General features: G+C 30.4%; 46 protein-coding genes, 1 pseudogene, 1 riboswitch and 1 other annotated feature (2 of these 49 cut by a window edge). Of the genes and pseudogenes, 6 read left to right on the top strand and 41 right to left on the bottom strand.

Annotated elements, in window-relative coordinates:
* The 4 genes from M2214_RS02745 to M2214_RS02730 all read right to left on the bottom strand — a co-directional run.
* Positions 1-381: the 5' portion of a sugar phosphate isomerase/epimerase family protein gene (locus M2214_RS02745; protein ID WP_248482585.1), read on the bottom strand. It extends 366 nt beyond the left edge of the window; 381 of the gene's 747 nt are visible here — the first part of the coding sequence; the start codon lies at positions 379-381; its stop codon lies off the left edge, out of view.
* Between the two features lie 29 nt (positions 382-410).
* Entirely contained in the window at positions 411-944 is a 534-nt protein-coding gene (lepB, locus tag M2214_RS02740; protein WP_248482583.1) for a signal peptidase I, read from the bottom strand.
* Positions 937-1,755, bottom strand: a complete 819-nt coding sequence (locus M2214_RS02735; RefSeq protein ID WP_248482581.1) for a hypothetical protein — start codon at positions 1,753-1,755, stop codon at positions 937-939. The genes lepB and M2214_RS02735 overlap by 8 nt, the downstream gene beginning before the upstream one ends.
* Positions 1,756-1,978: 223 nt before the next feature.
* The gene (locus M2214_RS02730; RefSeq protein WP_248482579.1) at positions 1,979-3,958 is read right to left on the bottom strand and encodes a 5'-nucleotidase C-terminal domain-containing protein; all 1,980 of its coding nucleotides are present in this window, start codon (positions 3,956-3,958) and stop codon (positions 1,979-1,981) included.
* 319 nt (positions 3,959-4,277) lie between these two features.
* On the opposite strand from M2214_RS02730, the gene M2214_RS02725 reads away from it, so the two are divergent.
* Complete coding sequence (locus M2214_RS02725; RefSeq protein ID WP_248482577.1) at positions 4,278-4,550, top strand: endolytic transglycosylase MltG; 273 nt, start codon at positions 4,278-4,280, stop codon at positions 4,548-4,550.
* 6 nt (positions 4,551-4,556) lie between these two features.
* Here M2214_RS02725 and M2214_RS02720 read toward each other — a convergent pair whose 3' ends face one another.
* Together M2214_RS02720 and M2214_RS02715 are read right to left on the bottom strand one after the other, a co-directional pair.
* Entirely contained in the window at positions 4,557-6,236 is a 1,680-nt protein-coding gene (locus M2214_RS02720; protein WP_248482574.1) for an EAL domain-containing protein, read from the bottom strand.
* 184 nt (positions 6,237-6,420) lie between these two features.
* On the bottom strand, positions 6,421-7,134 hold the full coding sequence (locus M2214_RS02715; protein WP_248482572.1) for a PrsW family intramembrane metalloprotease: 714 nt from the start codon (positions 7,132-7,134) through the stop codon (positions 6,421-6,423).
* Positions 7,135-7,237: 103 nt separating this feature from the next.
* Here M2214_RS02715 and M2214_RS02710 point away from each other — a divergent pair, with 103 nt between their 5' ends.
* The 3 genes from M2214_RS02710 (at position 7,238) to M2214_RS02700 (ending at position 11,131) form a co-directional block, all read left to right on the top strand.
* A complete protein-coding gene (locus tag M2214_RS02710) occupies positions 7,238-8,536 on the top strand; it encodes a LysM peptidoglycan-binding domain-containing protein (RefSeq protein WP_248482570.1) in 1,299 nt (432 codons plus the stop codon).
* Between the two features lie 2 nt (positions 8,537-8,538).
* Positions 8,539-9,789 carry a peptidoglycan-binding domain-containing protein gene (locus M2214_RS02705; RefSeq protein WP_248482568.1) on the top strand — a complete coding sequence of 417 codons (1,251 nt, stop codon included), beginning with the start codon at positions 8,539-8,541 and terminating at the stop codon, positions 9,787-9,789.
* A gap of 91 nt (positions 9,790-9,880) precedes the next feature.
* Positions 9,881-11,131 (top strand): peptidoglycan-binding domain-containing protein, encoded by a 1,251-nt coding sequence (locus M2214_RS02700; protein WP_248482566.1) that lies wholly within the window; start codon positions 9,881-9,883, stop codon positions 11,129-11,131.
* Positions 11,132-11,198: 67 nt separating this feature from the next.
* On the opposite strand, the gene M2214_RS02690 is transcribed toward M2214_RS02700, so the two are convergent.
* Positions 11,199-14,480, bottom strand: a complete 3,282-nt coding sequence (locus M2214_RS02690; RefSeq protein WP_305879806.1) for a S8 family peptidase — start codon at positions 14,478-14,480, stop codon at positions 11,199-11,201.
* 155 nt (positions 14,481-14,635) lie between these two features.
* On the opposite strand from M2214_RS02690, the gene M2214_RS02685 reads away from it, so the two are divergent.
* Both M2214_RS02685 and M2214_RS02680 read left to right on the top strand, forming a co-directional pair.
* Positions 14,636-15,061 (top strand): DUF3783 domain-containing protein, encoded by a 426-nt coding sequence (locus M2214_RS02685; protein ID WP_248482564.1) that lies wholly within the window; start codon positions 14,636-14,638, stop codon positions 15,059-15,061.
* A 117-nt stretch (positions 15,062-15,178) separates the two neighbouring features.
* Positions 15,179-15,379, top strand: coding sequence for a cold-shock protein (locus M2214_RS02680; RefSeq protein ID WP_248482562.1), 201 nt, complete (start codon positions 15,179-15,181; stop codon positions 15,377-15,379).
* A gap of 153 nt (positions 15,380-15,532) precedes the next feature.
* Here the strand turns inward: M2214_RS02680 and M2214_RS02675 are convergent, their stop codons facing one another.
* From M2214_RS02675 to M2214_RS02510, 34 genes and pseudogenes are all read right to left on the bottom strand, one after another.
* Complete coding sequence (locus M2214_RS02675; RefSeq protein ID WP_248482560.1) at positions 15,533-17,155, bottom strand: Na/Pi cotransporter family protein; 1,623 nt, start codon at positions 17,153-17,155, stop codon at positions 15,533-15,535.
* A gap of 872 nt (positions 17,156-18,027) precedes the next feature.
* The gene (nhaC, locus tag M2214_RS02670) at positions 18,028-19,431 is read right to left on the bottom strand and encodes a Na+/H+ antiporter NhaC (protein ID WP_248482558.1); all 1,404 of its coding nucleotides are present in this window, start codon (positions 19,429-19,431) and stop codon (positions 18,028-18,030) included.
* 309 nt (positions 19,432-19,740) lie between these two features.
* Entirely contained in the window at positions 19,741-19,902 is a 162-nt protein-coding gene (locus M2214_RS02665; RefSeq protein ID WP_248482556.1) for a hypothetical protein, read from the bottom strand.
* A gap of 357 nt (positions 19,903-20,259) precedes the next feature.
* Complete coding sequence (locus M2214_RS02660; protein ID WP_248482554.1) at positions 20,260-21,360, bottom strand: hypothetical protein; 1,101 nt, start codon at positions 21,358-21,360, stop codon at positions 20,260-20,262.
* Positions 21,361-21,537: 177 nt separating this feature from the next.
* Complete coding sequence (locus M2214_RS02655; protein WP_248482552.1) at positions 21,538-22,341, bottom strand: hypothetical protein; 804 nt, start codon at positions 22,339-22,341, stop codon at positions 21,538-21,540.
* A 224-nt stretch (positions 22,342-22,565) separates the two neighbouring features.
* A complete protein-coding gene (gene thiE / locus M2214_RS02650; RefSeq protein WP_248482550.1) occupies positions 22,566-23,180 on the bottom strand; it encodes a thiamine phosphate synthase in 615 nt (204 codons plus the stop codon).
* A gap of 27 nt (positions 23,181-23,207) precedes the next feature.
* The gene (gene thiT, locus M2214_RS02645) at positions 23,208-23,810 is read right to left on the bottom strand and encodes an energy-coupled thiamine transporter ThiT (protein ID WP_248482548.1); all 603 of its coding nucleotides are present in this window, start codon (positions 23,808-23,810) and stop codon (positions 23,208-23,210) included.
* Between the two features lie 9 nt (positions 23,811-23,819).
* Positions 23,820-24,482 carry a thiaminase II gene (tenA, locus tag M2214_RS02640; RefSeq protein ID WP_248482546.1) on the bottom strand — a complete coding sequence of 221 codons (663 nt, stop codon included), beginning with the start codon at positions 24,480-24,482 and terminating at the stop codon, positions 23,820-23,822.
* Positions 24,479-25,261, bottom strand: coding sequence for a hydroxyethylthiazole kinase (gene thiM, locus M2214_RS02635; protein ID WP_248482544.1), 783 nt, complete (start codon positions 25,259-25,261; stop codon positions 24,479-24,481). The genes tenA and thiM overlap by 4 nt, the downstream gene beginning before the upstream one ends.
* A complete protein-coding gene (gene thiD / locus M2214_RS02630; protein ID WP_248482542.1) occupies positions 25,261-26,079 on the bottom strand; it encodes a bifunctional hydroxymethylpyrimidine kinase/phosphomethylpyrimidine kinase in 819 nt (272 codons plus the stop codon). Before thiD ends, thiM begins: the two co-directional genes overlap by 1 nt.
* A gap of 115 nt (positions 26,080-26,194) precedes the next feature.
* Positions 26,195-26,298: riboswitch (TPP riboswitch) on the bottom strand.
* Positions 26,299-26,366: 68 nt separating this feature from the next.
* Positions 26,367-26,804: a DUF134 domain-containing protein gene (locus M2214_RS02625; RefSeq protein ID WP_248482540.1), complete on the bottom strand. Its 438-nt coding sequence runs from the start codon at positions 26,802-26,804 to the stop codon at positions 26,367-26,369.
* A gap of 85 nt (positions 26,805-26,889) precedes the next feature.
* Positions 26,890-27,246, bottom strand: coding sequence for a NifB/NifX family molybdenum-iron cluster-binding protein (locus tag M2214_RS02620; protein ID WP_248482538.1), 357 nt, complete (start codon positions 27,244-27,246; stop codon positions 26,890-26,892).
* Between the two features lies 1 nt (position 27,247).
* Complete coding sequence (locus M2214_RS02615) at positions 27,248-28,099, bottom strand: ATP-binding protein (RefSeq protein ID WP_248482537.1); 852 nt, start codon at positions 28,097-28,099, stop codon at positions 27,248-27,250.
* Positions 28,090-28,920, bottom strand: a complete 831-nt coding sequence (locus tag M2214_RS02610; protein WP_248482535.1) for a P-loop NTPase — start codon at positions 28,918-28,920, stop codon at positions 28,090-28,092. The genes M2214_RS02615 and M2214_RS02610 overlap by 10 nt, the downstream gene beginning before the upstream one ends.
* Before the next feature lie 12 nt (positions 28,921-28,932).
* A complete protein-coding gene (locus M2214_RS02605) occupies positions 28,933-29,298 on the bottom strand; it encodes a NifB/NifX family molybdenum-iron cluster-binding protein (RefSeq protein ID WP_248482533.1) in 366 nt (121 codons plus the stop codon).
* A gap of 12 nt (positions 29,299-29,310) precedes the next feature.
* Positions 29,311-30,138, bottom strand: a complete 828-nt coding sequence (locus tag M2214_RS02600; RefSeq protein ID WP_248482531.1) for an Mrp/NBP35 family ATP-binding protein — start codon at positions 30,136-30,138, stop codon at positions 29,311-29,313.
* A 211-nt stretch (positions 30,139-30,349) separates the two neighbouring features.
* Complete coding sequence (locus tag M2214_RS02595; RefSeq protein ID WP_248482529.1) at positions 30,350-31,453, bottom strand: GerAB/ArcD/ProY family transporter; 1,104 nt, start codon at positions 31,451-31,453, stop codon at positions 30,350-30,352.
* A 357-nt stretch (positions 31,454-31,810) separates the two neighbouring features.
* Complete coding sequence (locus M2214_RS02590; RefSeq protein WP_248482527.1) at positions 31,811-33,847, bottom strand: methyl-accepting chemotaxis protein; 2,037 nt, start codon at positions 33,845-33,847, stop codon at positions 31,811-31,813.
* A gap of 367 nt (positions 33,848-34,214) precedes the next feature.
* Entirely contained in the window at positions 34,215-36,212 is a 1,998-nt protein-coding gene (locus tag M2214_RS02585; RefSeq protein ID WP_248482525.1) for a methyl-accepting chemotaxis protein, read from the bottom strand.
* A 257-nt stretch (positions 36,213-36,469) separates the two neighbouring features.
* Positions 36,470-37,822, bottom strand: coding sequence for an RCC1 domain-containing protein (locus M2214_RS02580; protein ID WP_248482523.1), 1,353 nt, complete (start codon positions 37,820-37,822; stop codon positions 36,470-36,472).
* 537 nt (positions 37,823-38,359) lie between these two features.
* A complete protein-coding gene (locus M2214_RS02575) occupies positions 38,360-39,682 on the bottom strand; it encodes an alanine/glycine:cation symporter family protein (RefSeq protein WP_248482521.1) in 1,323 nt (440 codons plus the stop codon).
* Positions 39,683-41,179: 1,497 nt separating this feature from the next.
* The gene (locus M2214_RS02570; RefSeq protein ID WP_248482519.1) at positions 41,180-42,628 is read right to left on the bottom strand and encodes an alanine/glycine:cation symporter family protein; all 1,449 of its coding nucleotides are present in this window, start codon (positions 42,626-42,628) and stop codon (positions 41,180-41,182) included.
* Positions 42,629-43,768: 1,140 nt separating this feature from the next.
* The gene (argH, locus tag M2214_RS02565; protein ID WP_248482517.1) at positions 43,769-45,088 is read right to left on the bottom strand and encodes an argininosuccinate lyase; all 1,320 of its coding nucleotides are present in this window, start codon (positions 45,086-45,088) and stop codon (positions 43,769-43,771) included.
* Positions 45,089-46,312 (bottom strand): argininosuccinate synthase, encoded by a 1,224-nt coding sequence (locus M2214_RS02560; RefSeq protein ID WP_248484732.1) that lies wholly within the window; start codon positions 46,310-46,312, stop codon positions 45,089-45,091. It abuts the gene before it with no gap.
* Positions 46,313-46,537: 225 nt separating this feature from the next.
* Positions 46,538-46,752: a binding site (T-box leader), on the bottom strand.
* A 90-nt stretch (positions 46,753-46,842) separates the two neighbouring features.
* Positions 46,843-47,517: an orotate phosphoribosyltransferase gene (pyrE, locus tag M2214_RS02555; protein WP_248482515.1), complete on the bottom strand. Its 675-nt coding sequence runs from the start codon at positions 47,515-47,517 to the stop codon at positions 46,843-46,845.
* A 15-nt stretch (positions 47,518-47,532) separates the two neighbouring features.
* Positions 47,533-48,440: pseudogene (locus tag M2214_RS18345) on the bottom strand (dihydroorotate dehydrogenase).
* Positions 48,433-49,209, bottom strand: coding sequence for a dihydroorotate dehydrogenase electron transfer subunit (locus tag M2214_RS02545; RefSeq protein WP_248482513.1), 777 nt, complete (start codon positions 49,207-49,209; stop codon positions 48,433-48,435). Before M2214_RS02545 ends, M2214_RS18345 begins: the two are co-directional and overlap by 8 nt.
* A 10-nt stretch (positions 49,210-49,219) precedes the next feature.
* Positions 49,220-52,429 (bottom strand): carbamoyl-phosphate synthase large subunit, encoded by a 3,210-nt coding sequence (carB, locus tag M2214_RS02540; protein ID WP_248482511.1) that lies wholly within the window; start codon positions 52,427-52,429, stop codon positions 49,220-49,222.
* Positions 52,430-52,491: 62 nt separating this feature from the next.
* On the bottom strand, positions 52,492-53,571 hold the full coding sequence (locus M2214_RS02535; protein ID WP_248482509.1) for a carbamoyl phosphate synthase small subunit: 1,080 nt from the start codon (positions 53,569-53,571) through the stop codon (positions 52,492-52,494).
* Between the two features lie 16 nt (positions 53,572-53,587).
* On the bottom strand, positions 53,588-54,514 hold the full coding sequence (gene pyrF / locus M2214_RS02530; RefSeq protein WP_248482507.1) for an orotidine-5'-phosphate decarboxylase: 927 nt from the start codon (positions 54,512-54,514) through the stop codon (positions 53,588-53,590).
* Positions 54,515-55,795, bottom strand: a complete 1,281-nt coding sequence (locus M2214_RS02525) for a dihydroorotase (RefSeq protein ID WP_248482505.1) — start codon at positions 55,793-55,795, stop codon at positions 54,515-54,517.
* 55 nt (positions 55,796-55,850) lie between these two features.
* Positions 55,851-56,012: a hypothetical protein gene (locus tag M2214_RS02520; RefSeq protein WP_248482503.1), complete on the bottom strand. Its 162-nt coding sequence runs from the start codon at positions 56,010-56,012 to the stop codon at positions 55,851-55,853.
* Positions 56,013-56,229: 217 nt separating this feature from the next.
* Positions 56,230-57,342 (bottom strand): TolC family protein, encoded by a 1,113-nt coding sequence (locus M2214_RS02515; RefSeq protein ID WP_248482501.1) that lies wholly within the window; start codon positions 57,340-57,342, stop codon positions 56,230-56,232.
* A 15-nt stretch (positions 57,343-57,357) separates the two neighbouring features.
* Positions 57,358-57,671 carry the end of a response regulator transcription factor gene (locus tag M2214_RS02510; protein ID WP_248482499.1) on the bottom strand. 382 nt of this gene lie beyond the right edge of the window, so the window shows 314 of its 696 coding nt (coding positions 383-696); its start codon lies off the right edge, out of view; it ends in the stop codon at positions 57,358-57,360.

Genomic DNA, 57,671 nt, shown 5'->3' with positions numbered 1-57,671 from the left:
ATATATATCTGTATCTTCTATATTGTTTAAAAGTTTCGAAAGAAAGTTTACAGTATTATTTAAATACTCAATCCTATTCTTTTCAACTTTATTTTTAAGCCCATACCCTAAATGTAGATTGTAATACTTTACATTAAATTCTTTTCCTATCTTATAGTTTTCATAAAAATAATCAAGCCAAAACTCACTTGCCTTCTTTATAGGATCACAGGTATTAAGCTCCATAGGCATGTGAATACCTATTGATATATTATTTTTTGTAAACTCATCCTTAGTTTGATATAAATAATTCCAATCTTCAAGATTGTCTATTCCAACTTCTATATGGTTAAGCCTTAATTTTTGGCATAATTTTATTTTTTCCTTTATTTCGTATGCCATGGAAGAAAATCCGATTCTCATATTCACAATTATTTTAATGAACCTATTTTATTAAATGGATAAAGTCTTACAAAAGCTCTACCTATTATCTCATCTTCATCTACAAAACCAACTCTAGGGTCTCTACTGTCTAAACTATTAGGTCTATTATCTCCCATAGCAAATATATGACCTTCAGGAACTACAGAATCTATAATACCATCTGTGTAGTCCCCATTTATATAGCCTTCTTCAAGTTCTACATCATTGACATACACTTTACCATTCATGACCTTAACCTTGTCTCCAGGCAGGCCTATAACCCTTTTAACCAAGTCCTTTTCTTTCCCATTTTCTTGGACAAGATGTGACTTAAATATAACTATATCTCCTTTTTGGGGCTCATGCATAGTATATGGTATTTTATTTATTATAAGATAATCATTTTCTTCAAGTGTAGGATACATAGAATATCCTTTAACAAGAGTAGGTCTTATAAATAAAGTTATAAAAAAAGCCAATACACAGGCTATTCCTATAGTCTTTACCCACTCCAAAATCTCAATTTTTAATTTTTCATTCATAATAAACGTCTCCTTTATCCCTTATATATTTACTTAGAAGTTCTATTATTATATTATTTATATCATCATATTTATCAAATTTTATATCAACATCTAATTTTTCACATGCTGTTATAAAATCATCCACAACTTCAAAGGGCTTACCATATATATGTTCTATATCTTCTTTGCTAACTCCTTTGAAACCATGCCCAACAGGACAGTCATTTCTAAGTCTTATCAGATTTTCTAATTTTTCACTATTTAGTATTTCTAATACATCGACTATTTTTTTCGTTTTTCTCATATTTTTGTTTATATACCTAGTAATTCCATAAGTCAAGTTGCTAGTATATATATTATACCTCTTTTTAAGTATATTCAATATATTTTTTTTAGATACCATATACCCTAGCATAGATACCTTAGTTTTATTAGATTGACTTTTAACAAATATATACTTAAATAAAGCTTCCTTCAATCTATATATTCTTCCTAAAAAATCTATATATTCTTCATTTATTAACTTTATCTTTATATTCTCTATGAATTCCGAAAATATAGCAGCAACTTCTCCATCTAGCAAATCTATAGAATTATTTCTAAGCTTTTTTATATCTTTTCTATTTTTTATTTGAGGAGTTAACATATCAAGCTTTTTTACAGCAGTTCTAAAATCAAAATTAACAGATGATTTACAATAATTAACCAATATATGAAGATCTCCATTATTTATTCCAAGCTCTTCTAATATATCTATAACAGCATCATAATTATATCTTGCCAAAAATTTTGTTATTACAAATTCATATTTTTTGTCTATGCTTCCCATATAACCCTCCTATTAAAGCAAAAATTAGTGTTATATATAATATGCCTTTTATTTAGCTTATTAAAACAATTAAATTTTTGACATAAAAAACTCACCCATTGATTTGTTGTAATATCTATTACCTAAAGGTAGTTATACTCTGGTTTTGTAATTATCTTATTCACAAATTGAAAGTTATATAATTTCCTTGTATATAAAAAGACCCTAAAAGGGTCTTTTCTGATTACATAGCTGGTACTTTGATTACTTGATTTGGATATATTAAATTTGGATTATTTAAATTGTTATACTCAGCTAACTTCTTCCAATCCATATTAAATTTCTTAGCTATCTTCCAAAGAACATCTCCATTTTTAACTGTATAACTTTGTTCTTTAACAACAATTTCTTTCTTTATAACTTCTTCCTTTTTAGGTTCCTCTTTAACATCATCCTTAAGTAATCCTTGCTTTTGAAGTTCATATACATTTAAAGATTTAACATTCGGAGTTCTCTTATCCTCTGATTTTGGAATGCTTATCTTTCCGTGTTTAACTAAATTGTAAACTTCATCTTTTAAAGGATTATTTAAATCCGCTCCAACTATTTTCCAGTTATTATCAACTTTTGGAGCTATTTCTTTATTTTCAGTAACATATTTTACTATAAGATTTCTTATACTTCCATCTGCATACTCTAACGAAGAGTCAAAAACTTTATCTTCTTCTTTGAAGTATCCATCCTTAACCATATTGCCAAATCTATAGTTATTAACTGCAATAGTAAATGTCATATCATCAGTAACTGGCTGACCCTTGAACTTAAGATCGATTATTCTTTGTCCTTCTGGCTTTGATATATCTATGTTATAATCAACACCTGAGAACATATCGTAGTTATATCCTCTTATTTCAGGATTAAAGCTAACTGTAACATCTCCATCTTTATATGTATTGTAATATCTTGCAGACCACTCCATATAATCCTTTAATTGTTTTCCTGTAACCTTAGCACTAATTAAAGTATTTGGATACTTGTATATATTAGCAACATCTTTTTTCTTAAAATCTCCTTTTAAAAGATTCATATCATTTTTAAAAGCTGCTGCTGATGATATATCAGCTCCAGAATAATGCATTTGAACTTCATTTATAAAGTCTATTAACGCAGTATCTTCTACTTGAGCTGTAGGTATACCAGGTAGTACTTGAATATTTTCTATAAAGTTATCAGTAACAGTTCCTATTATCATATTTGCATCATTTCTAGAAGTTTCATTAATGTAATTATATTTAGATTCAAGCTCTTTATCTGCTTCATAAGCTTTAGTATCTATGTTTTCACTATTTTTTTCAACTACATCCCATTTTCCATCTTCTTTTTTTAATTTTAAATCTATTTTAGATACTCTATTACCATAACTCTTAGGCTCAACAACTAAAGTGTCTCCTATCATTTCACCTGAAACATCACTATGAGCATGTCCCATTACAACAGCATCAAGCTCTGGATTTTTTTCTATTATGCTTCTTGTCCCATCAAAATCTGTATATTCATTTTCAAGTCCCATGTGGAATACGCCAACTAATACGTCTGCTTTCCCTTTAAGTTCATCCATAACTTTCGTAGTTTCTTCAACAGGGTTTCTAAATTCTAATCCTTTGAAATGATCTGGAGTTGATGATTCCCATCTTGGTATATTAGGAGTAATCATCCCTATTATCGCTACCCTAACTCCATCTTTTTCTACTATTTTATAAGCATTATAAGCTCTTTGTCCATCTTCTTTATATAAGTTTCCAGCTAAAACTGTCGCATTTGAAGTCTTAACTGCCTTATCTAATACATCAAGACCAAAGTTAAATTCATGATTTCCAAGAGTCCATGTATCATATCCTATATCATTCATAACTTCAATTATAGGATTTTTATCTTTTCCCTGGAAAAGTTCTATTGAATTATCTTGAGTAGTATCTCCTGCATCAACTAATATTACATTTTTATTATTACTTTTTACTTCTTTTACAATATTTGCAACCTTTAAATATCCTGCATCAGAATCTTCTGTGTCTAATGCATAATCCCATGGAAATATTCTTCCATGCATATCACTTGTTCCTAATATAGTTATAGTTGCTTCTTCTTCATTTGCACTAACTATAGATGGTACAATTAAAGTTAAAAGCATACTCATTATAAGTAATATTGATATTCTTTTTTTCATATTTTTTCCCCCTTATTATTTTTATGTATTTAATATTTATTTTCATAACATTTTTTGTATATAAAAACACATCTTTACAATTAGGATAACATTTTCCATTATGTGTTTCAATAAATTTTTATATTGACTATATATATATATACATTAAAATATAATTAGGACAAAACTAATAGCAAAGGAGGTCATTACAATAGAACGATTTAAAGATGTTTTTTATGAAATAAGCGATTTATTATTAGGATTTCTTGTTTTATTAATCATAATAGCCACTATAGGGTATCAATTCTATGGATGGTTTGATAAAGATAAAGAATCTGTAATGAATATAAACACTACTATTGAAGATACAAAAACTCCATCTGAAGATAATTCTAAAATTGCTATGCAAGATGTCGTATATTTCCAAGTCAAATCAGGGCAATCAGGTGCTCAAGTAGCTAGTAACCTTGAAGATCTAGGACTAATTGAATCGTCTCAAGATTTTTTAGCAAAGTTAAAAGAATTAAATCTTGAGAATTCTATAAAGGCAAATACATATAAGCTAAAAACAGAATTATCTATAGATGAAATAATATCTATACTTACAAAATAGGCGCTATTATACAATAGCGCCTTTTTTTTCGTTCTCATATATCATTTTTTCTAGTTTTTCAATAGGTACAGGTTTACTGTATAAATATCCCTGATAAGACTGACAATCTAATTCATTCAATAAATTTAGTTGATCTACAGTCTCTACTCCTTCAGCTAAAACCTTAAGATTTAGAGCTTTTGACATATCGATAATAGCCTTCATTATAGTTCTATTTACATTATTAAAACAGATTTCATCTACAAATAATTTATCTATTTTAACCTTATCTATAGGTAAATCCTTCAAATAACTTAATGATGAGTAACCCTTTCCAAAATCATCTAAAAGTATTTTTATCCCCTTGTTTCTTAATATGTTTAAGATGTTATAAACATATTCTTTATCTTCCATGGCAGCCGTTTCTATTATTTCAATACTTATATACTTAGGGTCTATTTTTGTAGATTCAAATACACTTTCTACATACGGAATAAAATTTTCTTCATGCAATAGCTTTGGAGATATATTAACAGAAATATTTATGGGTTCCTTACCTCTATCTATCCAGTCTCTTATTTGAAGGCATGCAAGCTTTACTATATGTTTATCTAATGTTTTTATAAAACCTGTTTCTTCTGCTATAGGTATAAATTCATTGGGATAGATCATTCCCTTTTTAGTATGATTCCATCTAACAAGAGCTTCAACCCCAATTATTTGGTTTGTACTTATATCCACTTTAGGCTGATAATGTAGCCTAAACTCATCCTTCTGTATTCCAATTCTAAGACTTTCTGCAATGTCGAATTTATATTTTATCTGACTGTGAATATTATCATTGTAAAACTGATAACCATTCCCCTGACTTTCCTTGGTTTTATGCATAGCTATCTCAACATTTTCCATAAGTGTTTCCATATCATTTCCATTTTTAGGATATAAACAAATACCTACACTACATGTTATATGTACAGTTGTATCTTCTAATTCAAATGGTTTTCTAAATCTATGCACGATATTTTTAGCGATTTCGGTTATTTCATTTTCATTTTCAATATCATTGAGTATTATAAAAAATTCATCTCCACCATATCTTGCTAAATAATCTTCTACTCTAATATTTCCCTTAATCCTTCCCGCTACTTTTTTTAATATATTATCTCCATGCCTACGTCCTAACGAATCATTTATCAATTTGAATCTATCTAAATCTACAAATAATATAGCAAATTTTTTATTTTCTGATAGAGCCTTTTTGATATTTTTCTCAAGATCTCTTCTATTTGGAAGTTCTGTTAAAGAATCATTAAATTCAGTATGAGTTATTTCTTTTAATAAAGTTTCTTTTTCTATTATGGTTTTAAAAAAACCATAAGCAATAAATATTATTGCTAATATTATTGAGCTATTAAATAAAATATTAATTATCCAGTTATTTAATATATTATACTCCATTACATTTACTATATCTCCAAATAGATATATGGAGAAAAATATCCATCCAAGGCTTAGATTTTTCATCTTTAACTTCACTGATATCACAAAACATAATAAAGATAGGACATACCCCAATGTTTTAATAAAAAAATCGAATATGCTAGATTGAATATTTCCTTTAAAAGGTATATTATTTAAAAATAATATATTTATAAAGAAAACACCAATCGCCAATATAATCCAATTTATATAGAATTTGTATTTCATAAAATCCCCCAAAATATGTTTAATTATATTCTTTTCTGTTTGATTAAATAAATATATAGAATTATTTGCTTAAAATATATTATATCGTCTTAAAACTACTTTACTATAATAATATTATAAATCAAATAGTATATATTTACTAAATAATATCATAAATTAAATAGTATATATTAATTTTTTAACTTTATTCCTTCTGTATTTTATTTATAAATCCAAATCTATCTTTTGATTCTTGTGTATATTTATTTAACTTACTCAAATTTATCTTCCATAGATAGATTACATAAGGTACAAATAAAGCCATCAATATAGGCATATTAGACATCAATATAAAATCAAATATACCATGAAGTATTATCGGCATAGTCAAAGATTTCCGCATATATTTTTTGCAAACACGCTCTTCCATGACACAGTATTTTGCAAGAGATAAGTAATATCCCATAGTTACTCCATATAACATATGAGATGGTACTGAAAATATTCCTCTTCCTATTCCAATAGTAGGATTTGAGCTAAATTTAAATGCAACATACATTATATTCTCTATAGTTGCAAATCCAAGTGATGCAAACGTACAATATACTATTCCATCGAGTTTTTCATTAAAATGAGCACTTTTAAATGCACTTTTTAAAACTACTAATCTCTTAAAATACTCCTCCGTAAACCCTGCAACTATAAAAGCTGTATAAAAAGGCCACATTATACCTGAAAATACATTGAACCTATCTAATATTTTTTCAACTATAATAGTTGGAATAACAGATAAACACCCCAGTATAAATACTTTAAATAAAAGCTCTGGGGGTTCTTTATCATATCTATCTGTAAGATATATTCCAATTAAAAGTGCAAAAGCTGGTGCTGTTGCTGTAATCAAAAGTTTAATATTCATAATCTTCCTCCAAACACTTTATTTAATTTTATTATTCCCAAAATCACTTAACAAAATATTATTTTTTTCATACTATATAATAATTTAATTTAGGAGGGGTAAAATGGAAATTTATAAAGTAAATAACGGAGATAGCCTTTATGATATTTCAAATAAGTTCAATGTATCTATAGATGATATCGTAAAAGCTAATAATCTTCCCTATTATGATAAAGTAGCTGTTGGAATGAATCTTTTAATACCTTCAAATTCGAATAAGGTTAATAAGAATTATTTCGACTATAAAGTAAAAGTTGGTGATTTCTTGTATAAGATAGCCAAAAAATTTAATATAGATTACAAAGATATAATAAATATAAATAATTTAAAATCTCCATATGTAGTTTATCCTGGTCAAACTATCAAAATACCTAGTTCTAGCACACGACAATCTATTTCTACGCTACCTTTTTTTCAGCCTGGAAAAGATTACGAAAAATATTATGATTATATAAAGCAAGTATCAGATGAATTAACTTATATGGCTATTTTTGATGTAAGAACCGATAAGGATGGAAATTTAATCAGTGAAGTCCCAGATGGTTTGTCCCAGTTTGTACTAGACAATAACATAAGTCCACTTCCTGTTATAACTAATTTTGATGGAGTTAATTTTAATAAAGATTTAGCAAGAGAAGTTTTAACAGATAATGTGGATACATTGATAGATAACATAGTTAAATTAACTATCGATAACAATTACGGAGGAGTTATCCTAGATTTTGAAAACCTATATCCAGATGATAGAGATTTATTTAATACTTTTGTCAAAAAACTATCTGAAAAACTTCATGAAAATAATAAAGTACTTGGAATGGCTATTGCCCCTAAATGGGAAGATTGGTCTGATAGACCTTGGGTTGGATTCTTCGACTATGAAGAGCTAGGAAAATACTTGGATATAGCATATATTATGACTTATGAATGGGGATGGGTAGGTGGAGATCCTCAGCCTATAGCACCTCTTCCTAATGTAAAAAAAGTACTCGATTACGCTATAACCAAAATGCCTAAAGATGTAATCTATATGGGAGTAAATTTATACGGATATGATTGGCTTGTTTATAAATATAAACAAGAGTCTGCAGAGACAGTAACACTTGAAAATGCATACAAACTAGCAATAGACAATAATGCTCAAATAATGTGGAATAATCAATCTAAAACTCCGTACTTTAGATATACAGATAGTAATAATGATCTTCATGAGGTTCATTTTGAAGATGCTCTAAGCCAATTATATAAGCATGAACTTGCAAGAGATATGAATCTTGAAGGTATTGGTTATTGGGTTTTAAATACTGAAATAGCTCCTACTTGGTATATTCTAGACGACTTATTTGAGGTTAGGAAGGTGATGTAATAATGGCGGATGGTAGCTTGTTAGTTCAAGTTATAGATAGCAAAACTAAAACTCCAATATCAGGTTGTAGAGTTAATATTTACTCAACAGAAACTGATGCTCAAAAGACTTTAGCAGAAAATATCCCGACAAATGAATTTGGTCAAACACCAGTTATAAATTTACCAGCACCTGACCTTAAATATTCACAAAAGCCATCAGATGTAAGGCCTTATAGCACCTACGTAGTAGAGGTTATAAAAGATGGATATATAGATGTTATAGTCGATGGTATTCAAATACTGGCAACAGAACTTGCTATTCAAAATATAGAGCTTGATAAAATACAAAACACCAGGTTCATGAGACAAGAAAGTGAAATTGTAGTTATTAGCGAACATACTCTATGGGGAATATTTCCTCCAAAAATTCCTGAAGCACCAAATAAGATTATACCGCCACCTACAGGATTTGTAGTTTTAGATTTCCCTCAAGTTCCAGAGTACATTATAGTACATGACGGTTCACCAGATGATGATTCTGCTCCTAACTATTGGGTTAGATATAAAGACTATATAAAAAATGTAGCATCATCTGAAATATACTCAACATGGCCAATAAGCACAATATACGCAAATGTATGTGCTATAATATCATTTACTTTAAACAGAGTTTTTACAGAATGGTATCGAGGAAAAGGAAAAAACTTTACTATAACATCATCAACAGCATTCGATCATAAATGGGTATACGGAAGAAATATATTCGAAAATATAAGTTTAGTTGTAGACGATATATTCAATCTATACTTTAGTAGACCAGGAGATAGAAGGCAACCTCTTCTTTCTCAGTACTGTGATGGTGTTCGAGTTGAATGTCCTACATGGATGACTCAATGGGGTAGCAAATATCAGGGAGACCTAGGTAAATCTTATGATGAAATATTAAAATTTTTTTACGGACCTAATATCGGATTTAAAAGAGCTCAAGTCGTAACAGGAGTCCCTACCTCTTATCCTGGTTATACCCTAGGAATTGGCTCAAGTGGAAATGAAGTTAGAACAATACAGAATCAGCTAAATAGAATAGCTCAAAACTATCCTGCTATACCTAAAGTAAAGGTAGATGGTATATATGGAGATTCAACTGCTGAAGCTGTAAAAGTATTTCAAGAAATATTTAGATTGCCAGTTACAGGAACAGTAGATTTTCGTACTTGGTTTAAAATTTCTGATATTTATGTAGCTGTTACTAAAATTGCAGAATTGAAATGATAAAGGTATTGGCTATTGCGTATTAAACACAAAATAGCTCCTACTTTGTATATTCTAAACGATTTTTTTAAGTTAGGAAGGTGATTTGATAATGGCAGACGGTAGCTTATTAGTTCAAGTTATAGATAGAGAAACTAAAACGCCAATACCTGATTGTAGAATTAATATTTACTCTACAGCAACTGACACCCAAAAGACCTTAGCAGAAAATGTTCCAACAAATATATCTGGTCAAACATCAATTATAAATTTGCCAGCGCCAGACATTGAGTATTCACAAAAACCATCAGATGTAAGGCCTTATAGCGACTACGTAGTAGAAGTTATAAAAGATGGATATATAGATGTTATAGTAGAAGGTGTTCAAATATTTGCAACACAGATTTCTATTCAAACGATAGAGCTTGATAAAATACAAAACACTAGATTTATGAGACAAGAATCAGAAATTATAGTTATTGGGGCAAACACCCTATGGGGAAATTATCCTCCAAAGATTCCAGAGGCACCGAATAAGGTTATACCTCCGCCTTCAGGCTTTGTAGTTTTAGATTACCCTCAAGTTCCTGAATATATTGTAGTGCACGATGGTTCACCGGATGATAATTCTGCGCCTAACTATTGGGTTCGATATAAGGACTATATAAAAAATGTAGCATCATCTGAAATATACTCAACATGGCCAATAAGCACAATATACGCAAATGTATGTGCTATAGTATCATTTACTTTAAACAGAGTTTTTACAGAATGGTATAGAGGAAAAGGGAAAAATTTCACTATAACATCATCAACGGCATTCGATCACAAATGGATATACGGCAGAAATATATTCGAAAATATAAGTTTAATTGTAGATGATATATTCAATCTATACTTTAAAAGACCAGCAGATAGAAGACAGCCCCTTCTTGCTCAATACTGCGATGGTGTTCAAGTTCAATGTCCAACCTGGATGACTCAATGGGGCAGTAAATATCAAGGAGATCTAGGTAAATCTTATGATGGAATATTAAAATACTTTTACGGAAATGATATAGGATTTGATAGAGCCCAAGTAGTAACAGGAGTCCCTACATCATATCCTGGTTATACTTTAGGAATTGGTTCAAGTGGAAATGCGGTTAGAACAATACAAACCCAGCTAAATAGAATAGCTCAAAACTATCCTGCTATACCTAAGATGAAAGTAGATGGTGTATATGGAGACTCAACTGCCGAATCTGTAAGAGTATTCCAAGAAGTATTCAGATTACCAGTTACAGGAACAGTAGATTTCCGTACTTGGTTTAAGATTTCTGATATATTTGTAGCTGTTACTAAAATTGCAGAATTAAAATAAAAATCTTTTATTTTTCTAATAAAAAAGAGCGAAGGCGTAAGCTTCACTCTTTTTTCTTTATATATCTTCATATATCTTCTTTTTTAACTTGTGATGAATATCTCCAATTAAATGCAGATCTTATTTTTTCAAAAGCACGTCGTAGATCAAGTGAACCATATCCCCAAGATGTATTAGGATATTCATTCCCTTCTCTCATTTTAGCTCCTCTTATTAGATAAGTTTTAACCTTTGGAGTATACATTCTTGTATCATTTCCTTCTACAATCCCCCACTGTAAAAGCTGTGCTATAGCACCTGCTACATGAGCTCCTGCAGCACTTGTTCCTGTAATAGTTCCATATCCACCACCTGGAGTAGTGGAAGTTATATTAACTCCTGGAGCTACTAAATCTGGCTTTATTCTATCATCTCTAGTTGGACCTCTTGAAGAAGCTCTATATAAACTATTATCTTCATGATTATAGGCTCCCACAGTTATTCCAGCTTCTGCTGTACCTGGAGTAACTATAGTTCCATAAGGGTCTGGCTTTAAGAATTCAGTTCCTTCTGCAAGCAATTCTTTATTAGGTAAGTACATATCGTATCTTCCATCTACAATATAATCTCCATATAATTTTATAATCCAATTTCCCGGTTTTATATTTTTGAAAGAAATACCTATAAACTCATCTCCAGTAAGCTCATCTGGAAATTTATAAGTAATATTTGTTTCTGCACCTTCCATTGTGAATTTCACAAGTTCCGTTTCGCTTAATTTAGCTGGTATTTTATCAATAGCATCCCCCGTTGGAGAAACCAAGCCCACAGATACCCTATCAGGCTTTTTCCCCCAAAAGTAAACTTCTAAATCATTTTGATTCTCTCCAACTTTAAGCTCTATTTCTTGAACTTCTCCAGTATTATTAAATTTCCCACTATAATGAGTTTTAGTATCTGCTTCATTACCTGCACCTGAAACAGCGATTATTCCTCTATTTCTAGTTAATTCATATATATAATTTTCTATCATGGTTTTACCATCATGACTTCCTTCATTTGAGCCCACAGATACATTTATAACTAAAGGCATACCAAGCTCTTGTGCCTTTTCATATGCGTATTTTATTCCAAGCATTAAATCCGAGGAATTATAATAGCCACCATGATCTTCTAATTTTACAACTACAAACTCACTATCAGGAGCAGCTCCTACATATTTTTCGTCTACACTTCCTCTTCCTCCTATTATTCCTGCTACTAATGTGCCATGGCCAGTTTCATCTTCAGTTTCTAATTTTTCTCCTGTTTGAATTGCTTCATTTATTTCTTCTCTTGTATATTCTCTTCCAAATACAAATCCTTCTGGTGGATTTCCCTCTAGATTTTGATCCCAAATACTGACTATCTTAGAAGTATCATCTTCATATATAAAATCAGGATGAGAATAATCTATCCCTGAATCAATTATAGCTACCAAAACATCTCTTCCTGTCTGAGGAATATATGGATGTTTGTGGAAAAATTTAGATCCAGTCTCTTCTATACTAGTATCTATAAGAGGTACCATTCTCATAGGCCTTCTTACAGCAACTATATTACCTATTGTTTCTACTAATATTTCTGCATTAAAATCATCAGGAACATATATAACTGCATATCTATCATTTAGCTTTTGAATTTTATCAATTCCCATTTTGCTTAATTCCTCGGTTATATCTCTTTGATATTCTATTATATATTCTTCCAACCCATCATTCTGATCCATATAATTATCCTCATCCCTATATAAATTTCTAAGACCTTGTGTAGTAATATCTCTTAAATTCAATTCACCATACCCCCAAATTTCGTCTGGATATTCTAAAAAACTCTTATCTCTTGTAGCATTTTTCAATATTAAAGCTTTAATTCTATCAGCATATAGAAATGGATCATTTTCGTCAACTATTCCCCACTCCATTAAAAGAGCTATACTTCCAGCTACTTGTGGAGCTGACATACTAGTTCCTGAAAGAGAAGCTAATCCTCCTCCTGGAAAGCTAGATACTATATCCTCACCAGGAGCTACTATATCAGGTTTTACTACATTCCTAGATACATCACCTCTTCCCGAGAAAGATGAAGTTGTATCTGTTGTATGATCATAACTTCCAACAGATATAACTCGTTTAGACGTGGCTGGAGTTGTTATTGTAAGCTCTATATTTGGATCTAAAAATTTAGTATTCTCACTTAATTTTTCTGATATAGGTAAATATAAATCTACATCGCCTTCTACAACTTCACTAGCATCAATTATTATCTTCCATATACCTTCTTGAATATATGGATTGCCTTTTAGATTAATCCTAGCTTGTTCTCTTAATGTATATGGAGTTGGTGGAAGAAAAAAGGACCTCATCTTAGTATTTCCTAACATAGCGTCTATTTCTCCGGAATTTTCTCCAATGTTTGGACTAGACACACCAGATGGACTTACAACTTTAAAGGTGAAATCATCCGCAAATTTCTTCCATATAGCAATATCAAGCTCCATTTCTCCAGGTCCTACAGAAAATTCAATTGGCTTTGATACATCTTCTTCAAGCTTTACATACTTATGATGTCCCTTATCACCTTCATTACCAGCCGCAACAACAATAGACGTTTTCCATCTTTGTGACATATCATCTAGGTATTCTTCAAACAAAGAAGTTCCATCATGGGGGCCTTCGTTAGTTCCATAGCTTATATTTATAACTACAGGTTTACCTAGTTTCTCTGATTCATCTATTATATACTTTACAGCCCTCATAAACTCTGTTGTTCGAGCAAATGACTCTATCCCCTTACTGCCCACCTTAACAGCTATTATATCGGCATCTGGAGCTACAGAGGATGCTATTCCCGCTACATGTGTCCCATGTCCTACCTGATCCATAAAAGGAATACTTTCTTCACCTGAGAGAGCTTTATTAATATCTTCATTAGTATAAACATATCCTTCTTCAAACCCCTCTGGTGGATTACCTTCTCTTGTTTGGTCCCATATACTTATGATCTTTGATGTAGAATCTTCATTAACAAAATAAGGATGCCTATAATCTATTCCAGAATCTATAATCCCTATTATAACTCCATCTCCAGCAAGACCTGTTGTGCTTTTAAAAGAATCTATTCCACTTGCTTCAGAACCTGTTAAACTCGGTCCCAAAACAAAAGGTCTCTCTATATATTCTATCTCTTCATAATCTAGTAGTTTTGGTATATCTTCTTCTTTTAAAGTAATTATTGCAAATCTTTCATTTAAAAGTTCAACAACTGCATCTAGGTCTTCTTGTATTTTTGATAAATCACCATGATATTTAACTATAACTTCAAAATCCAACTTATTTACCTCCTTATCATGTAAAGCGAAACTTAATCCAGTTTGTATAAATTAAAGCTTATATTAAATTGTATGTTCAAAAATCAAAAACAAGCTTTTAAATATATTTTTTTGGGATATAAATATAATATGATATTTATAAAGGAGTGTTAAAAATGAGTTTTAATAGAATAGATGATAAAAACAATGAAAGACCTAATGATCCTCATAAAATTTTAATTTATGGATATTCTGAACAAGATATGATTAAGTTTGAAAGTTTATTCAAAAATATTGGTGAAAGTAACTTTGTGTTTTTAAATAAGTCAAATTTGAACCAAAAAGTATATGATATAATCGTTTCGAGCGATACTTCTCAAAATAATAATTCAAACGAAGATTTTCCTCATATCCCATTTATACTTTTAAGTGGTTTTTCACATAAAGAAATTATAGATTTCTTTAATTTTATAAAAGAAAATAATTTTCCAAAACCATTGGTAGCATTACTAACAAAAACTAATAAATCATGGTTTCTAAAGGATTTAATAAAAGATGTATATCAAGAACATATGGTTATGAAAAATAAAAAAAATAAATAGGGGTATATAAAATATAACGTTTGACAATACTAAGTATACATGTTATTCTATATTAGTAATATAGTTACGGAACATGTGTAACAGAGTTACAGAATAATTTTTTTGGAGGCTTTATAAATGAAAACAGGAATAGTTAAATGGTTCAATAGCGAAAAAGGATTCGGATTCATAACAGTAGATGGTGGAGAAGACGTATTCGTACATTTCTCAGCAATCCAAACTGATGGATTCAAAACTTTAGAAGAAGGACAAAAGGTTGAATTCGAAGTAACTGAAGGACCTAAGGGACCTCAAGCTGCTAACGTAACTAAAGCATAATAAATAATTATATATTTTAATATATATTTATTTCAAGGAGAACCTAGTATAATCTAGGTTTTTTCTTTTTTTTGTAATCTTTTTTTATGAAATTGTAATTTTTTTAAATAAAAAAAAGGCTAACTTAAAATATTTTAAGTTAGCCTTCTCTGTTTAACTGTTAGGATTTACATCTATTACATACTTAGCTATATTAGAAGCGTGATCACCTATTCTCTCCATATTACTTATTAATTCTAAGAATACTATTCCCGATTCTATATTACATTTATTGTTATTTAATCTATATATATGATTCTTTCTATATAGTTTTTCCATCTCATCTATTTCTTCTTCTATCTTCAATGTACTTAAAGCTAAATTTATATCTGCATTCTTCATAGCCTCAAGTGACATTTTGTATGCTAACATAACTTTTTCAAACATAACCTTTATATCTTCTACAGCACTATCAGAAAAACGTATATCTTTTTCTATAACTTCTATGCCAAGCTCAGCTATATTGTCAGCATGATCTCCAACTCTTTCTATATCACCTATAATGTGAAACAATCCATCTACTACTTCTCTATGGTTTACAGATAAATCTTTATTTGATAATTTCATTAAGTATTCTGTAAGCATCTTTTGTAACTCATTTATTTTTCTTTCTTTTTCAAAAGTATCATCTACATCTTTTCTAGATTTATTTAAAAGTCCATTCATAGACGATTCAAATGATATTCTAGCCGTCTTACCCATTCTTAAAGTCTCTCTTACAGAATTTGAAAGAGCTATTGATGGTGTTTCAAGAATTCTATCATCTATATACTTAGTAATCTTGTATTCTTGTTCATCTTCGTTTTCAGGTATTACAGTCATAGCAATCTTTACTATGAACATTGCAAATGGGAATTGTATTACAACATTTATAATATTAAATAGAGTATGAGCATTAGCTATTTGTCTTGTAACATCAGTAGGATCAAATCTTGTTACAAGCGCAGTTATAGGCGCACTTAAAATAAAAGCAAATATAGTAGTACCTATTATATTAAATGTTAAATGCATAATAGCTGCTCTTTTTGCATTCTTGCTAGCTCCTATACTAGATAAAAGAGCCGTAACACAAGTTCCTATGTTCTCTCCATATAAGATAGGAAGTGCTGATGATAACGGCATTAAACCTTCAGATGCAAGAGCTAAAAGTATACCCATAGACGCACTACTACTTTGAACTATTACAGTAAGTCCGAATCCCATTAATATACCAAGGAAAGGGTTATGTCCAAAACTTACTAATGCATCCGTAAAACCTTTAACCTCTCTTAAAGGCTTAACAGCATGCTTCATAAAATCCATACCTATAAATAATATACCAAAACCAATTAATATCTCTGCAAATTTCTTGTTTCGTTCATTAGATGAAAATAAATATATTATCATACCTATTCCAACAGCAACTGGTGCTATATCAGTTAATTTAAAAGATACAAGCTGAGCTGTAACTGTAGTACCGATATTAGCTCCCATTATAACTCCTATAGCTTGAGTTAATTTCATTATTCCAGCATTAACAAATCCAACAACCATAACAGTCGTTGCACTACTACTCTGTATAACAGCAGTAACAAATGTTCCAACTAAGACAGCCATAAATCTATTACTAGTTAACATAGCTATTATCTTTTTTAATTTTTCTCCTGCTGCTTTTTGAAGCCCTGCTGCCATCAAATTCATTCCATATAGAAACAATCCAAGACCACCAATTATCCCCATTGCTATTTCTACAGCCATATTATTCCTCCTCGGTTTTATAATTAAATTTTTTTATAATTTCGTCAAATTGTGACCTTCTTAATCTTATCAAAATAAAATATTAGTATTGTTAAATTTAGGTTAAATATAAGTTAAGAAAGAGTTAAAAAAATTATATTCATATTAAGTTAAAGATAAAATTGGTTAAATATAGCTTTAATTTATATAATAATCAGTTTTTTAAAATCTAAAGGTTTAGATATTACAAAAAAATATCTGAATTAAGTTTCGCTTTATTAGTATCTGAATTTCATAAAAAAATATGTGCTATAAAAAAATTCACTTCATGCTATTTTCTTATACATAAAAAACTCTTAGAATAACACTTCTAAGAGCCTAATGAAGAACCACTATGCAACTTTTATAAAAGTATGTACACTAAGAGATACTGAGTTATTTGAAGCCCCAAGCTTCATCCAGAATTTTTTATAAAGAAACTAAAAAAGATCTGCATCTATTTTAAGTAATTTTGCTTCTTTGCTCATATAAAAAACCTCCTATAATTTGTTAATAAGTTTCGAATTTTTAATTAATAATTCAGTAAAATAATTACAATATGTGTGGATAACGTTTTTATTATGTGTATAAAATTGTTTTTTCTCGAAGAATACGATAAAAAATTCGCTTCATGCTAACGCATGGCTCATATCGCCAACGAGTCCTCCGGGCTTCGTTGCTCAAATAGGTTAAAATATATTAAAATAGCTATTTTACATCGAGGTGATAAAATGAAAGATTATTTTTTAATCAAAGAAATAATGATAAAAAAATCACCAGAAAACATGAGAAATTAGGATTTCAATCAAATAAAAAATACCTATAAACAAAATTGTTTATAGGTATCTTATTCTCTATGCTGTTTCTTCTTCGAAGAATTCCTCATCTACATATTCTATTGTAAATCCTAAGTATCCATAAACTACAGCAACTATAGGATTAATTATATTTAAAAATGCATATGGAAGATACGCAAATGGATGAACTCCAAGAGTTGTTGACATGTAAGCTCCACATGTATTCCATGGAATTAATGCAGAAGTTAGAGTTCCTGAATCCTCAAGAGTTCTAGATAAATTCTTAGGATGTAGTCCTCTCTTTCTATATGCATCCTTATACATTCTACCAGGAACAACTATAGATAAATATTGATCTCCAGTAACTAAGTTAGTGAATACACAAGATAGCACTGTAACAAGTATTAATGAACCTGTACCTTTTGCTAATTTTAATATACTTCCTGCCATACACTGAAGCATACCTGTACTCTCTAGTATACCACCAAAACTAAGTGCACATAATATTAATGATACTGTTCCCATCATACTATCAAGTCCACCTCTAGTTAATAACTGATCAACTACATCAACTCCAGTATTAGATACAAATCCACTTTGAGCTGCCGCTAAAATACTTTCAAGTCCTGCTCCTTGAAATACAACTGCAAATATAGCTCCTATTATAGATCCACCTATAAGTCCAGGTATAGCCGGAACCTTAAATATAACAAGCGCTATAACTAAAAGTGGTGGTACTAATAACATAAGATTTATATTAAACTGACTGTTTAAAGTGTTAAGTATCAAATTAATACTTTCAGAATCAACATCTCCGCCAGCATACTTCATGCCAAGCACTCCATATATAGCAAGTGCTAGTAAAAACGACGGTCCAGTTGTATATAACATATGTCTTACATGATCAAACAATGTAGCTCCTGACATTGCAGGTGCTAAGTTTGTTGTATCTGATAAAGGTGACATTTTATCTCCAAAATAAGAACCAGATATTATAGCTCCTGCTATCATAGGTTCTGACATTCCAAGTCCTTTACCAACACCAACAAGTGCTATACCAACAGTACCAACAGTTGTCCAAGAAGATCCAGTCGAAAGTGCTACCACTGCACATATTATAGCAGTTGCAACTAAGAATACTGATGGTGATAATATCTGAAGCCCATAGTATATCATTGTTGGGACTACACCACTTAATATCCAAGTACCTATAATAGTTCCTATTATCATAAGTATTAATATGGCTTGCATTCCCATATTTATACTCTTTAACATTCCGCTTTCTATTTCTTTCCAAGTATAGCCTATATAAGTCGCCACAAGACCAGCAACAGCAGATGCCGCTATTAATGGTATATGTGGAGATGCCTCAAATTTAAATACTGCTACTGCTAAAAATAATACCAATGAAACTATCGGTATAAGTGATACTCCTAACGTTATACGTTTTTTTTCACTCATAAAAACCCCCTAATTTTTTCGCATAATATTCTGTCTATTGATTTTTCTTTTTCTGCTCACTCATATATTATTAAATAAATGAGACTTTTTAATTAGATTAACATTAGTTACTCAAATTCATTTTTATGATATTTTTTAATTAAACACCCTCTTATTATAAGTTTTTATACATAATCTTCTCGTCTATTATACAGGTTTAATAAATTTTTGTCAATAACCGCCAACTTATCTGATTTTTTAAAATTTTCACTTTCATTTTTCAATTCAATCTTAATATATAATAGTCTTCATTTTAGATAAAATCAATACTTATATATAAACAATATAAAGTGCTTCTTCTTGATTTATAATTCCAAATAAAATCATAAATGATGCACCTAAAAATGCTATTGCAGTTGTATCTATTTTTTTTAAAATAATAAACAGATATTTTACTATAAATATGCTCAAAGCTATCATAGTTTCACACACGATTTATTTAATCTCCTTTCGTTTTTCGTTTTTTATTCTCATATTTGCCAATATAATTATATTAGCAATATATATTTTTTTTACTATCATTCTAGTTGTCCTATACGAAGTGATACTTACTTTTTTATTGCTATTTATTTATAATTTCAATTTTATTATCTTTAATAATTTTTTAGATATTTTATTTTAATTTTTAATCTATAATAATCATATCATCAATTATTTCCTATCAAGAAAAACTAGCTATATGAGCGTAGAAAGTTTAGAAGTTTTGTTGTATTTCATAAGAATATTATGATTTTCTTAGGCACAAAAAAGACTCCCATATTATGAGAGTCTCTTTATATTAAATATTAATTAAAGGTTTTCCTTCATCATTTTTCCTTGTCTATTTCCTTGTTCATGCTCTGGTCTTTGTCCATTTTCTAGTCTATTTCCTCTATTGTCATTTTGATGGTTTTCTTTTATTTTATCTGCTGTATCTTGAGATATTATTCCAGCTTCTACAAGCTCTGTTAAGCCTTCGCCTTTTTCTTTATGATTTTCCTTAAAATATTCTTTTCTTTCCTCTTGCGTCATATCTTTAATTTTTTCCATTTCTACTTGTCTTTCTTCAGCTTTTTTATCTCTAAAATCAGTCCACTTATCAGCTTCATCTTGAGTTATAATCCCATCTTCCACTAATTTATTTATTCTTTCTTCATGCTTTTGTTTATTTAAATCTTCCTTCATTTGATGCATCTTATCTTGTATTTCATCTGCTCTTTGTTGAGTTAATAACCCTTGTTCAACTAATTCAGCAAATATTCCGCCTTTGTTTTCAGGCTTATTCTGCTTCATATATTCAAATTTTTCTTCTTTTGTCATATCTTTAGTAGCCTCTTGCATTTTGGCTCTTTTTTGTTCTTGGAAATCCTTTATCTTATCAGCTTCTTCTTGAGTTATTATACCATATTCTACCAATTTATTTATTCTTTCTTCATGCTTTTGTTTATTTAAATCCACCTTCATTTGATGAATCTTATCTTGTATTTCATCTGCTCTTTCTTGAGTTAATGATCCTTGTTCAACTAATTCAGAAAATATGCCTCCTTTATTTTCAGGTTTATTTTGCTTCATATATTCAAATCTTTCTTGTTTTGTCATATCCTTAGTAGCCTCTTGCATTTCGGCTCTTTTTTGTTCTTGTAATTCCTTCATTTTATCGGCTTCTTCTTGAGTTATAATTCCTTTTTCAACTAAAGTATCTATATCTTTCTTAATGTCATGTTTCTTTTGTTTAAAATCATGCTTTTTAGAATCCATAGCTTTATTCATTTGGCTACTAAAAGATGCTTTATTTGTAAGATTTAAATTGCTAAGCTCATTTGCAAAAGCAACTCCTGCAACAGATGATAATAATGTTCCTCCTATTAAAACTCCACTAAGTAATTTTCTGACTCTTGAATTTGTTTTCATTTTTATTTCCCCTTTCAAATGTTTGATTTCTTAACTTTATTTTAAAGAAATTTTGTCACAGTTTTGTTACAACAATTTAAATCTTATATATATATTTTTATATAAGTTTACACAAAAAATTATAGCTTTCTTAGACGCAAAAAAGACTCTCATATTTTGAGAGTCTTTCTTTATTAATTAAAAGTTTTGATTCATTCCTCTTCCTTGTCCATTGCCTCGTCTTTGTCCATTGCCTTGTCTATTTCCTCTTTGATCATTTTGATGGTTTTCTTTTATTTTATCTGCTGTATCTTGAGATATTATTCCAGCCTCTACAAGCTCTGTTAATCCTTCTCCCTTTTGTCTAGGATTTTCATTAAAATACTCTTTTCTTTCTTCTGCCGTCATATCTTTAATTTTTTCTATTTCTACTTGTCTTGCTTCAGATTTTTCAGCACTAAACTCCATCCACTTGTCTGCTTCATCTTGAGTTATTATACCATCTTCTACTAATTTATTTACTCTTTCTTCGTGCTTTTGTTTATTCAAATCAGCCTTCATTTGATGCATCTTGTCTTGTATTTCATTCGCTCTTTCTTGAGTTAGAATTCCTTCTTCAACTAGTTGTAAGAATCCTTCGCCTTTAACTCTATTTTCTTGCATGTATTCAAATCTTTCTTGTCTTGTCATATCTTTAGTAGCTTCTTGCATTTGATCTCTTTTTTGTTCTTGGAAATCTTTTATCTTATCAGCTTCTTCTTGAGTCAGAATTCCTTTTTCAACTAAAGAACTCATATCTTTATTAACACCATGTCTATTTTGTTTAAAATTACAATTTCTAGAACCCATACCTTTATTCATTTGGCTATTAACAGATACTTTATTTGTAGGATTTAAATTGTTAAGCTCATTTGCAAAAGCAACTCCTGCAACAGATGATAATAATGTTCCTCCTATTAGTATTCCACTAAGTAATTTTCTTGTTCTTGAACTTGCTTTCATTTTTATTTCCCCTTTCAAATTTAAGTATTTGATTTATTAACTTTATTCTAAAAGAGTTTTGTCACAGTTTTGTTACAACAATTTAAATCTTTTATATATTTTTCATAAAAAATGTATATAAAATTTATAATTGTAGATAATATATAATAATCTACTGAGGAATTAATAAGCTTTAATTAATTCCTATATTAGCTCCATCAACGACCTCCCCCCTGTTGATGGAGCTATTTTATTTTATATAGCCATTTAGCACATTCACTTTCTATATCATCTTTTCCTAGTATAGCTGATATAACTGCATACCCTTGAACATCACACTTTTTTAATAAATCTATATTATCTAATTGAAGACCTCCAATAGTAACTATTGGAATATCAATCTCTGCTCTTATATTCTTAAGTGTTTCTATACTTACACTTTTAGCATCAAGCTTTGTAGACGTGTTAAACATAGCGCCCACTCCTATATAGTCTGCTCCATCTGCTTTAGCTATTTTAGCTTCTTCAATGTTAGATACCGATACTCCTACTATCATATTTTCATCTACTATAGATTTCACATAAGAAACAGGTATATCACTTTGACCTACATGAACTCCATCAGCATTTGACATCATAGCAATATCAACTCTATCGTTTACAATGAACATAGCATTGTACTTTTTAGTCAATGCTCTTAACTTAATTGCTTTTTGTAAAAACTCAGCTCCAGTTGCATATTTTTCTCTAAGCTGAACCGTCTTAGTTCCACCTCTTAATGAATCTTCTATACATTTATAAAAATCTCTTCCATCTAATATTTTACTATCAGTTACTATATAAAGACCATAATCCTTCATATTCCTACCTCCTCTTTTTCGGTTATATTATACTTTTGCAGTACTAAACTTACTGATAATTATTTTTATAGGAAAGCTAGCTACTATAACTGCACACAATACGCCTTCTACACCTGCACTTGATGCATTATATATAAAAGAATACCACCATATATTCATACCTTCAGGTGCATATTGTCCAAAATATACAGCACCAGATAATATGTTCATACCAACGCTTATAACTACAGCAAATAAACATCCCATAAATATTTTATACTTATTTTCTCTACCGCATACGAATGCTAGTCCAAGTCCCATAGTAGATAATATGTAGTCAAGTAAGAACTGTGCTGGGTGAACTACAAACATACCGTTTAACATTTTTAATAATCCAAATACAAGACCTGCTGTTAATCCAGCTGTTCTTCCATACAATAGTGAAATAAGCATTACAGGAACCATTGAAAATAAGCTTATTCCTCCTCCTTGAGGATATTTAATAAATTGTATAATATAAAGAATATATGATATTCCACTAAAAATACCTATTGTTATAATTGTTCTTAAATCAGGCTTATTATTTTTTAAATCCCAAAAGTACATAATTAATAATAAAACTCCAATTCCTAAAATAATGCTGTTTTCCATAATATCCTCCTAGTCTAAACTCTTATATGCCATATCCCAAAATTGTAGTTCATAAAGGCTAGATTTTATAAATATGTCTTTAATTTTTTCTTTCTTTTCATCTGTTATATCAGAACATATATCGTCTATATAATCTATCCATTCGTCTGTAAACTTTGAATAGCCCTCTGATGCATATGTATCTATCCATGCTCTATAGTAATTATCTTCTAAGCAATCTGCATATTTATCCTTTAGATACTTTCCTATATAATTGTAACTCCATGTGCAAGGAAGAGTTGTTGCTACTATGTCTTCTAAATCTCCAGTTAAAGACAACGCTTGCATATAACTTATATAAGATGTTGTTACGAGTTCCATGTCCATACTCTCAATTTCTATTTCTTTTATTCCAAACTTTTTTAAGTACTCTATGTGAACTGCTGTTTCATCCTCCATAGTTCCTTTTATCGATTTATAGAAAAATCTCATTTCGTCCATAGTCTTTGCTTTTACGACTCCCATACAAAACACCTTTGAATACTCTTTAAGGTATAAATAATCCTGTATAAGATATGCCTTAAATTTTTCCTTAGGTAAACTTCCATTACCTATTTCCTTTACAAATGGGTGATCTATATATTTATCCCATATGTGTTTTACCTCTTTTAATAGATACTCTGATATTTTCATACAGTCTCAACCTTTCCAAGATTTCTTATTTTATCTTCTGTAAGTGTATATATATTATCAAATAAATTTACCTTAAATGACCCAATTGCAACCTCAGCTTTATCCGCTAGCTCACCTGCTAATGACATGCACAATGTTCCTATAATAGCAGCATCCATATTATTATCACTAACACCTAAAAAACTTCCTATTAAGCTATTTATCATACATCCTGTTCCCGTTACACTCTTTAACTTTGGTGTTCCATTATGTATTTTTACAACCCTATCATTATTTACTATAATATCAGTTTTACCTGTTATAGCTAATGTCGTACTAAATCTTTTACTTGTTTTTTTTAGATATTCAATGTCATCACATTCCTCGTGAGAATCAACACCTTGTCCATTGACCTGTTGTCCCCCTATGAATTTTATTTCTGCCATATTACCTTTAATAACATCGAATTTTGCTTCTTCCAAAAGCTTTTTTACTATTTCTTGTCTTTTGTTTGATGCAAATACGCCAACAGGATCTAATACAAGTTTTTTTCCAATTTTATTTGCATATTTTGATGCTTTTACAAATAAATCTAAGTGAGAAGTATTCATAGTTCCTATGTTTATAACAACTGAACTTGCAATATTTATTACGTCTTCTAATTCTTCATATGAATAGCTCATTAAAGGACTCGCCCCTATTGCCAAAGTCATATTTGCGCAATCATTTATAGTAACTTCATTAGTATAGTGAACTACTAATGGCGATACTTCCTTTACCTTGTTTATTAATTTATACACTATTGATTTCCTCCTTTGTCAAATTCATAAAAGTGATGAACAGGACCTACCCCATGGCCTATATCAAAGCTATTTTCTATCGCATTTGTTATGTACTCCTTACTGTTTCTAACTGCTTGTTTTATATCATATCCATGTGCTAATTGAGTGACTATAGCTGATGATAATGTACATCCTGTTCCATGAGTATTTTTTCTATCAAGTCTTTTAGATTCAAACAATTCACATACACCATCACCCATTAATAAATCAACAGCATCACCATCTAAGTGACCGCCTTTAACCAATACATACTTAGGTCCAAGCTCTAATAATTTCTCAGCAGCTTTTTTCATATCTTCTAAGTTTTGAATATGTACACCTGTTATCTCCTCAGCTTCCATAGTATTAGGAGTTATAATATAAGCCATTGGTATTAAGTAATTTATAAGATTTTTTTTGGCTTCTGGTTTTAATAAAGAATATCCACTCTTTGAAATCATAACTGGATCTATTACAAGATTATTAACATCATATTTGCTCAATGTATCTGCTATTTCTTTTATTATCTCAGGGCTTGAAACCATCCCTATTTTCAAAGCCTTTGGATGAATATCTTCAAATATTACTTCTATTTGCTTTTTTATTATCTCTTTGCTAATCTCTTCTACAGCAAATACACCTTTAGTGTTTTGAGCTGTAATTGCTGTTATAACACTCATTCCAAAAGTTTTAAGAGCACTAAACGTTTTTAAATCCGCTTGGATACCCGCTCCTCCAGATGAGTCTGATCCTGCTATTGTCAGTACTGGTACTCTATAATCTTTTTTGATATTCATAAAAAAAGTCCCCCTATTCTCAAAAAGTCTAGGGGAACTTTTGTATATTTAAATCAGTAATTTCACAAAAAAAAATTGTATTCATAACGAATACAATTAATATGAATATACTAAAACCATATAATCATAACTTCCCTACGTTGGTACTAACCAAATCAGGTTTAAAGAGTTAATAGACAATATCTATCTCTCAGCCAAAAGGCACCCCTAGCTTCTTATTAAATTATTTTAAACTTTTGTAAAAGTTTGATTTAATTATATATCAAATATGATATTTTGCAAATATATTATTTATCTTCACATAACTTTTTGCACAATCCAACTTTTTTTGTACAAGTAACCTTATTTAATCCACAATCAGGACATGATTTTTTATCTTGACTGTATTTTATATTATACTCATTCCCACAGTCCATACATTTAAACCTACAGTGCTTCGTAGTATAGTGTCCTCCACTTATTCTTATAGCTTTTCCCTCAGTTAGTGATACAGCTACCTTTTTACGAGCACTGTCTATTATATTCTGAAATGTCTGTCTAGAAACCTGCATTTTCTTTGCACATTCTTCTTGATTCAATCCCTCTATGTCCTTAAGTCTCATAGCTTCAAGTTCTTCTATCTTTACTTCAACTTCTTCTATATCACATTTTTGTTTTCCAACTGGAACAAAATAATTATTTTCCGGAAAAAATTCTACTGTCCTAACCTTTGTAGGTCTTGCCATAGCTATACCTCCCTGTACTGTATAATATTTTAATTATATCATTACCTATTAATTATTCAAACTATACAGGGACTTTTTTACAGCATTAGCCGTTACAACTTCCCTCATGTTCATGTTCTGTACATACACTATTAGTTGATTTTAAATTCCCATCTATATAATTTTGTATTGATTCATCAGCAAGACCACTTGCACCAACGATAACCTCTATATTATTTTCTCTAAATAAATCTTGAGCTGTAGCTCCCATACCTCCAGCTATTATAACATCAACTTTTAGCTCTTTTAAGAATACTGGCAAAAAACCTGGTCTATGTCCTGGATTTTCAACAAATTCACTTTTTAAAATCTTATTATCCTCTGACTCATATATGCTAAATCCCTCACAGTGTCCAAAGTGTCCACTAACCATTTTATTATCACTGGCAACTGCTATTTTCATTTTAAATTCCTCCTAATTTTTTAATATTTACCCACATGTTTTGTATAGCTCTATTAGCTATACTATCTTTATATAATGTTATTGGCTTCAACTCATTTATAGACTTAACTACAGTCTCATCATATGGAATTTCTCCAACTAATTTCAGGTTTTTATTTTTTATAAATTCTTTTATTTCAAAGCCTATTTCTTCATTCATGTCACATTTGTTTATACATACCATAGTAAGTATACCAAAGTGAGTACATAATGAAACTACCCTAGTTAAATCCTCAAGTCCTGATTTTGTAGGCTCTGTAACTATTAACGCCATATTAGCTCCTGTTATTGAAGATATAACAGGACATCCAATCCCAGGAGATCCATCTATTATAATCAGATCACTGTTTTCATTAAATTTTTTAGCATTATTCCTAATATCCGATATTAAAAGTCCTGATCCATCGCTTCCTATTTCCATTTTGGCTCTTGATATTATTCCGTTATCAAGCTTTGTTATAAATGTTTGAGCAGTTTTTTCATCATCTAAGTTTATGGCGCCATGCTCACATACATGTGTACAAGCTCCACATCCTTCACATAAAAAATGATCTATATTTAAATTTTTTATAGCACCAAATCTACATATATCCTCACACTTTAAACATTCCATACAATAAGATCTATCTATAGTAGCTTTTTTTCCCTTAAAAAAATCTTTCTCTTTAATATCTTCTCCATCATAATAAAGATATAAGTTAGGTGCATCTACATCACAATCCACCCTAACTACTTTTTCATTTAGCTCACATAAAGCAGTAGCAATTGTAGTTTTTCCTGTTCCACCTTTACCACTTAACACCACTAATTCCATGAAAACACTCCCTTTATGCTTTGGGCTATTTCATCGAATATACTCTTATACTTCAAATCTTCGTATAGAAGTTCTCCTCTTGAGTATATCTTAGCTATATCCTTACTATATGGAATACTGCCTATTATATCTATGTTTTCACCTTCACAGTATTTTCTAGCTATATTATTTTCTTCATTATCTTTATTTATGACTATTCCGAATGGAATATCAAACATTCTAACAAGCGCAACAGCCATCTTAAGATCGTGAATTCCAAATTCTGTTGGTTCTGTTACTAAAATTCCCATATCTGCATATTTTAAAGAATTAACTACATTACAAGATGTTCCTGGAGGGCAATCTATTATATTTATATCAGTTTCAATATTATCTAAAACCTTTTTTATTATAGGAACTGCCATAGGCTCTCCTATATTCAAAATTCCTCTAGTGCATTTTATATCTGATTTTTTACCCTCTTCTATTTTTCCAATCTCTCTAAACTTATACTTTATAGCATTAGATTTGCATACTATCTCACACGCTCCACATGAATGACATAGTTTATCAAACACCATAATTTCATCTTTTACATTAATTAAAGCATTGAAATCACAGCTTTTAACACATTTACCGCATCCTGTACACTTATCGTAGTCTATATCAGGGTATTCAACCGAAACACTATCTACGCTCTCTATACTAGGCTGTAAAAATAAAAAACCATTAGGCTCTTCTACATCACAGTCTATATAATTCGCATTTAAGGCTAAAGCTATATTTGTTGAAACTGTAGTCTTTCCTGTTCCGCCTTTCCCACTAAGTACAGCTATATTCAAACTAACTCCTCCTTATACATTCATCCCGTGATGAGCTTTGCCTGCTGCTTCAATTTCTTCAAGTTCACCCTTATTTAGCATATTTACAGCTTCTTCAACAGAAATATCACTACATTTATAAGCCTTTATATTCGCTTTTTTAAGTATCTTAAATGCATTAGGTCCAAGGTTTCCAGTTATAACAACATCTATACCCTCATCTATAATCTGCTGTGCAGCTGCAACTCCCGCTCCTGATCCAGATATTTGTCCTTCATTTTTTACAGCCTTTATTAATTCTTTTTCTTGGTTGTATATTTGAAACCACTCGCATCTTCCAAATCTCTTATCTAGTGAACTATCTTTATTTTCTTTAAAAGCTGATACAGCTATATTCATATTAGTCCCTCCTTAGTTAGTAGCTTTTTTTAATACTTTACTTGCTATATTTTCCATAACTTCTTTAACTTCTTTATCTAGAGGCTTATCAGTATTTTTCTCAAGTCCACTTACACTTTTAGTCATAGGAAGCTCTCCTAAAAGTTCAAGATCCATTTTTTCTAAGAAATTGTCACTTTCTTCATCACTGAACAGTTTTATTTTCTTATCACAGTCAGGACATTTTATATAGCTCATATTTTCAACTACCCCATACACATTTATATTCATTTGTCTTGCCATACTTACAGCTTTTGATACTATCATAGAAACCATATCTTGAGGAATAGAAACCATTACAACTCCATCTATAGGAATTGATTGCATAACTGTAAGTGCAACATCTCCTGTTCCAGGAGGCATATCTATTATTAAATAATCTAACTCTGCCCAATATGTATCTGTCCAAAACTGCTTAACAACACCAGCAATCATAGGACCTCTCCATATTACAGGTTGATTTTCATCCATCAATAAATTAAGAGATAATACACTTATATTATCCTTAGTTTTAGCTGGGTACATAACATTATCAGATACCATAACCTTTTCCTTGCTAACTCCTAAAAGTCTTGGAATACTAGGTCCTGTTATATCTGCATCAAGAACACCAACCTTGTATCCTTCCTCACTCAAATGCTTAGCTATAAGTGCTGATACAGTTGACTTACCAACTCCACCCTTTCCGCTCATAACTCCTATAATATTTTTCACATTGCTTAATGAATTGTATTCTAACATACATGTATCTTTATCTTTAGAACATGTTTCACTACTTGGACAAGAATTGCATTCTCCCATGTATTTCATCTCCTTATTTTTATTTTATTGGCATATGCTACTTTGAGTATACTCCTGTTTTATATTATTGTCAAATGCCAATAACTTTCATTCAAAAATTTATATCAAAATAAAATACTACATTTATAAGCTTGTTTAATGCTTATAAATGCAGTATTTTTTATATCTTTATATTAAAATTCCCCTGTATTATCCTATTTTATAATTTTCATTAGTTAACTTCATTTTGAATCATTTTCCTATGTTTTATCTCGCACCCTATCCATATGATAATAGGTATAAAAACATGGAAAAATAAATGATAGTAATCTATAGTATATTCTAACCATTTAACCATATCAGCTATATCTGTAAATATAAAAACATTTAGATTAATTACGTGCAGTGTTACAGGTATTACTAAAAAACGATAACCTGTACATTTAAATATATAACTAATACCCTTACATATAGCTAATATAAATATACTAAGCTTTAATACTCCTCCTAATACGAACATAGTATTTGCTAATATTTCTACCCGCTGTACAAAATCTCCTATATCTACTCTTGCTGCAGTTACAGTCAATGTATAATATTTATCTGATGCTAATCCTACTCCTAATACTGCAACATTTGCTACAAATACTAAAAATACTAATATAAATCCTATTATAGTACCTATTGTATATACTTTAAAATAAGATGCCTTGCTTTTAAGGTTTGAAAATATCATAGTAAGTACAACTACTTGTGTTAAAGGAAATGAGAGTACCGAAAAAGCACCCCTTAATATTGGTTTTATACCTGAAACTAAAGTAGGTCTAAGATTATTTATTTCTATATCACCACCTAATATTAGTAGTAATATTGTCATAAATACAAAAGCTATTAATATATGTGTAAATACCTCTGACCATCCTCCTATTGTATCAATTCCTACTTTTACTAGCCAAGCTGCTAACAAGGCTTGTATAGAGGCTGGTACTATACCTGGTGTTTGCCGCATTGTTACTGTTACATAAAACTCTAAGTATTCTCTCAATATAACAGCTGCTATAACATAAGCATACCATATATATAATAGTATAATTATAGTTCCTATAAACCTACCAAAACATATTTCAACAACTTCAAATAAGTCTCTATTTGGAAATATATTATGTATTCGTACATACATAAATATAATTGGTAATGCCATAATAAGCCCTAATATACATGCTATCCATATATCCTGTTTAGCCTGTATACCTCTTGTATATATAATTGCAGTTCCTGATAAAAATATTATATATATGCTTATAGCCTTTCTATCTGAAATAATTTCTTTATCCATAGATCCTCCAAAATATTATCACTTTAATCTTTATTATTAATTATTATCTTTCCCATACTAATCCTTTTTCACACAAAAAAACCATATAACTCTTTAATTATTCTTATATAAATAAACAAAAAATTAGTCTAGTCGCTACGCACTAACTCATATCGCCAACGATCCCTACGGGCTCCGTTCTTAAAATTCACATGCGTTCATGGCTCCAACAAGTCTCATGACTCTGTTGTTTAAAAATAATTGCAATTGTAGTTCTTTTATCAATGTTATCCATAGATTCAAAACTATATAGTTTCCTTAAACGTAAAAAGAACACCTCTATCGAGATGTCCTTTAATTGTCTTAAGATATATACAACTATTCAATTTTAAATCTCTCTACATTATTTTGAAGCTCCCTAGCCAATTCATTTGAAGTCTTAGCTAATGACATTATCTCTCTTATAGACGCTAGCTGTTCTTCTGTTGAAGCTGAGACTTCTTCTGTTCCCGCTGAAGTTTCTTCTGTTATTGCTGATATATTTTGTATAGAATCGATAATAACTTCTTTATTATCAGAAATATCATTACTAACCTGTTTTACTTCAATTATTTTTGATACAAGTTCTTCTAACTTCTGTTCAATTTTTTTGAATGCATTACCTGTATTATCAATAGCTTTATCATTACTTTCTGTCATATGATTTACTTCATTCATTATACTTACAGCATTCACTGCTTTTATTTGTATATTATTTATTATTTCGCTTATATCCTTAGTTGCATTTCCTGTATTTTCTGCTAATTTTCTAATTTCTTCTGCAACTACAGCAAACCCTTTACCGGCTTCTCCTGCTCTAGCAGCTTCTATACTTGCATTAAGAGCTAACAAATTGGTTTGTTCTGAAATCTGAGTTATAAGACTTGTAATACTCTCTGCGTTTCCAGTTGCGATGTTTACTTCTTCAATAATACCGTGAACATCCCTATTCTTCTTTTTACTATTTTCTGTTTTCTCATATAAATCAAATATAATAATACTACCTTCTTTACATATCTTATCCGTTTCATTTGTTAAACAAACAGCTTCATCAATAACCTCAGTAGAAGTATTGATTTTTATACCCAATTCCTCTGTACTAATTGCAACTGATTGAGCATCTTTTGCTTGGTCCGATGCACTTAATGCTATCTGTTCAACCGACTGAGCAATAATACTCATAGCCTGATTGGACTGATCAGTAATTTCAGCTAAACTATCAGATTGACTGGTCATTTCATAAGAGCTATTTTTAATATTACTTACAAGATTCTTTAATTCTTCTTGCATCTTTTGAACTGAATTAGCTATATATCCTATTTCATCATTATATTTTAGTATATTCAAATCCATAGATTCCGTAAAATCTCCTTCTGCAATTCTTTGAATATTACCAGAAGTTATTCTTAACGGCTTCATAGCATACCCAATTGCAAAATATAATATTAGAGAAACTAATAAAATTATAACTACTGACATTATAATAGAAGTTTTAATAATATCATTTTTAGCATCTGTCAAAGAATCTAATGATAATCCTACATCAATAGAACCAATATGTTTTCCATCTTCATAGAACGGAATTTGTACATCATATGCCCAAATGCCTAATTCTTCATCAAACCACTTATTCGAAGCTGCCTTTCCATTTATAGCTGCTGATTTTGTTACATCATCATCATATGTTTTACCAACTACCTCATTAGTACCAGCAACTGCTAAACCAGTTTTATCAATCTGTACAGCATATAATACACTTTCATCTTCTGTTGCTTTTGTAAGTGTACTTTGGATGTTAACATTTTTCTTAAAATCTTCTATTATATCTACAGAAACACCAGCCTGTACAAAATAGCCATTACCTAAACTAATACCTCCAAATTTATAAAGTTTTCCATCAAGCGGATTTTCTCTTGGGTCCTCTAAATAAGTATCTGAACCCCCATCAAATACACTATCCATGGCGTGCCCAACAGGATATTCCCAACCTATATTAGCAGGGACATTAGAATAATCTATAATTCTATCTGGACCTATTATACTTATTTCCGATATCCCCAAATCAGAAACTAGTTGAACTATATTTTCATTAGAGATATTATTTATATCCATGTACTTTATCATAGAACATGAAGTTATAATCTTATCATCTATTATACTTTGTAACATTTTTTCAACTTCTTTACTTCCCTCTATCTGATTTTCTATCTGTTCAGCTAAATTCATACCATTCTTTGTTATTTCATCTTCTAGCTTATCATTAACTATTTTGATAGATACCCCCATAAGAATCGAAGTAGAAATAAAAAATAACGTCAATACAATACTTATAATTTTCCATTTAAACGCAAACTTCGTTAATATCTTATCAATCATTTATATACCTCCCTTTATATGTTTATTTAATCTATAGTTCTCATTATATGTAAAATAATCGTGATTTTCAATGAAAAACTACTGATGATTCTAAGAATTCTGCAATCAGTTATATTTTAATTGTATATTTTGTAAATATATGCATTTTTTAAATAAGTATTATATTTTCTTTTTTATATATTATTATAAATTCATCCTTCTACTGCATTACAACTTGCCTGTAACAAGTGATAATTACTATAAAAACTCATAAAAATTAAAAAATAGTTATATGTATATCATTAGTTCTTACGATTTTTTTCACAAAATAGAGCTGTCTTAAAATAGAAATTAATTTCTATTTTAAGACAGCTCCGCTTATATTTTGTTATATTTTAAATTTATTTATTTGCTCATTAAGTTTTAAAGAAAACTCATTTAACTTTTCTGCACTTTTTGCTACTTCTTCGACTGCCATGGCCTGTTGCTGAACAGATGCCGTAACCTCCTCTGATCCTGCTGCCGTTTCTTCCGATACGGCTGATATATTTCCTATAGACTCTACTATTGAATCCTTATCTTTTATTATATCTATTACAAATCTATTAACTTCTTCTATTTCATTTGTAATATTATCTATTGATTTAGATATTTTAGCAAAAGAATTATTTACATCTTTTACAGATTTTGTTTGATCTATAGAAACAATTTTTACTTCCTTCATAATACCAACTGTATTTTCACTTTCTTCTTTAATAGTATCTACTATTTTTTTTATTTCATCAGTTGCAGTACTTGATCCTTCTGCAAGTTTTCTTATTTCATCTGCTACTACTGCAAATCCCTTTCCTTCTTCTCCTGCTCTTGCCGCTTCTATACTTGCATTTAGTGCTAATAAATTTGTTTGATGTGCTATAGACCTTATTGTATCTAGTATATCTTCAATGTTACTTGATTTTTCACTCAATTGTCTTACTGCATATTCTATTTTTGTGATAGATTCATTATTTAAATCAGTTCTTTCTTTAAGCTGATTAAGTACATTAATACCTTCTTCATTTACATTAATTGCTTCATTAGCATTTTTATACATAGTATCACTATTATTTGCTAGCTTATTAAATTTATCATCTAAATTAGATACAAGCTTTGCTCCATTTTCTGCATCCATCGCTTGTTCACTTGCACCTCTTGCTATTTCTTCTACAGTTTTGGATATTTCTTCAGCAGATGCACTAGTTTCTTCTGATGTAGCTGCTAAATTTGTTGCTGCATCTGATACTTCTTCACTTACTTGTTTTGCATCTAATAATAGAGATTTAACATTTTCTATCATGATATTAAAATTGTCTGAAAGTAGTCCTATTTCATCATTTGATCTAATATCTGATTTTACTGTAAAGTCTCCATCTTTTACTTTATTCATATTAGCCACTATTGATTTTATAGGTTTTGAAATTTTATTTGCAAATAGTACACCTACTATTGATGCTACTATAACTATAAATAATCCTATTAATATAGCATTCGTAAGTATGCCTTTAGTAGATTTTTCCAGATCGTCTATGTATATTGTTGACACTATGTACCAATCTAAATTTTCCATTTTTGTATATACAGCAATTTTTTTGGCTACATTACCATTAGCTTCTTTATATTCATATTCTACAATTCCAAAATCTTTATTGCTACTTACACCTTTTAAAATTTCTGGTACACTTGTCTGTTGACCTATTTTTTCAGGATTTTTATGTGTAATTAGTGTTCCATTAGAATTTAAAATGTATGGATATCCCTTTTCTCCTACTTTTATAGAACTTATTTTTTCAGATAATTTATCTAATGGTATCGTTACAGCTACTACCCCAACTAATTTACCTTTGTTGTCATATACTGGGGCTGCACTAGAAATTGCAAGGTTACCACTAACAACATCTATGTATGGATTAGTCCAAGTAACACTTTGTGATTCAATTGCTTTTTTATACCACGGGCGTGTTCTTGGATCAAAATCACTTCCCAAATCTACTTCAGGATAAATTTTAAATCCACCATCTATAGTTCCCATATATATTTGGCTTACCCCTTTATAACTTTCTACATATTGCTTAAATAATTCCATTAAAAAAGGTTCATATTCAGGATGATTCAGAATTTCTCTAAGATCAATATTTTTACTAATCATATCAACTCCATACTCATATCCTTCAAAATGATTTCCAATCGACTGTCTAATATCATTATTTAACTGCTCTACAGAATGTTTAAATTGGCTTTTTAATTCTTTTTTTGCTTTTAAATACGATGTTGTACCTAAAAGTGACATAGGTACAATTATTACTACTAAAATTATTGCAATTAGCTTTGTTTTTATTGTGAGTTTCATAAACTCCCTCCTTGCTTAAAATAAAATTTTAATAAATGTCAAAAAAACTAATAGAATTAAAGAGTTTGCATGGATATATAATTGAAGAGTTTATCAATATTGAAGAAAAATTATATCAAAGAATTTAAAGAAATGAGAATTCTAACAGCACCAATATAAACTATTGGTGTTGTTAGAATATCATAAATATTATTTTATCATATTTATTTTACTTAAGTAAATATATAGATTTTACTTGTAAATGAATTATAATTTACTTAAGAAGTAAAATAACGATCACCAGTAGAAATAGCCATAACATTAGTGATAAAATCAAAAGGATTAGTAGAATCTTTAACCTGTACTGGTGTGTTTTTATTACCTCCTAAAGTACCATCACCCAGTTGACCATTATAGTTATTGCCCCAAGCCCAAACTGTTCCATCAGTTTTAAGGGCTAAACTATGACTCCAACCAGCTGAAATAGCTATAACATTAGTCATAAAACCATTAACAACCTTAACCTGTACTGGTATATTCTTATTACTTCCAGAAGTACCATCACCCAACTGACCCTCAATATTTCTACTCCAACCCCAAACGGTTCCATTCGTCTTAAGGACTAAACTATGACTCCAACCAGCTGAAATAGATGTAACATTAGTTAGAAAACCAGTAGGATCCTTAACCTGTACCGGTATGTTCTTATTACTTCCAAAAGTACCATCACCCAATTGGCCACTAGAGTTTCCTCCCCAAGCCCAAACTGTTCCATTAGTCTTAAGAGCTAAACTATGAAACCAACCACCAGAAATATCTATAACATTAGTTAGAAAACCAGTAGGATCAGTAGTATCTTTAACTTGTACTGGTATATTCTTATTACTTCCAAAAGTACCATCACCTAGTTGACCATCGTAGTTATTGCCCCAAGTCCAAACTGTTCCATCAGCTTTAAGAGCTAAACTATGACTCCAACTAGCAAAAACAGCTATAACATTAGTTAGAAAAGCAGTATGATCCTTAACCTGTACCGGTATCTTCTCATTAGTTCCAGAAGTCCCATTTCCCAATTGTCCCTTAGAGTTATTACCCCAAGCCCACACTGTTCCATCAGCCTTAAGAGCTAAACTATGAAACCATCCAGCAGAGATAGTTGTAACATTAGTTAGAAAACCTGTAGGATCAGTAGTATCTTTAACTTGTACTGGCATATTTTTATTACTTCCAGAAGTAGCATCACCTAATTGGCCATCGTAGTTATTACCCCAAGCCCAAACTGTTCCATCAATCTTAAGAGCTAAACTATGTCTCCAACTAGCAAAAACAGCTATAACATTAGTTAAAAAACCAGTGGGGTCAGTAGCATCCTTAACCTGTACCGGTATGTCCTTATTAGTTCCAGAAGTACCATCACCCAATTGACCATTAGAGTTGCTTCCCCAAGCCCAAACTGTTCCATCAGCCTTAAGGGCTAAACTATGACGGTTACCAGCAGAGATAGATATAACATTAGTTAGAAAATCAGTAGAACCTCTAAGCTGTACCGGTATATTCTTATTAGTTCTAAAAATACTCTCATCTAATTCACCATTATATTTATTTCTCCAAGCCCAAATTTGATTACTCACATATAGCACCTCCTCCAAATCATTTAAAGTATTGAAATTACCTGGTTTTATCCGAAAGCTAAAAATTCTAAGACTCTATCCTCTTAAGCCTGGATATAAGAACTTAACAGCTTCTGGATTAATTCAACTAGACATTCAGTTGGAGTAAAAACTCCATCTGAATTAAGCTTTACTTTATGAATATGTCTGCTAATATAGAATAACTAATTATTTTGTTGTTATTTTATTATATTCACTAAAGCTGAGATAGTTAAAAAGAATAATAGAATCTAAAAAAAACCATGTGCAGTAAATTTATAAATATACTCTGCATCATGGTCTCTATTATATAATTAATTTTTTTAACTTGTTTTGATATTCTTCTAAATCCAGAATTGATCTATTAGCTAAATTTCATATACTGATATGTATTCACTTAAAGTCATTGATTTTTGCTCAGCTAACACAAACTCACCTTTTTCCAATTATTTCTTAATTATATATTACTATAAAGAAAAAGCATAGAGGAATTTAAAATATTCCCTCAATGCTTTATTTTTATGCTCCTATATTTTGTTTCTTTTCTTCTTCTAATAATTTATTAAATTCTTTAGTTTCAGCAACAAGTACACCGCTTAATCCTATAAGCCCTATTAAGTTAGGGAATGCCATAAGCGCATTAAATACGTCTGAAATTGCCCAAACAAGATCTAATTTAATAACAGAGCCAAGTAAAACGAATCCAATCCATGCATATCTATAAGGTTTAACAATTTTTGAACCAAATAAGTACTGCATACATTTTTCTCCATAATAGCTCCAACCTAATATTGTAGAGTAAGCAAAGAATATAATTCCTACTGAAACTATAAGTCCTCCCGAATTTCCTGGAAGACCAGTGCTAAACGCTCTTGTAGTTAATGCAACACCAGTTTCCCCACTAGTCCAAGCTCCTGTTGAAATTAATACAAGTCCAGTCATAGTACAAACGCATATAGTATCTATAAATGTACCAGTCATTGATACTAGTGCTTGACGTCCAGGTACATCACTTTTAGCAGCAGCAGCGGCTATTGGTGCCGAACCAAGACCTGATTCATTTGAGAATACTCCACGAGATACACCCTTTTGAATAGCTAATTTTACAGCAGATCCCATAAATCCACCAGTTGCAGCTGCAGGAGTAAATGCATATTTAAATATAAGAGAGAACGCATGAGGAACTTCAGATGCATTTATAATTAATATTAATGCCGCTCCAGCTATATAAAATATTGCCATAACAGGAACTATAAGACCAGTAACTTTACCTATACTTTTAACTCCACCAAGTATAACTACTGCAGTTAATACTGATAAAATAATACCAGTTATAGTTGGACTTACTCCAAAAGTAACGTTTATAGATTCAGCAACAGAGTTTGCTTGAACCATATTTCCTATACCAAAAGCTGCGAAACCACCAAAGAATGCAAATAGAACTCCTAACCATTTAGCGTTCAGTCCTTTTTCTATATAGTACATAGGACCTCCAGCCATTTCTCCATTTTCATCAACAGTTCTGTACTTAACAGCAAGCATACCTTCTGCATACTTTGTAGCCATTCCAAAGAATGCTGTAATCCACATCCAAAATACTGCTCCAGGACCCCCTGCTGAAACAGCTGTAGCAACTCCGGCTATATTACCAGTACCTATAGTTGCAGCAAGTGCTGTCATAAGAGCTTGGAAATGAGATATATCTCCTTCTTCTTTAGGTTTATTTTCCTCCTCTTTAGGCTTTGAAAATGCTAATTTTAAAGCATAAGGAAGATGAGTAACTTGAACAAATCCAAGTCTAAATGTTAATAGAATACCTGTACCCACCAATAAGATAAGCATAATGGGTCCCCAAACAATACCACTCAATTGAGTAAAAAAATTATTTAGTGCTTCCACAAAAACCACTCCTTTAATAAAATTGCGAATAATATTATGTATTCAAATAAATACAATTTATATTAAGTATATTAGAAAAAAATGTAGAACACAAGTATATTTTCGGAAAATTCATAAGATTCAAATTAATTTTTTAACAAAGTCTTATACATATATGGGCTATAGAAATATATTGAAAAATTTGCTTATCCTTTCACAATATTAGTTTCTATGGTGATATTGATAGTTGATATATTATTGAATATTATTCAAAAAAATATTAAAACGCAAATTTTATTAGAATTTTTTTAATATATAGAATATATTGATTTATTGCGGTGTACATACAATTATGCATAGATTAAATTGTTCAAATAATTTATTTATGTAACAACTTTTATTCAATGTAAAAGTTGTACTTATGTTATGTTTTTTTCTGAAAACGTTTTCCATATAAGTTTTTATCTTCAGAAAAATAAAAACTTATTAATCATGATTAATTTCGTTAAAATATTATCGTTTTTTTGTAGTTTTTGATATATTTTTTTTGAAATTTTTAATGCAAATTATATTAATAAACTATCTAAAAGAGTTTTAATTTCCTAAAAACTATCGATTAGCTAGAAAACAGGATAATTAGTCCTATTTTCTTTACTCTCACAGAACCGTACTTACATTTGCCGTACCTGGCTCCTGAAATTTCTCTCAAAACTAATAATTAATAGAGCCGCTTACGCTGTTATAGGTATAAATATAGAAGAATTTAAAGAAGTCTTAGGCATATAGATTGGTGAAAATAAAAGTGATGTATATCATATAATCATGGAAAAAGATTTTCTAGAGATTTAAAATTAGTCTATACAACTCCAACAGAAGAAGCTGCCCTTATTCAATTAGATTTAGTTGAAGAAAAACGGAGTCAAAAGATTAGAAATTGGGCTCAAATTTTAGACCAATTAAATATACATTTCGAAGAAAGACTTACTTCATTAGCTATTTAATTTCAGCTTTAGCTAACTCAAAAAATTAAGATAATTAATCTTAAACTAGCCCTTTTTCTTTAAATAGAAAAAGGGCTAGTTTTTTATATAAAAACGTAACCCTTAGATATAGTTAAAACACCATATTTAAATCCAATATGAAGTTTACACACATTTAATTACATACTCTCCGATTACTATAATAGCGAACCAATTGAAACTAACCTATCGTATAAAATATATTTTGAATTTATTAAAAGGTTTATCTAGTTAATTTCTAGATAGATTTTTATAATTAAACGCTTGAGCGTGTGCTAATATATTAAATCTTCTGATGCCGTATCTTCTTTTTTGTTTAGTAGCTAAAAGGATACCACACAATCAGTTCGGAGTATTATCTTTTTTTATGAATTTATTTTATTCAAAAAAATAGTAAAAGATATCGTACGATATCTTTTACTATTTTAGTCAGAAACTATTTCTATATACTTCTTTTTAACTCATCTGATTTATTTGATTCATTTGATTCATAGTCTTTTGTCATCTTAAATACCAATGGGCTAAGAGCTAGCATACCTATAAGGTTAGGAAGTATCATCAAACCATTAAATGCATCAGATAGACCCCATACAATATCAAGCTTTACTACAGAACCCACAACACACATTACAATCCAAAGCCATTTGTATACTTCAACAGCTTTGACTCCTGCAATATACTCAAGACATTTTGAACCATAGTAGTACCATCCTAGGATTGTTGAGTAAGAGAAGAATATCAGACCAACAACAATAATAAGATCTCCAGGCCCAGGTAGTCCCATATTAAATGCTGTGGAAGTAAGAGCAGCACCACTAATTAGATTAATACCTTTAGATGCAAGTTCTGCCTTCATAGTAACAGGATACATTGCACCATCTGAGGCTAAAAGTTGTAAAATACCATCTTGCCCAATGTTTATTGCAGGAGAAACTAATATTACAAGAGCTGTCATAGAGCAAACCATTAATGTATCAATAAAAGATCCTAAAGAACCTATAATACCTTGCTTTACAGAATCTTTTGTAGCAGCAGCACCATGAGCAATAGCAGCAGTACCAAGACCTGCTTCATTAGAAAATACTCCACGAGCTACACCAAAACGAATAACTGTTCCTAAAAGACCACCCTGTACTGCATGACCAGTAAATGCATTAGAAAAGATCATACCGAAAGCTGCAGGAATTTTATCTACATGTATAATAAGAATTGCTAGTGCACCAATAATATACATTCCTGCCATAAGCGGAACAACTTTATCTGAAACTTTACCGATAGATTTTACCCCACCAATTAAAACAATAGCAGTTGCAATAGCAACAATAATACCAGTCACTAAATAAGGAACACCAAAAGAGCTATTCATAACACTAGCAACCGCATTTGCTTGAACTAAGTTCCCAGGTCCAAAACATGCCATAACACCAAAGAATGCATATAGCCAACCTAACCATGCCCATTTTTTACCCATACCATTTCTGATATAGTACATTGGGCCACCAGATCTCTCTCCCTTTTCGTTTACTTCTCTAAACTGAACAGCTAGAACTGCTTCAGCATATTTACTTGCACCACCTACTAATGCCACAACCCACATCCAAAAAATTGCACCAGGTCCACCAGCAGCAATTGCTGTTGCAACTCCCGCAATATTTCCAGTACCAATTGTTGCAGCAAGTGATGTCATAAGAGCTGCAAATGGAGACATATCTCCCTCTTCACTAGATTCACGATTAGAGAATAATAGTTTAAAAGCTAAGGGCATTTTTCTAAATTGTAGGAACTTTGTCCCAACACTTAGAAATAAACTTGTCCCAACAAGCATAACAATCATAAAAGGTCCCCACGCAAAATTACCTAGGGCAGTAACTAAATTCGAAAATGTTTCCATAATTGTCCTCCCGAATAAAATATTTTGATATTTTTAAAAATAATATAATAAGTCCACCTAGTTGTAACCAGCTCCTCCCTTCTATTTTTAATTTTTGATTTCTAAAAACAATAAACTTTATAAAATCTTTAAATTAATTTTAAAGATTTAAGTACATATCTTTTTAAAAACTTGTCATCACCAAATCAATTTAGCAATATCATAGATTTTCTTTATTTATTTAATTTTTTAGAGCTTTAAACTTTATTTAATTAACTCATTTCATTATATAGTTTATTAAATAAAGTGTCAATCAAATAAATAAACCTTTATTATAACTTTTATTTCCCTTCTTTTAAGATTAAGAATAGAATATATTGGATACAAATGGCTTCTGCCGTATCTAAGTATATTAGAAAAGAATTCAGAATACAAGAGTATTTTCGGACAATTTAAAAAATTCAAAATAACTTTTTAACAAAAAATATTCATATTAAAATATTCATATTAAAATATTCATATGTTATAGAAAAATTTGCTTATTATTTCACAATGTTAGTTTTTATAGTCAGATTGATAATTAATAATAAGGTTGTATTTTAATTAAAAGGGATTCAAACGTAAAATTTATTAGAATTTTTTCAAGATACAGAATACATTGATTTTTGGCCGTTTATATCCACTAAAGTTGTTGAAATAATTTGTTTGTATAACAACTTTTATTTAATATAGAAGTTATATTTATGTCACACTTGTTTTTTAGAAAACGTTTTCATTGTCATTTTATTCACTGGTAACCAAAATCATTTAATCGCGATTAGGTTTTTGTGAAAACCTTACCATTCTTATTTTGTTAAAAACTTACCGTTTTTCTGTAGTTTTTTACATATTTTTTTGAAGTTTTTAATGGAAATTATATTAATAAATTATCTAAACTCATTATAATTTCCTAAAAAATAAAAAACGAAGCTTATTTAAATAAGCTTCGTTTTTTATTAACTCCTACTAACTATCTATAATTTTTTACTATATAGAAAACTATATGATTTTTAAATTTCCAATAACACTGATTAAGAAACTACACTTGCAATTATTTTTGAGCAACGGAGCCCGTAGGGATCGTTAGCGACATGAGTCAGTGCGTAGCAACTAGACGAATTTTTATTTTCTTATTTCCTTTTTAATTCCTTTTTTAAGAATATTCTCATAGTCTATAAATTCATATATAGATTCATCAAATAATTCACTAAATTTCTTGAATTCATCAATACTCATATCCTCTATAGCTATTGCTTTTTCTTCGCAATATAAAACTATCTCTCCAACAACCTTATGAGAATCTCTAAAAGCCATACCGTTATTTACTAGATAATCAGCAACCTCTGTTGCATTTAAAAATCCATGTTTTACAGCCTTTAACATATTCTCTTTATTAACTGTAAGTGTGTCTATCATATTAGCCATAATCTTTAAGCAGCTAAGGGTAGTTTTTATTGAATCAAAAAACACTTCCTTATCTTCCTGCATATCCTTATTGTACGCAAGAGGCAAACCCTTCATAGTTGTAAGAATAGACATTAAACTTCCATATACTCTTCCAGTCTTTCCTCTTATAAGCTCTGCTGCATCTGGGTTTTTCTTTTGAGGCATTATGCTGCTTCCAGTTGAATACTCATCACTTATTTTGATAAATTCAAATTCCTTAGAGCTAAATAGTATTATTTCTTCACTTAATCTACTAAGGTGCATCATTGCTATACTCATATTAGATATAATTTCTATTATATAATCTCTATCGCTAACACCATCTAAGAAGTTGTCAACAGGTTTATCAAAATCAAGCAAATCAGATGTATAATCTCTATCTATATCATAAGTTGTTCCAGCAAGTGCACAGCATCCAAGTGGACTTTCATTCATTAAGTTTAAAGAGTTCAGCATTCTTTGTTTATCTCTTTTGAACATACTATAATAAGCCATTAAGTGATATTTGAATGTTACTATTTGAGCTCTTTGAAGATGAGTATACCCTGGCATTATATAATTATTTTTATAAGCCTTATCTTGTATAACGTCTTGAAGATGTTGTATACTCTCTACTATTTCTAAAGCTTTTCTTTTTGTATACATTCTCATATCTACAGCAACTTGATCATTTCTACTTCTAGCTGTATGAAGCTTTTTTCCTACATCTCCTACTTTTTTTACAAGGTTTATCTCTACAAAGCTGTGTATATCCTCATAGTCTCCTTCTATCTTTAGTTTTCCAAATTCAATTTCTTGTAGTATTTCATTTAATCCTTTAATCAATGTATCAGATTCATCTTGTGTTAATATGTTAGATTTCAGAAGCATCTTAACATGTGCTATACTTCCCTGTATATCTTCAAAATACATGACTTTATCAAATTTCAATGAAGAATTAAAGTCTTCCATCAATTTACTCTCTTCGGTTTTAAAACGTCCACCCCAAAGCTTCATCTAGATTCCACCAACCTCACTTTTAATGTTATTTTTCATATTTGACTTTATTTTAAATGGTAAGCTGAATAAGTTTATAAATCCTTCTGCATCCTTATGATCGTACATATCACTTTCTCCAAATGATGATATTGATTCATCATATAGTGCAAAAGGTGATTTCATACCAGCTATCATAGTATTTCCTTTGTAAAGCTTTAATTTCACACTTCCAGTAACAGTCTTTTGTGTTGAATCTACAAATGCATCTAAGCTCTCTTTTAATGTAGAGAACCAAAGTCCATCATATACAAGCTGTGAATATTTATGAGCTATTATCTGCTTATATTGTAGTGTATCTCTATCAAGTGTTAAATATTCAAGTTCTTTGTGTGCATTAAATAGTATTGTTCCACCTGGCGTTTCATATACTCCTCTTGATTTCATACCAACTAATCTGTTCTCTAGTAAATCTATAACTCCTATTCCATTTTCTCCACCAATTTTATTTAAATAAGATATTATTTCAACAGGAGACATTTCTTCATCGTTTATCTTCTTAGGTATTCCCTCTTCAAAGTATATTTCAACATAAGTTGCTTCATTTTTTACCTTCTCAAGAGGAGTTGTCATCATATATATACTATCAGGGTTATGCTCATTCTCTGGATTTTCAAGTTCTCCGCCTTCATGGCTTATATGGAATATATTTTGATCTCTTGAGTATATTTTTTCTTTTGTTGCTGCAACCTCTACACCCTTTGATTTTGCATAATCTATAGCATCTTCTCTTGATTTTATATCCCAGATTCTCCATGGTGCTATAATCTTAATACTAGGATCAATTGCAGCAATTCCAACCTCGAATCTTACTTGGTCATTTCCTTTTCCTGTACATCCATGGCAAATATACTTAGCTCCTTCTTTATGTGCAACCTCAACCAACTTCTTAGCCATAAGAGGTCTTGCAAAGCTTGTTCCTAAAAGATATTTATTTTCATATATAGCTCCTGCCTTTATTCCTTTGTATATATAATCTACTATAAATTCTTCTTTGCAGTCTTCAATATATGCTTTTACTGCTCCTGATTTTATAGCCTTTACCTCAACTTCACTCATATCCTCATCTTGACCTACATCAATACAAACTGCTATTATTTCTGCATTATAGTTTTCCTTAAGCCATGGGATTATTATTGATGTATCTAAACCTCCTGAGTATGCTAAAACAACTTTTTCCTTCATATTCTTTTTCATAATAGATTCCTCCTCAAAATTTTTAATATATTATTTTAATTTGGTATCTAGCTAGACATTTTTTAATTCGCGCGCGCTTTTTTATTTCTTTATATTAAAAAATCTCGTCTCTTAAAAATAAGAGACGAGATATAGTTCCCGTGTTACCACTCTTGTTGATACGAAAAATATAACAACAATAACACTCTAAATTAAAAAACTCTCGTCTCTTAAATAAGAGACGAGAGTAAAATTCCCGTGCTACCACTCTTGTTGATATAGTTTCATATCCACTCATTATCCTTTAACGATAGGTCCGTATCTTCATACTACTATTTCAGAAGATCTCCTCCATGGCTCTTGTTCAATATAACTATGTTGCTGAACTCACACCTACTTCAGCTCGCTGAAACAATCATTATACCTACTTTCCACTTCTTTGGATTTACATATTATGTTTTGTTTTGTTAGGTTAGATTATATTATCTTTGATCTAGTATGTCAACATAAAAAATAAATTTTATCATAAAATTTATTTTTTATTTAACTCCATAAATTTTATAATAATCTTCAATTCTCGCCTTCATATCATCGTCTATAATAACTTGCCCATTAATTTCTTTATTATGCAGATATTCTACAACTTCATTCATATCAACTATTGCACATGTCTTCATATTGTAAGTATCCTTTATATCTTCAAGGGCAGATTTTTCACCTGTTCCTCTTTCCATTCTGTTAACAGATATAATAAGTCCTACAACATCTACGTCCTTGTCATTTTTAAGTATTGGCATAGTCTCTCTTATGCTTGTTCCAGCTGTTGTAACGTCTTCTATTATAAGAATTTTATCTTTATCATTTAATTTTGTTCCAAGAAGAATTCCCTTATCTCCATGATCTTTTATTTCTTTTCTATTTGAGCAGTATCTAACATTCATATCGTATTTTGAATTTAAAGATATAGAAGTTGTAACACAAAGGGGTATACCTTTATAAGCTGGTCCAAACAATACATCTATATCTTCATCAAAATTTTCTTTTATAGCTGTTGCATAAAAATCTCCTAATTTACTAAGCTGTTCTCCAGTTTGATAATTTCCAGTATTCACGAAAAAAGGTGTCTTTCTTCCACTTTTAGTTACAAAATCTCCAAACGTTAAAACATTACACTCAACCATAAACTCTATGAATTCTTGTTTATACTTTTTCATATTATCCCCACCTTTTTAATCTATTATTCCTCTTATACTTGATAAATCACTTATATTGTAATCACTCATATACTTTTTAATTCCATCTAATACATCCATTGTTGCTGTTGGATTTATAAGGTTTGCAGTTCCTACTGCAACACCTGTAGCTCCTGCCATTATGAACTCTATAGCATCCTCACCGTTCATTATTCCACCCATTCCTATTATAGGAATTTTAACAGTTTTAGACACTTGATCAACCATTCTAATTGCAACAGGTTTTATAGCAGGACCTGATAGTCCTCCTATTTTATTAAAAAGAACTGGCTTTCTTCTGTGTATATCTATCTTCATACCTATTAATGTATTTATCATAGATATACAATCAGCTCCTCCCCCTCAACTGCTCTTGCAATCTCAGTTATATCAGTTACATTAGGAGATAGTTTTACTATTAAAGGCTTATTAGTAACTTTTTTTACTTCTTTAGTTATACTCTCAGCCATTAAAGCGTTTGTTCCAAAAGCTACTCCACCCTCTTTAACGTTAGGGCAACTTATATTAAGCTCTATCATATCAATATCTGTACCATCTAATCTTCTAGCTACTTCCTTGTATTCATCAACAGTCTTACCTGCAATATTTACTATAATATTAGTGTCGTATTTTTGAAGAAATTTCATATCATTTTTTATAAAATTATCTATTCCATCATTTTGAAGTCCTACACTGTTTATCATACCCCCATAAGTCTCAGCTATACGAGGTGAGTTGTTCCCATCCCAAGGATCTAAACTAATTCCCTTTACAACAATTGCTCCAAGTGAACTTAAATCTATGAACTGCTCAAATTCTTTTCCAACAGAACCAAATGTTCCTGATGCAGTCATAACTGGATTTTTAAATTCTACACCAGCTATATTAAATCCTAGATTACTCATCAAACATCACCTCACAAGCTTTAAATACAGGTCCATCTACACAAACTTTTTTATTCTTATATCCCTTATTAGTATCTTCCTTTATCTTAACAGCACATCCTACACATGCTCCAAATCCACATCCCATTCTCTCCTCAAGAGACAAATATGCATCTACATTATTATTAGCTGCATACTCTTTTACAGCCTTTAACATACCTTTAGGTCCACAAGAATATATTCTATCTGCTTTTTTTACATACTTGTTCATTAAATCTATAACATTTCCCTTTTCTCCATATTCTCCATCTTCAGTTGCTATATAAACTTCTCCGTACTTTTTAAATTCCTCTATTAAATAAATATCTTTTCTAAATCCTAAAAATATCTTATTGTTTCCCTTTAATCTCTTAACAAGTTCTAGGAGAGGAGGAGTTCCTACTCCCCCTCCAACTATTATATTTTCCCCTTCACAATCTAAGTCAAATCCATTTCCTAGAAATGCCATCAAGTAGACATCATCATTTTCTGTAAGTTTTGAGAACTCTTCAGTGCCTTTTCCTACCACCATAAATACTAGTGTTATCTCTTTATTTTCTTCATCTACCTCACATACACTTATAGGTCTTGGAAGTAACATTGATTTATCCTTACTGTATAAATTTACAAACTGACCTGGCTTAAAGTTAAATACTAAGTCTTCTGATTTAACTACCATTTTATAAACATTCTCTACTAGCATTTCATTTTTAACTATCTTAGCTATTACCTTTTTCTTAGTCACGCACATAATATCCCCCCTATTTTATGCCCATATTATATACACTCATATCCTCTATCTTTATATTAGAATTCATTATATCTAGTATTCCTCTTACCGTATCAAGCGATGTAAATACTGGTACAGATGCCTCTATAGCAGCTCTTCTCATTCTGAATCCATCTCTAGTTGAATCATTTGCCTTGGTCGGAGTATTTATAAGCATATCTACCATTCCACTTCTTATAACATCTAATATATTAGGAACACCTTCACTTATTTTCTTTGCTCTTTGAACTTTGATTGAGTTTTTCTCTAATTCATCTGCTGTTTTGCTTGTAGCTATAAATTTACATCCTTTTTTGTCAAAAGATTTTGCTATCTCTACAAATTCAGCTTTATCGCTAGGTTTTACAGTAGCAAGTATTGTTGAATTTTCATTTGCTATATTAACTCCTGCAGCTATAAGTCCCTTATATAGAGCTTCTACAAAAGTTTCACCTATTCCTAATACCTCTCCAGTTGATCTCATCTCAGGTCCAAGACTCACCTCAACATCTGGAAGTTTTTGAGTTGAGAATACTGGAACCTTTACAGATATTTTCTTAGATTCCTTATAAATTCCTGTTCCAAATCCCATATCTTTAATTTTTTCTCCAAGCATAGCTCTAGTTGCAAGCTCTATCATAGGAACTTCAGCTACCTTACTTATATACGGTACCGTTCTTGACGATCTTGGGTTTACTTCTATTATATATAGCTCTCCTTTGAACTCTATATACTGTATGTTTATCATTCCAATTATCTTAAGCTCTTTCGCTATTTCTCTTGTCTTTAAAGCTATTTTCTGCTTTATATCATCACTTATATTCTGACTTGGATATATAGATATTGAATCACCTGAGTGAACTCCAGCTCTTTCAAGATGTTCCATTATTCCAGGTATTAATATATTTTCACCATCACATATTGCATCTACTTCTATTTCTCTTCCAGTTAAGTACATATCTATTAATACTGGGTTTTTAGAGTCTCTCTCAAATGAATTTTCAAGATATCTTTTAAGTTCTTTCTCATTGTGAGTTATCTCCATACCTTGTCCGCCTAGTACATAAGATGGTCTAACTAGTAGCGGGTACCCTAGATTTAAAGCTTCTTTTATACCTTCATCTACAGACCATACAGCCTTACCCTTAGGTCTATTTATTTGAAGTTTTTCCATTATTTCATCAAATTTTTCTCTATCCTCTGCCTCATCTATCTGCTCTGGCTTAGTTCCAAGTACATTTACATCCATCTCATCTAAGAACTTGGCAAGCTTTATAGCAGTTTGACCTCCGAATTGAAGTATAACTCCGTATGGTTTTTCTTTTTGTATTATATTAAGTACATCTTCTTCTGTAAGAGGTTCAAAATATAATTTGTCTGCTGTATCAAAGTCTGTACTAACAGTCTCTGGATTATTATTTACTATTATAGTCTCTATATTCTGCTTTTTAAGAGCAAGTATTGAATGAACTGAGCAATAGTCAAACTCTATACCCTGACCTATTCTTATAGGTCCTGATCCTATAACTATTACTTTTTTCTTATCAGATACATACACTTCATCATGCTCATCATAAGTCGAGTAGTAATATGGAGATACAGCATCAAACTCACCAGCACAAGTATCTACCATTTTGTAAACAGCTTCTATTTTGTATAATTTTCTAAGATTATATACATCCTTAGGAGATGATTTTGTAAAATCTGCTATAGCCTTATCAGAGAATCCTTTTATTTTAAGCTTTCTCATCCACTCTTTAGTTATATCTGAAAGATCAACACTCTTTAATTCTTCCTCTTCACTGACAATATTCTTTATCTTATTAACAAAGAATCTATCCATTCCAGTTATCTTGCAAACCATATCTATTTTGTAATTTCTTCTTAAAAGCTCAGCTAAGTCAAATATTCTCTCATCATCAGGTATTTGAACTCTTCTTTTTAATTCTTCAATACTTCTTTGAGAAGATGCCTTATGTTCTAAGCTATATTGACCTATCTCAAGAGATCTTATAGCCTTTAAAAAAGCTGACTCAAAGTTATTTCCAATGGCCATTACTTCTCCAGTTGCCATCATCTTTGTTCCAAGAGTTTTCTTGGCTCTTCTAAATTTATCAAAAGGCCATTTAGGTATTTTTACTACACAATAATCAAGCGTTGGCTCAAAGCATGCCTTAGTTTTTTTAGTTACAGCATTTTCTATTTCATCAAGTGTATATCCTACTGCTATTTTAGTTGCAACCTTTGCTATTGGATATCCAGTAGCTTTTGATGCTAGAGCAGACGAACGGCTAACTCTTGGATTTATCTCTATTACTACATATTCAAAACTCTCAGGATTAAGGGCTAACTGAACGTTGCATCCACCTTCTATTCCTATACTATTTATAATATCTATTGAAGCCTTTCTAAGCATCTGATACTCTACATCTGTAAGAGTTTGAGATGGTGCTACAACTATTGAGTCCCCAGTATGTACTCCAACAGGGTCTATATTTTCCATATTACATACTGTAATGCAGTTGCCCTTGCTATCTCTCATTACCTCATACTCTATCTCTTTCCAACCTTTTATACTTTTCTCTAAAAGTACCTGACCTACACGGCTTAGCTGAAGTCCACTTGCAAGAATTTCTTCTAACTCGTCCTTATCTTCTGCTATTCCACCACCTGCACCACCTAATGTATATGCAGGTCTTACAACTACTGGATACCCTATTTGAGATGCAAATTTGACTCCATCCTCCATAGTAGTTACTATTTCACTTTCAACTAAAGGTTGGTTTGTCTCTTCCATTATTCTTTTGAAAGAATCTCTATCTTCCCCGTCCTTGATAGATTTTATAGACGTTCCGATGACCTTTACGTTGTGCTTTTTCAAAATCCCTTTATCATTAAGTTCAACCGCTAAGTTAAGTCCTGTTTGACCTCCCATACCTGCTATTAAACTGTCTGGTTTTTCCTCAATTATTACTTTTTCTACAAATTCTAAAGTTAGTGGCTCTATATAAACCTTATCAGCAATTTCTTTATCAGTCATTATAGTTGCAGGGTTAGAATTTATAAGTACTGTTTCTATTCCCTCTTCTCTTAAAGTTTGACAAGCCTGTGTTCCAGAATAATCAAACTCAGCTGCTTGCCCTATTACTATTGGTCCCGATCCTATAACTAATACTTTCTTTATATCATCTCTTCTTGGCATAATTTTACCTCCCCATAATAACTACTTAAGATTAAAATGTCTTTGTAAATCTAAACTTGATATTAAACTGATGCAGTTTTAGCTTTCATATAAACATCTATAAATTCATCAAATATAGGTGCTGCATCATATGGTCCTGGGCAAGCTTCAGGGTGAAACTGTATGCTGTATATGTCCATATCATCAATTCTCATTCCCTCAATCGTGTTGTCATTCATATTTATATGAGTTACTTTCACATTCTCAGGTAAAGTCTCTTCCGTAACAACATATCCGTGATTTTGCGATGTTATAATTACATTTCCTGTTTGCAAGTCTTTTACAGGATGATTACATCCTCTGTGCCCAAACTTAAGCTTTTGAGTATCTCCTCCAAGTGCTAATGCTAGAAGTTGATGTCCAAGACATATTCCCGTTATTGGAATTTTTCCCATCATCTTCTTTATTTCTTCAATAACACTCACTAAATCCTTTGGATCTCCAGGTCCATTAGATAAAAATACTCCATCATAATTTTTTTCAAGTATCTCTTCAGCTGCTACAAATGCTGGATATACAGTTATATTACAATCTCTTTTTTTGAAAGATCTTATTATATTAGACTTTATTCCAAAGTCTATAGCCGCTATATTAAGACCTTTTTTATCACAATGATCGACTACTTCTTTAGTAGTTACTTTCTCAACTGCATCAACATTTGAAAATGAATTTATAGTATTTTGTATTTGTTCATCAGATAATTTTCTACTAGTTATAATTCCTCTTAAAGTTCCTTGATTTCTAATCATCTTAGTAAGATATCTTGTATCTATTCCTTCTATTGCAACAATCTTGTTTTGTTTAAGATAATCATCAAGATTGAATTCACATCTAAAGTTTGATGGCATCTCACATTTTTCCCTTACTATAAACCCTCTAACCTTTGGAGATTTTGATTCCATATCATCTATATTAATTCCATAATTTCCAATCAGTGGATATGTCATTGTAACTATCTGTCCGTAATAAGATGGATCAGTTAGAACCTCTTGGTATCCAGTCATTCCAGTATTAAATACTACTTCTCCTACCGTTTCTTCTGTATATCCAAATAACTTTCCTTCAAGAACAACATTATTTTCTAATATTAAATAACCTTTCATATTCTTCCCCTCCCAATTAAAGTACTCTCAATAAGTCTTGTCTCATTCTAATTACTGCTTCTCTTGCAGCCTTGTGAAACTCTGCTTCACTATATCTATCTTTATACTCATCTTTTTTATAAGCTGCTATTATACCTCTTGATGAATTTATCAAAGCTCCTAACCCATCTTTATTAAAGCATCCTCTTAAATCCTCAGCCGTTGCACCTTGTGCTCCATACCCTGGCACTAAAAAGAAGGTATTAGGATTTTGCTCTCTAAGTATTTTTCCCTGCTCTTTATAAGTTGCACCCACTACTGCTCCTATTTTGCTAAATCCATATTTACCTATTAAATCTTCTCCCCACTTTGATACAAGCTCTCCCATATGCTCGTATACATATCTTCCATCTTCAGTTTTTAAGTCTTGTATATCTCCACTGTTTGGATTTGATGTTTTTACTAGTACAAACATTCCTTTATCAAGTTCTTTACAGTTTTCAATATAAGGACTTATCGCATCATACCCCATATATCCATTTATAGTTACAAAATCAGCATCAAATACCTTATGCTCACTTTTACCAACACTTACTCTTCCTATATGTCCTCTTGAATAGCTCTTTGCAGTTGATGCTATATCGCCTCTTTTTATATCACTTATTACTATAAGTTTTTTTTCTTTTGCGTATTTTATAGTCTTTATAAAACAATCTATTCCATCAGGTCCTAATTCCTCATACATAGATATTTGAGGTTTTACAGCTGGAACTAAATCATATATTTCATCTATTATCATACAGTTAAATTTAAAATAAGCATTTGCAAGTCCCTTTAATGTCCATCCATATTTTCTATAAGACTCTTTTTTTATAAATTCTGGTATAATTTCTTCTCTAGGATCAAGTCCTACAACAGTAGGATTATTCAGCTCTTTTATTCTCTCTATCAGCTTATCTATCATCTAATCTTCATCCCCCTCATATACAACATTTCCATTTACTATCGTATACTTTACTTTTCCGTATACCTTCATTTTGTCAAATGGAGTATTTTTTGACTTTGATTTGAATTTACTTGAATCTATTTTGTAAATCTCATTTTCATCAAAGATAGTTATATCAGCAACTTTTCCCTCTTCTATACTTCCTTTATCTATGTTTATAAGCTTTGCAGGATTTAAGCTCATCTTCTCTATAAGCTCATTTATGTTTATTACATCTTCTTTTACCAAATTAGTTATTCCAAGAGATAGTGCAGTTTCAAGTCCTACTATTCCATTTGCTGCTTTTTCAAATCCACAGTTTTTTTCTTTTTCATGATGAGGTGCATGATCTGTTGCTATAATATCTATAGTTCCATCCTTTAATCCTCTTTTTATCTCTTTAACATCATCTTTAGATCTTAACGGTGGACTCATTTTCATATTAGCATTATCTATTTCTACACTCTCATCTGTAATAGAGAAGTGATGAGGACAAACCTCACAAGTTACATCTATGTTATCATTCTTAGCTTTTCTTACTAGTTCAACACTTCCCTTAGTACTTATATGGCATATATGAATTCTAGATCCAGCTTCTTTTGCAATCTCTATATCTCTTTTAACTATAGCCTCTTCAGACTCACTAGATATTCCTTTAAGATTTAAACTTTTAGATCTTTCACCTTCGTTCATAACCCCACCATTAGCTAACTCTTCATCTTCACAGTGTGATAAAACAGGTAGGTCGTATTTTTTAGACAGCTTCATAGCTTCAGCTAAAACCACTGGATCTTTAACTGTCTTTCCATCTTCACTTATAGCTATTATTCCTGATTTTTTCATACTCTCTATATCGCTTAACTCTTTTCCATTTTGTCCCTTAGTTATGCTTCCTATGACTTCAACATTTACTACTGCTTCTTTTGCCTTATCTTTTATATACCTAACTACTTCTTCATTATCTATAACAGGATTAGTATTTGGCATAGCACATATAGTAGTGAATCCACCTCTTGCAGCACTTAAACTTCCCGTTTTTATATCTTCCTTGTATTCAAATCCAGGTTCTCTAAGATGAACATGTACGTCCACAAACCCTGGAGCTAATATATATCCATTTGCATCTATTTCTCTATCAACTTGTTCTTCTATATTTTCGTGTACTTTTTTTACTATACTATCTTCAATAAGAACATCTGTAACTTTATCAAAGCTTGTTTTAGGATTTATAACTCTTGCATTTTTAATCAATAATTTCATTTAATTCACTCCCTTTTTTAGATATTAAAAAAAGCAACAAACAAGCGTACCAAAATCAAAACTCAACCTTTGGTACAACCGTTTGTTGCTTACATATTTTAGGGAATTCAAAAACTATTATTGAGAATAATACATTCAATAATTCTTTGAAATTTGCATAATCATTCTTATTCTCATGTTTTTTTGCATAATAAAAACACGCACTGATGGCTCCCATCATGATTCCTCCCTTCCTGGTCTCTCGTACCAACTTAAAGGTCGACATGCGTATGTCGATTTTTTGTATTATTTTGTTTTAACAATAATAACACATATATTGTTTGTATGTCAAATAAAAAATTCGTCTAGCTGCTACACACTGACTATTTTATAAAGAAGTGCACTCATACTTAGCATTACGAATGCACTTTTGTGTCAACATATTATAATTTTTATTATTTTATATTTCCTATATTAACAGCTTTATTATACTCAATTACCGCTAAGTTATAGCTTGATATTGCATTTGAAAGAGATATTTGTGCATTATATAATTGATTTAGAGCATTATCAACTTCAAGAAGTGTTCCAAGTTTTGCATTATATGAATATTCCTTAAGTTTTAATACTTCTTCTGCTTTTTGTACTTTTGCTTTAGCAAGCTCTATCTGATTTTTGGCATTTACTATATCATCATATTTTCCTCTAATATCAAATTCAACCATCTTTTTAGCATCTGCTAAACTACTTTCGATTTTTGCTAAATTTCTTTCTTTGGTTTTGTATTTATAAGTATTAGAAGGATACATTATTGAATTTGTCTCAAAATCAAGTTTAACAAGTTCATAATTATGATTCATTTGAATTATATCAAATCTGCTTTCATAAGCTTTTTCTAAATCTTTATTTAAGTCTTCATCAAATACTTCTTCGTTAAAGCTTGATGTAAGTTCAATTTTCGTATCAAGTGGATAATTCAAAACAATATTCAATGATCTATATGCTTTTTCTAAATCAGTTTTAGATTTTTCAAAACTTGCTTTTGCCTCATTTAAAGATATATCTGCCATTATTAAATCTGATTTTGAAGCAACTCCAAGTTCATATTTTTTATTTACAATATCTCTATTTCTTTGAACATTTTCCAAATTGTCTTTTGCAACATTCATATATTCTCTAGCCTTAAGAGCGCCATAGTAAGCTTGAGTTGCATTATATTTTATACCCTCTATTTTATAATTCTTTTTTATTTTTTCCTCTTCAAGAGCATATTCAGCTTTTCTGGATATCATATTAGCATCTAATTGAAATCCTTCTACTGTTCCAAGTGAAACATCACTATTATCATATTTTTTTTCTGTATGTTTTGCTTCATCAAGTTCTATTTCTTTTATTTCAATATCCAAATCACTAGTTTTAAGATCAGTTGAACTTTTTATTGCCTCTTCTATAGCTTGATCAATAGAAATATTTATTTTATCTTCAACAACCTTTTCATCTGCATATGCATTTATGGAACCTATAAGCGTAACCACTACTAATAATATACCAATAACTATTTTTTTCATGCAGTTTCCTCCTCTTTATTGAGCTTTAAATCTATAACCTATACCCCAAATAGTCTCTATGTACTGTAAATTCGAAGTATCTTTTTCTATCTTTTCACGTATTCTTCTTATATGAACCGTTACTGTTGATATATCTCCTAAAGAATCAATCCCCCACACTCTTTCAAAAATTTCTTCTTTACTAAATACTCTATTAGGATTTCTTGCTAATAGATTTAGTACATCATACTCTTTAGAAGCTAATACAATTTCTTTTTCACTTAAATAAACCCTCCTTGAATAATTGTCTATACTAAGACCATTAATTTCTATTACTTCATCTTTTGGAG

Source organism: Tepidibacter aestuarii (assembly GCF_934924865.1).
In the GTDB taxonomy this organism is placed as follows: domain Bacteria; phylum Bacillota; class Clostridia; order Peptostreptococcales; family Peptostreptococcaceae; genus Tepidibacter_A; species Tepidibacter_A aestuarii.
The sequence above is the reverse complement of the archived record's forward strand: the minus strand, read 5'-3'. Positions and strand labels throughout refer to the sequence as shown.

Bases quoted from the DNA above. Each gene is read 5' to 3' on its own strand.
- lepB (WP_248482583.1), bottom strand. From the start codon at position 944: ATGAATGAAAAATTAAAAATTGAGATTTTGGAGTGGGTAAAGACTATA.
- M2214_RS02735 (WP_248482581.1), bottom strand. From the start codon at position 1,755: ATGGGAAGCATAGACAAAAAATATGAATTTGTAATAACAAAATTTTTG.
- M2214_RS02730 (WP_248482579.1), bottom strand. From the start codon at position 3,958: ATGAAAAAAAGAATATCAATATTACTTATAATGAGTATGCTTTTAACT.
- M2214_RS02725 (WP_248482577.1), top strand. From the start codon at position 4,278: ATGAATATAAACACTACTATTGAAGATACAAAAACTCCATCTGAAGAT.
- M2214_RS02720 (WP_248482574.1), bottom strand. From the start codon at position 6,236: ATGAAATACAAATTCTATATAAATTGGATTATATTGGCGATTGGTGTT.
- M2214_RS02715 (WP_248482572.1), bottom strand. From the start codon at position 7,134: ATGAATATTAAACTTTTGATTACAGCAACAGCACCAGCTTTTGCACTT.
- M2214_RS02710 (WP_248482570.1), top strand. From the start codon at position 7,238: ATGGAAATTTATAAAGTAAATAACGGAGATAGCCTTTATGATATTTCA.
- M2214_RS02705 (WP_248482568.1), top strand. From the start codon at position 8,539: ATGGCGGATGGTAGCTTGTTAGTTCAAGTTATAGATAGCAAAACTAAA.
- M2214_RS02700 (WP_248482566.1), top strand. From the start codon at position 9,881: ATGGCAGACGGTAGCTTATTAGTTCAAGTTATAGATAGAGAAACTAAA.
- M2214_RS02685 (WP_248482564.1), top strand. From the start codon at position 14,636: ATGAGTTTTAATAGAATAGATGATAAAAACAATGAAAGACCTAATGAT.
- M2214_RS02680 (WP_248482562.1), top strand. From the start codon at position 15,179: ATGAAAACAGGAATAGTTAAATGGTTCAATAGCGAAAAAGGATTCGGA.
- M2214_RS02675 (WP_248482560.1), bottom strand. From the start codon at position 17,155: ATGGCTGTAGAAATAGCAATGGGGATAATTGGTGGTCTTGGATTGTTT.
- nhaC (WP_248482558.1), bottom strand. From the start codon at position 19,431: ATGAGTGAAAAAAAACGTATAACGTTAGGAGTATCACTTATACCGATA.
- M2214_RS02660 (WP_248482554.1), bottom strand. From the start codon at position 21,360: ATGAAAACAAATTCAAGAGTCAGAAAATTACTTAGTGGAGTTTTAATA.
- M2214_RS02655 (WP_248482552.1), bottom strand. From the start codon at position 22,341: ATGAAAGCAAGTTCAAGAACAAGAAAATTACTTAGTGGAATACTAATA.
- thiE (WP_248482550.1), bottom strand. From the start codon at position 23,180: ATGAAGGATTATGGTCTTTATATAGTAACTGATAGTAAAATATTAGAT.
- thiT (WP_248482548.1), bottom strand. From the start codon at position 23,810: ATGGAAAACAGCATTATTTTAGGAATTGGAGTTTTATTATTAATTATG.
- tenA (WP_248482546.1), bottom strand. From the start codon at position 24,482: ATGAAAATATCAGAGTATCTATTAAAAGAGGTAAAACACATATGGGAT.
- thiD (WP_248482542.1), bottom strand. From the start codon at position 26,079: ATGAATATCAAAAAAGATTATAGAGTACCAGTACTGACAATAGCAGGA.
- M2214_RS02625 (WP_248482540.1), bottom strand. From the start codon at position 26,804: ATGGCAAGACCTACAAAGGTTAGGACAGTAGAATTTTTTCCGGAAAAT.
- M2214_RS02620 (WP_248482538.1), bottom strand. From the start codon at position 27,246: ATGAAAATAGCAGTTGCCAGTGATAATAAAATGGTTAGTGGACACTTT.
- M2214_RS02615 (WP_248482537.1), bottom strand. From the start codon at position 28,099: ATGGAATTAGTGGTGTTAAGTGGTAAAGGTGGAACAGGAAAAACTACA.
- M2214_RS02605 (WP_248482533.1), bottom strand. From the start codon at position 29,298: ATGAATATAGCTGTATCAGCTTTTAAAGAAAATAAAGATAGTTCACTA.
- M2214_RS02600 (WP_248482531.1), bottom strand. From the start codon at position 30,138: ATGGGAGAATGCAATTCTTGTCCAAGTAGTGAAACATGTTCTAAAGAT.
- M2214_RS02595 (WP_248482529.1), bottom strand. From the start codon at position 31,453: ATGGATAAAGAAATTATTTCAGATAGAAAGGCTATAAGCATATATATA.
- M2214_RS02590 (WP_248482527.1), bottom strand. From the start codon at position 33,847: ATGATTGATAAGATATTAACGAAGTTTGCGTTTAAATGGAAAATTATA.
- M2214_RS02585 (WP_248482525.1), bottom strand. From the start codon at position 36,212: ATGAAACTCACAATAAAAACAAAGCTAATTGCAATAATTTTAGTAGTA.
- M2214_RS02575 (WP_248482521.1), bottom strand. From the start codon at position 39,682: ATGCTTATCTTATTGGTGGGTACAGGTATTCTATTAACATTTAGACTT.
- M2214_RS02570 (WP_248482519.1), bottom strand. From the start codon at position 42,628: ATGGAAACATTTTCGAATTTAGTTACTGCCCTAGGTAATTTTGCGTGG.
- argH (WP_248482517.1), bottom strand. From the start codon at position 45,088: ATGAAGCTTTGGGGTGGACGTTTTAAAACCGAAGAGAGTAAATTGATG.
- M2214_RS02560 (WP_248484732.1), bottom strand. From the start codon at position 46,312: ATGAAGGAAAAAGTTGTTTTAGCATACTCAGGAGGTTTAGATACATCA.
- pyrE (WP_248482515.1), bottom strand. From the start codon at position 47,517: ATGAAAAAGTATAAACAAGAATTCATAGAGTTTATGGTTGAGTGTAAT.
- M2214_RS02545 (WP_248482513.1), bottom strand. From the start codon at position 49,209: ATGTGCGTGACTAAGAAAAAGGTAATAGCTAAGATAGTTAAAAATGAA.
- carB (WP_248482511.1), bottom strand. From the start codon at position 52,429: ATGCCAAGAAGAGATGATATAAAGAAAGTATTAGTTATAGGATCGGGA.
- M2214_RS02535 (WP_248482509.1), bottom strand. From the start codon at position 53,571: ATGAAAGGTTATTTAATATTAGAAAATAATGTTGTTCTTGAAGGAAAG.
- pyrF (WP_248482507.1), bottom strand. From the start codon at position 54,514: ATGATAGATAAGCTGATAGAGAGAATAAAAGAGCTGAATAATCCTACT.
- M2214_RS02525 (WP_248482505.1), bottom strand. From the start codon at position 55,795: ATGAAATTATTGATTAAAAATGCAAGAGTTATAAATCCTAAAACAAGC.
- M2214_RS02520 (WP_248482503.1), bottom strand. From the start codon at position 56,012: ATGGGAGCCATCAGTGCGTGTTTTTATTATGCAAAAAAACATGAGAAT.
- M2214_RS02515 (WP_248482501.1), bottom strand. From the start codon at position 57,342: ATGAAAAAAATAGTTATTGGTATATTATTAGTAGTGGTTACGCTTATA.